This is a genomic window from Williamsia sp. SKLECPSW1 (genome assembly GCF_054332755.1).
The window spans coordinates 2,997,217-3,053,063 of sequence record NZ_JBTGLI010000001.1 but is presented as its reverse complement, the minus strand read 5'-3'; the positions used below and the strand labels follow the sequence as shown (position 1 = coordinate 3,053,063).

Annotated in this window: 58 protein-coding genes and 1 tRNA gene (2 of these 59 only partly in view); 24 read left to right on the top strand and 35 right to left on the bottom strand. The window is 70.2% G+C overall.

Annotated features, from left to right (window positions below; genetic code table 11):
• Both metG and ACXVUM_RS14335 read left to right on the top strand, forming a co-directional pair.
• A protein-coding gene (gene metG / locus ACXVUM_RS14340) for a methionine--tRNA ligase (RefSeq protein WP_458522447.1) crosses the window boundary here: on the top strand, positions 1–379 show its 3' end. 1,175 nt of this gene lie to the left of the window's left edge; 379 of the gene's 1,554 nt are visible here — the last part of the coding sequence; its start codon lies off the left edge, out of view; it ends in the stop codon at positions 377–379.
• 11 nt (positions 380–390) lie between these two features.
• On the top strand, positions 391–1,581 hold the full coding sequence (locus ACXVUM_RS14335) for an aminodeoxychorismate synthase component I (RefSeq protein WP_458522446.1): 1,191 nt from the start codon (positions 391–393) through the stop codon (positions 1,579–1,581).
• Positions 1,582–1,635: 54 nt separating this feature from the next.
• Here the strand turns inward: ACXVUM_RS14335 and rsmI are convergent, their stop codons facing one another.
• A complete protein-coding gene (gene rsmI, locus ACXVUM_RS14330; RefSeq protein ID WP_458522445.1) occupies positions 1,636–2,502 on the bottom strand; it encodes a 16S rRNA (cytidine(1402)-2'-O)-methyltransferase in 867 nt (288 codons plus the stop codon).
• A gap of 60 nt (positions 2,503–2,562) precedes the next feature.
• Between rsmI and ACXVUM_RS14325 the strand changes: the two genes are divergently transcribed.
• The gene (locus ACXVUM_RS14325; RefSeq protein ID WP_458522881.1) at positions 2,563–4,122 is read left to right on the top strand and encodes a dolichyl-phosphate-mannose--protein mannosyltransferase; all 1,560 of its coding nucleotides are present in this window, start codon (positions 2,563–2,565) and stop codon (positions 4,120–4,122) included.
• Between the two features lie 148 nt (positions 4,123–4,270).
• On the opposite strand, the gene ACXVUM_RS14320 is transcribed toward ACXVUM_RS14325, so the two are convergent.
• From ACXVUM_RS14320 to ACXVUM_RS14290, 7 genes are all read right to left on the bottom strand, one after another.
• Positions 4,271–4,855: a hypothetical protein gene (locus tag ACXVUM_RS14320; RefSeq protein ID WP_458522444.1), complete on the bottom strand. Its 585-nt coding sequence runs from the start codon at positions 4,853–4,855 to the stop codon at positions 4,271–4,273.
• Between the two features lie 110 nt (positions 4,856–4,965).
• On the bottom strand, positions 4,966–6,690 hold the full coding sequence (locus tag ACXVUM_RS14315) for a BCCT family transporter (protein ID WP_458522443.1): 1,725 nt from the start codon (positions 6,688–6,690) through the stop codon (positions 4,966–4,968).
• A 94-nt stretch (positions 6,691–6,784) separates the two neighbouring features.
• On the bottom strand, positions 6,785–7,159 hold the full coding sequence (locus ACXVUM_RS14310; protein WP_458522442.1) for a GntR family transcriptional regulator: 375 nt from the start codon (positions 7,157–7,159) through the stop codon (positions 6,785–6,787).
• On the bottom strand, positions 7,156–8,397 hold the full coding sequence (locus tag ACXVUM_RS14305) for an arginine deiminase (protein ID WP_458522441.1): 1,242 nt from the start codon (positions 8,395–8,397) through the stop codon (positions 7,156–7,158). Before ACXVUM_RS14305 ends, ACXVUM_RS14310 begins: the two co-directional genes overlap by 4 nt.
• 38 nt (positions 8,398–8,435) lie before the next feature.
• Positions 8,436–9,656: an MFS transporter gene (locus ACXVUM_RS14300; RefSeq protein WP_458522440.1), complete on the bottom strand. Its 1,221-nt coding sequence runs from the start codon at positions 9,654–9,656 to the stop codon at positions 8,436–8,438.
• The gene (locus tag ACXVUM_RS14295; protein WP_458522439.1) at positions 9,656–10,228 is read right to left on the bottom strand and encodes a GNAT family N-acetyltransferase; all 573 of its coding nucleotides are present in this window, start codon (positions 10,226–10,228) and stop codon (positions 9,656–9,658) included. Before ACXVUM_RS14295 ends, ACXVUM_RS14300 begins: the two co-directional genes overlap by 1 nt.
• Complete coding sequence (locus ACXVUM_RS14290) at positions 10,225–11,295, bottom strand: patatin-like phospholipase family protein (protein ID WP_458522438.1); 1,071 nt, start codon at positions 11,293–11,295, stop codon at positions 10,225–10,227. The genes ACXVUM_RS14295 and ACXVUM_RS14290 overlap by 4 nt, the downstream gene beginning before the upstream one ends.
• Before the next feature lie 47 nt (positions 11,296–11,342).
• On the opposite strand from ACXVUM_RS14290, the gene ACXVUM_RS14285 reads away from it, so the two are divergent.
• The gene (locus ACXVUM_RS14285) at positions 11,343–11,978 is read left to right on the top strand and encodes a LysE family translocator (RefSeq protein WP_458522437.1); all 636 of its coding nucleotides are present in this window, start codon (positions 11,343–11,345) and stop codon (positions 11,976–11,978) included.
• Positions 11,979–11,987: 9 nt separating this feature from the next.
• On the opposite strand, the gene soxR is transcribed toward ACXVUM_RS14285, so the two are convergent.
• A complete protein-coding gene (gene soxR / locus ACXVUM_RS14280; RefSeq protein WP_458522436.1) occupies positions 11,988–12,455 on the bottom strand; it encodes a redox-sensitive transcriptional activator SoxR in 468 nt (155 codons plus the stop codon).
• Between the two features lie 104 nt (positions 12,456–12,559).
• Between soxR and ACXVUM_RS14275 the strand changes: the two genes are divergently transcribed.
• From ACXVUM_RS14275 to ACXVUM_RS14265, 3 genes are all read left to right on the top strand, one after another.
• Positions 12,560–13,018: a VOC family protein gene (locus tag ACXVUM_RS14275; RefSeq protein WP_458522435.1), complete on the top strand. Its 459-nt coding sequence runs from the start codon at positions 12,560–12,562 to the stop codon at positions 13,016–13,018.
• Between the two features lie 47 nt (positions 13,019–13,065).
• Positions 13,066–14,433 carry an MFS transporter gene (locus ACXVUM_RS14270; protein WP_458522434.1) on the top strand — a complete coding sequence of 456 codons (1,368 nt, stop codon included), beginning with the start codon at positions 13,066–13,068 and terminating at the stop codon, positions 14,431–14,433.
• 135 nt (positions 14,434–14,568) lie between these two features.
• Complete coding sequence (locus ACXVUM_RS14265; RefSeq protein ID WP_458522433.1) at positions 14,569–14,817, top strand: hypothetical protein; 249 nt, start codon at positions 14,569–14,571, stop codon at positions 14,815–14,817.
• 7 nt (positions 14,818–14,824) lie between these two features.
• Here the strand turns inward: ACXVUM_RS14265 and ACXVUM_RS14260 are convergent, their stop codons facing one another.
• The gene (locus tag ACXVUM_RS14260; RefSeq protein ID WP_458522432.1) at positions 14,825–16,234 is read right to left on the bottom strand and encodes an aminotransferase-like domain-containing protein; all 1,410 of its coding nucleotides are present in this window, start codon (positions 16,232–16,234) and stop codon (positions 14,825–14,827) included.
• On the opposite strand from ACXVUM_RS14260, the gene ACXVUM_RS14255 reads away from it, so the two are divergent.
• Positions 16,233–17,222, top strand: coding sequence for a DMT family transporter (locus ACXVUM_RS14255; RefSeq protein WP_458522431.1), 990 nt, complete (start codon positions 16,233–16,235; stop codon positions 17,220–17,222). The genes ACXVUM_RS14260 and ACXVUM_RS14255 overlap by 2 nt on opposite strands.
• Here the strand turns inward: ACXVUM_RS14255 and ACXVUM_RS14250 are convergent.
• Positions 17,143–17,376, bottom strand: coding sequence for a hypothetical protein (locus ACXVUM_RS14250; protein ID WP_458522430.1), 234 nt, complete (start codon positions 17,374–17,376; stop codon positions 17,143–17,145). The two genes, ACXVUM_RS14255 and ACXVUM_RS14250, sit on opposite strands and share 80 nt — an antisense overlap.
• A gap of 41 nt (positions 17,377–17,417) precedes the next feature.
• Complete coding sequence (locus ACXVUM_RS14245) at positions 17,418–18,746, bottom strand: S8 family serine peptidase (RefSeq protein WP_458522429.1); 1,329 nt, start codon at positions 18,744–18,746, stop codon at positions 17,418–17,420.
• Positions 18,747–18,857: 111 nt separating this feature from the next.
• Between ACXVUM_RS14245 and ACXVUM_RS14240 the strand changes: the two genes are divergently transcribed.
• Positions 18,858–19,139: a DUF1490 family protein gene (locus ACXVUM_RS14240; protein ID WP_458522428.1), complete on the top strand. Its 282-nt coding sequence runs from the start codon at positions 18,858–18,860 to the stop codon at positions 19,137–19,139.
• Between the two features lie 7 nt (positions 19,140–19,146).
• Positions 19,147–21,354, top strand: a complete 2,208-nt coding sequence (locus ACXVUM_RS14235) for a heavy metal translocating P-type ATPase (RefSeq protein ID WP_458522427.1) — start codon at positions 19,147–19,149, stop codon at positions 21,352–21,354.
• Here the strand turns inward: ACXVUM_RS14235 and ACXVUM_RS14230 are convergent.
• The 3 genes from ACXVUM_RS14230 to ACXVUM_RS14220 are packed head-to-tail and all read right to left on the bottom strand — an operon-like array spanning position 21,345 to position 22,909.
• A complete protein-coding gene (locus ACXVUM_RS14230) occupies positions 21,345–21,812 on the bottom strand; it encodes an NUDIX domain-containing protein (RefSeq protein ID WP_458522426.1) in 468 nt (155 codons plus the stop codon). The genes ACXVUM_RS14235 and ACXVUM_RS14230 overlap by 10 nt on opposite strands.
• Positions 21,799–21,948 (bottom strand): hypothetical protein, encoded by a 150-nt coding sequence (locus ACXVUM_RS14225; RefSeq protein WP_458522425.1) that lies wholly within the window; start codon positions 21,946–21,948, stop codon positions 21,799–21,801. The genes ACXVUM_RS14230 and ACXVUM_RS14225 overlap by 14 nt, the downstream gene beginning before the upstream one ends.
• A gap of 58 nt (positions 21,949–22,006) precedes the next feature.
• Complete coding sequence (locus tag ACXVUM_RS14220; protein ID WP_458522424.1) at positions 22,007–22,909, bottom strand: ribokinase; 903 nt, start codon at positions 22,907–22,909, stop codon at positions 22,007–22,009.
• 79 nt (positions 22,910–22,988) lie between these two features.
• Between ACXVUM_RS14220 and ACXVUM_RS14215 the strand changes: the two genes are divergently transcribed.
• Both ACXVUM_RS14215 and ACXVUM_RS14210 read left to right on the top strand, forming a co-directional pair.
• Positions 22,989–24,692 (top strand): FAD-binding dehydrogenase, encoded by a 1,704-nt coding sequence (locus tag ACXVUM_RS14215; RefSeq protein WP_458522423.1) that lies wholly within the window; start codon positions 22,989–22,991, stop codon positions 24,690–24,692.
• Positions 24,693–24,697: 5 nt separating this feature from the next.
• On the top strand, positions 24,698–25,510 hold the full coding sequence (locus tag ACXVUM_RS14210) for a HugZ family pyridoxamine 5'-phosphate oxidase (RefSeq protein ID WP_458522422.1): 813 nt from the start codon (positions 24,698–24,700) through the stop codon (positions 25,508–25,510).
• Positions 25,511–25,812: 302 nt separating this feature from the next.
• On the opposite strand, the gene ACXVUM_RS14205 is transcribed toward ACXVUM_RS14210, so the two are convergent.
• Positions 25,813–26,376, bottom strand: coding sequence for a LemA family protein (locus ACXVUM_RS14205; protein ID WP_458522421.1), 564 nt, complete (start codon positions 26,374–26,376; stop codon positions 25,813–25,815).
• 25 nt (positions 26,377–26,401) lie between these two features.
• Complete coding sequence (locus tag ACXVUM_RS14200) at positions 26,402–28,159, bottom strand: DUF2207 domain-containing protein (protein WP_458522420.1); 1,758 nt, start codon at positions 28,157–28,159, stop codon at positions 26,402–26,404.
• A 116-nt stretch (positions 28,160–28,275) separates the two neighbouring features.
• On the opposite strand from ACXVUM_RS14200, the gene ACXVUM_RS14195 reads away from it, so the two are divergent.
• Positions 28,276–28,351: transfer RNA gene (locus ACXVUM_RS14195), tRNA-Ala, on the top strand.
• Positions 28,352–28,443: 92 nt separating this feature from the next.
• Here the strand turns inward: ACXVUM_RS14195 and ACXVUM_RS14190 are convergent.
• Both ACXVUM_RS14190 and ACXVUM_RS14185 read right to left on the bottom strand, forming a co-directional pair.
• A complete protein-coding gene (locus ACXVUM_RS14190) occupies positions 28,444–28,908 on the bottom strand; it encodes a hypothetical protein (RefSeq protein WP_458522419.1) in 465 nt (154 codons plus the stop codon).
• 252 nt (positions 28,909–29,160) lie between these two features.
• Positions 29,161–29,541 (bottom strand): DUF2510 domain-containing protein, encoded by a 381-nt coding sequence (locus tag ACXVUM_RS14185; protein WP_458522418.1) that lies wholly within the window; start codon positions 29,539–29,541, stop codon positions 29,161–29,163.
• Positions 29,542–29,842: 301 nt separating this feature from the next.
• Here ACXVUM_RS14185 and ACXVUM_RS14180 point away from each other — a divergent pair, with 301 nt between their 5' ends.
• A complete protein-coding gene (locus tag ACXVUM_RS14180) occupies positions 29,843–31,327 on the top strand; it encodes a phytoene desaturase family protein (RefSeq protein ID WP_458522417.1) in 1,485 nt (494 codons plus the stop codon).
• 14 nt (positions 31,328–31,341) lie between these two features.
• Here ACXVUM_RS14180 and ACXVUM_RS14175 read toward each other — a convergent pair whose 3' ends face one another.
• From ACXVUM_RS14175 to ACXVUM_RS14150, 6 genes are all read right to left on the bottom strand, one after another.
• Positions 31,342–31,671: a hypothetical protein gene (locus ACXVUM_RS14175; protein WP_458522416.1), complete on the bottom strand. Its 330-nt coding sequence runs from the start codon at positions 31,669–31,671 to the stop codon at positions 31,342–31,344.
• 10 nt (positions 31,672–31,681) lie between these two features.
• Positions 31,682–32,803, bottom strand: a complete 1,122-nt coding sequence (sepX, locus tag ACXVUM_RS14170) for a divisome protein SepX/GlpR (protein ID WP_458522415.1) — start codon at positions 32,801–32,803, stop codon at positions 31,682–31,684.
• A 121-nt stretch (positions 32,804–32,924) separates the two neighbouring features.
• A complete protein-coding gene (locus ACXVUM_RS14165) occupies positions 32,925–33,590 on the bottom strand; it encodes a GNAT family N-acetyltransferase (RefSeq protein WP_458522414.1) in 666 nt (221 codons plus the stop codon).
• Positions 33,591–33,650: 60 nt separating this feature from the next.
• Positions 33,651–34,919, bottom strand: coding sequence for a molybdotransferase-like divisome protein Glp (gene glp, locus ACXVUM_RS14160; protein WP_458522413.1), 1,269 nt, complete (start codon positions 34,917–34,919; stop codon positions 33,651–33,653).
• A 93-nt stretch (positions 34,920–35,012) separates the two neighbouring features.
• Positions 35,013–35,948, bottom strand: a complete 936-nt coding sequence (locus tag ACXVUM_RS14155; protein ID WP_458522412.1) for a UTP--glucose-1-phosphate uridylyltransferase — start codon at positions 35,946–35,948, stop codon at positions 35,013–35,015.
• A gap of 72 nt (positions 35,949–36,020) precedes the next feature.
• On the bottom strand, positions 36,021–36,872 hold the full coding sequence (locus ACXVUM_RS14150; RefSeq protein ID WP_458522411.1) for a class I SAM-dependent methyltransferase: 852 nt from the start codon (positions 36,870–36,872) through the stop codon (positions 36,021–36,023).
• Between the two features lie 284 nt (positions 36,873–37,156).
• On the opposite strand from ACXVUM_RS14150, the gene ACXVUM_RS14145 reads away from it, so the two are divergent.
• From ACXVUM_RS14145 to ACXVUM_RS14125, 5 genes are all read left to right on the top strand, one after another.
• Positions 37,157–39,010, top strand: a complete 1,854-nt coding sequence (locus ACXVUM_RS14145; protein WP_458522410.1) for an EAL domain-containing protein — start codon at positions 37,157–37,159, stop codon at positions 39,008–39,010.
• Positions 39,011–39,062: 52 nt separating this feature from the next.
• A complete protein-coding gene (locus tag ACXVUM_RS14140; protein WP_458522409.1) occupies positions 39,063–39,653 on the top strand; it encodes a 5-formyltetrahydrofolate cyclo-ligase in 591 nt (196 codons plus the stop codon).
• 109 nt (positions 39,654–39,762) lie between these two features.
• Positions 39,763–40,497 (top strand): YoaK family protein, encoded by a 735-nt coding sequence (locus ACXVUM_RS14135; protein WP_458522408.1) that lies wholly within the window; start codon positions 39,763–39,765, stop codon positions 40,495–40,497.
• 117 nt (positions 40,498–40,614) lie between these two features.
• Entirely contained in the window at positions 40,615–40,986 is a 372-nt protein-coding gene (locus ACXVUM_RS14130; protein WP_458522407.1) for an FmdB family zinc ribbon protein, read from the top strand.
• Positions 40,987–41,075: 89 nt separating this feature from the next.
• Entirely contained in the window at positions 41,076–41,783 is a 708-nt protein-coding gene (locus ACXVUM_RS14125; RefSeq protein WP_458522406.1) for an SAF domain-containing protein, read from the top strand.
• 6 nt (positions 41,784–41,789) lie between these two features.
• On the opposite strand, the gene ACXVUM_RS14120 is transcribed toward ACXVUM_RS14125, so the two are convergent.
• Positions 41,790–42,419 (bottom strand): TMEM175 family protein, encoded by a 630-nt coding sequence (locus tag ACXVUM_RS14120; protein WP_458522405.1) that lies wholly within the window; start codon positions 42,417–42,419, stop codon positions 41,790–41,792.
• A 78-nt stretch (positions 42,420–42,497) separates the two neighbouring features.
• Here ACXVUM_RS14120 and mscL point away from each other — a divergent pair, with 78 nt between their 5' ends.
• Together mscL and thpD are read left to right on the top strand one after the other, a co-directional pair.
• Positions 42,498–42,962, top strand: coding sequence for a large-conductance mechanosensitive channel protein MscL (mscL, locus tag ACXVUM_RS14115; protein ID WP_458522404.1), 465 nt, complete (start codon positions 42,498–42,500; stop codon positions 42,960–42,962).
• A 93-nt stretch (positions 42,963–43,055) separates the two neighbouring features.
• Positions 43,056–43,961, top strand: coding sequence for an ectoine hydroxylase (gene thpD, locus ACXVUM_RS14110; RefSeq protein WP_458522403.1), 906 nt, complete (start codon positions 43,056–43,058; stop codon positions 43,959–43,961).
• A gap of 30 nt (positions 43,962–43,991) precedes the next feature.
• Here the strand turns inward: thpD and ACXVUM_RS14105 are convergent, their stop codons facing one another.
• Positions 43,992–45,644, bottom strand: coding sequence for a SpoIIE family protein phosphatase (locus ACXVUM_RS14105; protein WP_458522402.1), 1,653 nt, complete (start codon positions 45,642–45,644; stop codon positions 43,992–43,994).
• 209 nt (positions 45,645–45,853) lie between these two features.
• On the opposite strand from ACXVUM_RS14105, the gene ACXVUM_RS14100 reads away from it, so the two are divergent.
• Positions 45,854–46,813: a bacteriorhodopsin gene (locus tag ACXVUM_RS14100; protein ID WP_458522401.1), complete on the top strand. Its 960-nt coding sequence runs from the start codon at positions 45,854–45,856 to the stop codon at positions 46,811–46,813.
• Between the two features lie 103 nt (positions 46,814–46,916).
• Positions 46,917–47,879: a beta-carotene 15,15'-dioxygenase, Brp/Blh family gene (locus tag ACXVUM_RS14095; RefSeq protein ID WP_458522400.1), complete on the top strand. Its 963-nt coding sequence runs from the start codon at positions 46,917–46,919 to the stop codon at positions 47,877–47,879.
• Here ACXVUM_RS14095 and ACXVUM_RS14090 read toward each other — a convergent pair.
• Both ACXVUM_RS14090 and ACXVUM_RS14085 read right to left on the bottom strand, forming a co-directional pair.
• On the bottom strand, positions 47,839–49,425 hold the full coding sequence (locus ACXVUM_RS14090; protein WP_458522399.1) for a GMC family oxidoreductase: 1,587 nt from the start codon (positions 49,423–49,425) through the stop codon (positions 47,839–47,841). The genes ACXVUM_RS14095 and ACXVUM_RS14090 overlap by 41 nt on opposite strands.
• A gap of 59 nt (positions 49,426–49,484) precedes the next feature.
• Complete coding sequence (locus ACXVUM_RS14085) at positions 49,485–51,194, bottom strand: aldehyde dehydrogenase family protein (RefSeq protein ID WP_458522880.1); 1,710 nt, start codon at positions 51,192–51,194, stop codon at positions 49,485–49,487.
• Positions 51,195–51,405: 211 nt separating this feature from the next.
• Between ACXVUM_RS14085 and ACXVUM_RS14080 the strand changes: the two genes are divergently transcribed.
• Positions 51,406–52,569, top strand: coding sequence for a PucR family transcriptional regulator (locus tag ACXVUM_RS14080; RefSeq protein WP_458522398.1), 1,164 nt, complete (start codon positions 51,406–51,408; stop codon positions 52,567–52,569).
• Here the strand turns inward: ACXVUM_RS14080 and ACXVUM_RS14075 are convergent.
• From ACXVUM_RS14075 to ACXVUM_RS14050, 6 genes are all read right to left on the bottom strand, one after another.
• A complete protein-coding gene (locus ACXVUM_RS14075; protein ID WP_458522397.1) occupies positions 52,559–53,176 on the bottom strand; it encodes a hypothetical protein in 618 nt (205 codons plus the stop codon). The two genes, ACXVUM_RS14080 and ACXVUM_RS14075, sit on opposite strands and share 11 nt — an antisense overlap.
• Before the next feature lie 177 nt (positions 53,177–53,353).
• Complete coding sequence (locus ACXVUM_RS14070) at positions 53,354–53,623, bottom strand: DUF3263 domain-containing protein (RefSeq protein WP_458522396.1); 270 nt, start codon at positions 53,621–53,623, stop codon at positions 53,354–53,356.
• A 204-nt stretch (positions 53,624–53,827) separates the two neighbouring features.
• Positions 53,828–54,541, bottom strand: a complete 714-nt coding sequence (locus ACXVUM_RS14065; protein ID WP_458522395.1) for an MspA family porin — start codon at positions 54,539–54,541, stop codon at positions 53,828–53,830.
• Positions 54,542–54,596: 55 nt separating this feature from the next.
• The gene (locus tag ACXVUM_RS14060; protein ID WP_458522394.1) at positions 54,597–55,235 is read right to left on the bottom strand and encodes an MspA family porin; all 639 of its coding nucleotides are present in this window, start codon (positions 55,233–55,235) and stop codon (positions 54,597–54,599) included.
• Positions 55,236–55,615: 380 nt separating this feature from the next.
• Positions 55,616–55,816 carry a hypothetical protein gene (locus tag ACXVUM_RS14055; protein WP_458522393.1) on the bottom strand — a complete coding sequence of 67 codons (201 nt, stop codon included), beginning with the start codon at positions 55,814–55,816 and terminating at the stop codon, positions 55,616–55,618.
• A gap of 9 nt (positions 55,817–55,825) precedes the next feature.
• Positions 55,826–55,847 carry the final stretch of a MogA/MoaB family molybdenum cofactor biosynthesis protein gene (locus ACXVUM_RS14050; RefSeq protein WP_458522392.1) on the bottom strand. The gene runs 644 nt beyond the window's last position, so the window shows 22 of its 666 coding nt (coding positions 645–666); its start codon lies off the right edge, out of view; the stop codon is at positions 55,826–55,828.

Here is a 55,847-nt window from a genome sequence, read left to right as displayed (position 1 = left end):
ACTGCTCGCGCGGGCCGACGGACTGCTCGAGCGCGTTCGACGCGAGGTCGACGCGCAGGCACTGCATCTGGCGCTGGAGGCGATGTGGGAGGTGCTCGGTGAGACGAACCGGTACATCTCGGCGCAGGAACCGTGGAAGCTCGCCAAGACCGATCTCGCTCGGGCCGGCACCGTGCTGTACGTGTGCGCCGAGGTCGTCCGGGTCGTCGCCGTCCTCGCCCAGCCGGTGATGCCGACGTCGACCGCGAGAATCCTCGACCTGCTGTCCGTCGACGAGGGGGCGCGGACGTTCGCCGATGTCGGCGAGCGCCTCACCCCGGGCACCGCGCTGCCGACGCCGACACCGGTGTTCCCCCGCTACGACGACACCCGCGACTGACCAGCCCCGCCATGACGACCGAGCCGCTCGGTCCCGGGGGCAGTGCCGTCGACGTCCTCGGCATCCTCGCCGATCGCGCACTCGCGCAGTCGATCCCGGGTCCTGCGGCGCTCGTCGGCGACTGGCTCGGCGGCGACGCGGTGATCGCCCCGTCGGTGGCGGTGACCGCCGGGCACGGTCCGTCGGAGGTCCCGGACCGGTTCTGGTTCGGCGCACTGTCGTTTCCCGACCGCATCGGCGACGCCCGGTTCCCGGCCGTGCTCGGCGGCAGCAGCGACAGCGTGCTGCTGCTCCGTGACGGGATCTGGTATCACCGATCGGCCGTCGGCGCGCCCTGCCCGGATGATCTGCGCGCCTGCGTGACCGGCGACGCGCCTGCCGTCGGACGGTGGCGAGCCACCTGGCGAACACCCGACCGCACCCGTCACGAGGACGCCATCCGGATGTGCCTCGACGCGATCGCCGCCGGTGAGATCTATCAGGCGTGCGTGTGCAGCCGCTTCACCGGGACGCTCGCCGGGTCCGCAGTCGACCTGTTCCGCACCGGCGTCTCGCGGATGTCGCCGCGCAAGGCCGCGTACCTGGCCGGCGTGTGGGGCTCCGTGGTGTCGTTCTCGCCCGAGACCTACCTGCGCCGCGTCGGTGACCTGGTGACGTCGAGCCCCATCAAGGGCACGCTTCCCCTGAACGACGACCCCGCCCTGCTGCGCGACTCGGTGAAGGACGTCGCGGAGAACGTGATGATCGTCGACCTCGTCCGCAACGATCTCGGTCGCGTCGCCGTGCCCGGCAGCGTCACCGTCCCCGAGCTGCTGTCGGTGCACGCGGCGCCGGGCGTGTGGCATCTCGTCTCGACGGTGGCCGCGCAGGTGCCCACGACCGTCGACACCGACGCGCTCCTCGAGGCAACCTTCCCGCCGGGGTCGGTCACCGGCACCCCGAAGCACCGCGCACGAGAGTTGTTGGCCGACTGGGAGACCGATGCCCGCGGCGTCTACTGCGGGGCGATCGGGGTCCGTGCGCCCGGTGGCGACCTCGACCTGTCGGTGGCGATCCGCACCGTCGAGGTCAGCCCGGACGGGACGCTGCGCCTCGGTGTCGGCGGTGGCATCACCATCGACTCCGACCCCTCCCGCGAGTGGCAGGAGTGCATGGACAAGGCGGCGTCGATCGTCGACCTCCGCGCCCCCGATGATGTGTAGTTCTCGCGGCGCCGACCTGCACCGATATGCGCGAGAACTACACATGATCGGGGGTCAGCGCGCGGCGAGCACCGCCTCGTAGAGGTCACGCCGACCGACACCGGCCCGGGAGGCGACCGCAGCGCACGCGTCCTTCAGCCGTGCGCCGTCGGCGACGAGTTCCTCGACCTCCCCGACGAGATCGGCGGGATCCGACCGGGTCGCGGTCGCCCCCTCGACGACGACGGTGATCTCGCCCCGCACGCCGTCGGCCGCCCACGCGGCCAGCTCGGAGAGCGGTCCGCGCCGGACCTCCTCATAGGTCTTGGTGAGCTCTCGGCACACCGCGGCGCGCCGATCGGCGCCGAGGACGTCGGCCGCGTCGGCGAGACAGTCGGCCAGGCGATGCGGGGACTCGAAGAACACGACGGTCCGCGGTTGGCTGACGAGCTCGCCCAACCACGAGCGGCGCGCGGACGGCTTGCGGGGCGCGAAGCCGTCGAAGCAGAACCGCTCGACGGGCAGCCCGGACAGCGCGAGCGCCGTCGTCACCGCCGACGGCCCCGGCAGGCACGTCACGGGGAGGCCGGCCTCCACACACGCCACGACGAGCCGGTAGCCCGGATCGCTCACCGAGGGCATACCGGCGTCGGTGACGAGCAGCACGCGCGAGCCGGAGGCCACCTCCTCGACGAGCCCGGGCGCGCGGCGTTCCTCGACCTGGTCGTAGTAGCTGACCACGCGGCCGGTGATGGTCACCTCGAGAGCGGTGGCCAGCGAACGGGTCCGTCGCGTGTCCTCCGCCGCGACGACGTCGGCGGTGCCGAGGGCCTCCCGCAGACGAGGTGAGGCGTCGTCGGGACGGCCCATCGGTGTCGCGGCCAGGATCAGACATCCCGGGCGTGTGGCCGGGTCGGCGTCGCCGGCATCCTCAGAACCCATCGCCGACAGCCTACGATCGTGCGGGTGAGCACCGCCGCGCCCGTCGACCCCCGTGGCCTGATGGACGCGTCGTCCGACGAGCACGGTCAGGCCGAGGACCTCGGCGCCCGTCCCGGGCCGTCCGTACCCCCGGCCGTCTTCGGTGCGACCGACACCCGCCGCGGATGGATCGTCGGCGCCGTCCTGACGATCGTCGCCGCGATCACCCGCTTCTGGGACCTGGGACACCCGACCGACAACGGGACACCGGTCTTCGACGAGAAGCACTACGTCCCGCAGGCCTGGCAGGTCCTCACCGGCGGCAACTGGATCGAGGACAACCCCGCCTACGGGCTCGTCGTGCACCCGCCCGTCGGCAAATGGGTGATCGCGATGGGCGAGTGGATGTTCGGCTACACCCCGGTCGGCTGGCGGTTCGCCTCGGCCGTCCTGGGCACCCTGATGGTGCTGATCGTGTTCCGGATGACACGACGGCTGTCCCGGTCCACACTCATCGGCGCGATCGCCGCGGTGTTCGTCATCTGCGACGGCGTGACCTTCGTGTCGTCCCGCGTCGGGATGCTCGACATCGTCCAGATCTTCTTCCTGCTCGCGGCGATGGCGACCCTCGTCGCCGACCGCGACCAGATGCGGGCGCGGATGCACCGGGTGTGGTCGGAGGGACGCATCGCCGACACACCGTTCGGTCCACGCCTGGGCTTCCGATGGTGGCGTTTCGCGACCGCGCTGCTGCTCGGCCTGGGGTGCGCGACGAAGTGGTCGGGCATCTACTTCGTGCTCTTCTATCTGCTCCTGTCACTCGGGTTCGACGTCGCCAACCGGCGCGCGTACCACGTGCAGCGTCCGTGGATGGGGACGCTGCGTCGGGACTTCGTCCCGGCCTGGTTCAGCCTCGCGATCACCCCGATCCTCGTCTACATGGCCACCTATGCGCCCTGGTTCGCCGGGGAGACGTCGGTGTACCGCTACGCCGTGGGCAACCAGGTCGGCTACGACGGCCCGTTCTCCTGGGTCCCCGGGGCGTGGCGCTCGCTCTGGTACTACGAGTCCGGGGTCCTGAGCTTCCACGAGGGACTGACCAACTCGGCGGGCAACCACCACCCGTGGGAGTCCAAGCCGTGGACGTGGCCGATGGGTCTGCGGCCGATGCTCTACGCGGTGCAGAACGGCCCCGACCAGTGCGGCGGCGGGCAGTGCATCCGCGTGGAGATGCTCATCGGGACACCCGCCATGTGGTGGCTGGCGTTCCCGATGTTGCTGTGGGGTCTGTGGCGGTGGCTGGCCCGTCGGGACTGGCGCTACGCGGTGGTGCTCGTCGGATACGGAGCCGCCTGGCTGCCGTGGTTCGCCAACCTCGACCGCCAGATGTACTTCTTCTACGCCACCGCGATGGCCCCGTTCCTCGTCATGGGGTTGGCGCTGTGCGTCGGGGACCTGCTCGGCGCCGACGGCCGATGGCGGTCGTTCGGGCGCGAGAGACGGATGCTCGGCGTGGCTCTGGCATCGGTGTACATCGGGCTCGTCGTCACGAACTTCGTCTGGATGTGGCCGATCCTCACCGGCTCACCGCTGTCACTGCACGAGTGGAACCTGCAGATGTGGTTGCCCAGCTGGCGCTGACCGCGCGCACCACCCGTCGACCCCGTCGGTTGGGCGGTAACAGACGTCGGTTGGGCGGTAACAGACGTTGCGTGCCGGGTTACCGCCCACTCGACGTCCGGAAGCGCCCACTCGACGGGTCCATCGGGTGAGGGTCAGACGCCGGCGATCAGTTCGGGATCGAACCGCGCAGCGCGTCGGTCGTGCCGACGTCGGACGCGATGTACACCCGGTCCAGGCTGGTGTGGACGTCGAAGAACGCCAGCGGCAAATTCTTGAGCCTGTCGTCGCGCGCCCGGAACTCGACGTTGTGCCCGGCGAAGCGGGTCTGGACGTCCACCAACTGGTTCACGTCAGTGCCGACGGGGTTGACCAGCAGCGGACTGCTGAACGGCGTGCCACCGGGGACCGGGAACCCGTCACGGATCGGCGGGCCGCTCACGGAGATCGCCGCGACCGACTGGCCGGTCCCGCCCGTGACGTTGCGCGGCCCGAACAGCAGGATCGAGTAGGTCGGGCCGAGACCACGCCCGAAGCCCGGGAATCCGCGCAGGGTCAGGGTCACGTCGAGACGTCCGGCACCGCGGTCGTAGTCGACCGTCACCGACCGCAGGTCGACGCTGCCCGGTGCGGCCTTGACCGGCGAGGGCACCGTGACCGAGGCGGCCGAGGCCGGCGCGACCCCGACGGCCGCGCCCATCGCGACGACGACACCGACGAGGGCGCTGGCAGACCACCGTGCTGAGCGATGCATCGAGACTCCTGTGACACGCGCCGCCGGGGTGCGGCTCTGTGACGAGTATCGCATCCCGGATCAGTGATCCTCAGCCGACTCGTCATGCCGCCCCCGACGGGCGCCGTGACTCAGGTCTCGTCGGTCTTCGGTGCCTGCTCCAGCAGCGACGCGTCGACATCGACGCTGCCCGAGGGCAGGACGTCGGTGCTCAGGTCCGTCGCGGCGAGCGTGTTGGCGTGCACCCGCACCTCGTCGTCGATCCCCTCGGCGCGGTGTCGGGTCGCGACGATCAGCGGGTCGCGTCGCAGGTCCATGAACAGCGACACACACATCACGATCATCACGATGACGAACGGCAACGCCGCGATGATCGCCATCGTCTTGATGCCCTCGAGAGCGTCGTCCCCGCTGACCCACAGCAGGAGCGCGGCGACAGCACCGGTGAGCACACCCCAGAAGATGACCACGCTCCGCGACGGTTCGGGGCGACCCCGCTGCGAGAGCGTGGCCATGACCAGTGACGCCGAGTCGGCACCGGAGACGAAGAAGATCGCGACGAGCAGCATGACCAGCACCGAGGCGATCCCCGCGAGCGGGAGGTTGTCCAGCATGCCGAACAGCTGCGACTCCTCGTCGGGACTGTTCGACAGGCCCTTGCCGTCCATCTCCTGGCTGATGGCCGTGCCGCCGAACACGGCGAACCACACCAGCGAGACGGTGGTCGGAACGATCATCACGCCGACGACGAACTGACGGATGGTGCGGCCGCGGCTGATCTTGGCGAGGAACATGCCGACGAACGGGGTCCACGAGACCCACCACGCCCAGTAGAAGATCGTCCAGCCCGACAGCCACTCCTGCCCCGCGGTGTCGGTCGTCGCGCTGCTGCGCGCGGCGTCGGAGGTGATCTCGTTGAGGTAGCTGCCGATCGACGTCGGCATGACGTTGAGGATGAACACCGTCGGGCCGACGACGAACACGAACAGCGCGAGCACGATGGCCAGGACCATGTTGATGTTCGACAGCCACTGGATGCCCTTGGCGACGCCGGAGACGGCCGACGCGACGAATGCCGCTGTCAGCACGGCGATCACGGCGACGAGCAGGAATTTGCCGCTCTCGTTCACCCAGTCCAGCTCCTGGAAGCCCGAACCGATCTGCGCCGCACCGAGGCCCAGCGACGCGACGGTGCCGAACAGGGTGGCGAAGATCGCGAGGATGTCGATGACCTTGCCGCCCCAGCCCTCCGCGCGATGTCCCAGCAGGGGCGCGAACACCGCGCTCATCAACTGCCCACGCCCGCAGCGATAGGTGCTGTAGGCGATGGCGAGCCCGACGACGGCGTACATCGCCCACGGGTGCAGACCCCAGTGGAACATGGTGGTCGCCATGGCGACGCCGACGTCGCGCGCGTCGGTCCCGGGTGGGGCGTTCACGTAGTGCGTGAGCGGTTCGTAGGCGCCGTAGAACATGAGGCCGATGCCCATGCCGGCGCTGAACATCATCGCGATCCAACTGATGGTGCGGTACTCCGGCTTCTCGCCGTCACGCCCGAGCGGGATCTTCCCGTACTTGCTGACCGCGAGGAAGATCGCGAACAGGACGAACGCCGTCGCCGCGAGGATGAACAGCCACCCGAGGTTGTCGGTGATCGCCGACAACAGCGACGCGGTGCTGTCCTTCAGGCCTGTCTTGTCGACGATGCCCCAGACGAGGAACGCGACGACGAGCGCCGCCGTGACGCCGAAGACGACGAGGTCGACGGCGGTTCGTCGCGGTCCGCCGGGGACCGGTCGAGAGGTCAGTCTGTCACTCTGTTCTTCGGTGACCGAGGTGGATGTCGTCACTGCCATGGCCACCACTCTCGCAGCGAATCGGTACAACCGCCAAAAGAACACACAACGGACATTCAGCCGTTACGCGACACCTGCGCAGGTCACAGGGTGTTCACACCGTGCGACGCAGCGCGGCGGTGAGCATCGCCGCGATCTCCTCGTCGGCGATGCCGAGCGCCCGCAACGCGGACACGTGGTCGGTGGTCGCGCGTTGCGCCTCGTCCCGCGCCGAGTCGGACCCGGCCGCGATGAAAGACCCGTTCCGCCCCCGCGTCTCGATCACACCGGCCGCCTCGAGCTCGCGGTACGCACGGGCCGCCGTGTTCGCGGCGATGCCGAGTTCCTCGGCGAGGGCACGGACCGTCGGCAGGCGGGTGCCGACGATGAGCTCCCCACGTGCGACCAGATCGATGACGCCGCGACGCACCTGCTCGAACGGGGGTTCCGACGAGGCGTGGTCGATGACGATCGGCAGGGACACCCTCACACCCCTGACGGCACGGATTCGCGGACGACCGGACACGACATGCAGCGGGGGCCGCCTCGACCCGAGCCGAGTTCGCTGCCGGCGATGGTGAGCACCTCGATCCCCGACTGCGTGAGCCGACGGTTCGTCTCGACGTTGCGGTCGTAGGCGACGACCACCCCTGGTGCGATCGCCAGCGTGTTGTTCCCGTCGTCCCACTGTTCGCGTTCGGCGGTGACCGGGTCGAGTCCGGTGTCGATGACACGCAACTTGCCGATGCCCATCGCATCGGCGGCGGCCTCGACGAACGGTCGTGGCCCGCTCACGGATCCGGCGTCGCGGGTGATGGTGAAGGCCGAGAGGGTGTCGTGCACAGCCGGATACATGACGACCGCGTCGGTGTCGACCATGGTGCACACCGTGTCGAGGTGCATCGACGCCCGTCGCTGCTCGATGGGGACGGCCAGCACGGTGTGGGCGAGACCGTCGTCGAAGAGGCTGTGCGCCAACGCCTCCGCACCGGCAGGGGTGGTCCGCTCCCCCACCCCGACCGCGACGACGCCGGGCGCCATCAGCAGCACGTCGCCGCCCTCGACCGGTGCCGAATGCGATTCGTAGGCGCGTCGCGCGCCGCGGAAGCGCGGGTGGTGTGCGTAGACGATGTCGGTCAGAGAAGTCTCCCGTGAGCGCGCCGGCAACGCCAGGCTGGTGATGGCGAACCGCGGGCCGATCCAGAACGAACTGTCGCGGGTGAACAGCAGGTTGGGCAGTGGGTCGATCGCGAACTCGACGCCGTGGTGCATCCGGCGCACCAGTGACGTCCGGGCCGCGGCGGGGCTCTCCGGGAGCTCGTCGAAGGTCATCCCGGCGGTGAGGACGTCCACGAGCTCGGTGGCGTCGAGGCCGCGCAGGTGGGCCGCGAGTTCGGCTGCGAGGTGCGGGCCGAGCCGCCGGGCGCTGACGGCGGCGGCGATCCCCTGCATCCGCGCGGCACCGCTGGCGCGCATCGTCTCCACCAGGAGATCGCCCAGCAGCAGCACCTCCACACCGTGGTCGGTGAGCAGTCCGGCGAACGCGTCGTGTTCCTCCTGCGCGCGGTCGACCCAGGGCAGACCGTCGAACAGGAGTTGGTCGCTGTTGCGCGGGGTCAGCCGTCGCAGTTCGTCACCGGGCCGGTGCAGCATCACCGTCCGCAGACGACCCACCTCCGAGTCCGCTCCCGGTGGTGCGGACGCCGGTGTGCCGGTGGCGGTCTCCATGACCCCACGGTAGTGGCCGCCCGGGACGTCTGTCCTGCTCACGCGCCGTCGCCCAGAGCCGCCGCGGACGCCGACGACCGTGCGGGCGCGGTCTCGCGCGCGAGCACCCAGAACCCCAGGGAGACGAGGGAGACGAGCCCGGTCAGCAGGAAGGCGGGGCCGAACCCCGCGGTCTGCGCGACGAATCCGGCGATCACCGGGCCGGTCACCGCGCCGATGTCGGAGGTCATCTGGAACGCCGCCAGGGCGGTGCCGCCCTGCCCGCGCACGGACAGCAGGTCGGCCAGGGAGGCCTGGTGGGTGGGCGCGAACAGCCCCGAACCGATACCGGCCGCGAAGCTCAGCACCGCCGCCACCCACACACTGCCGGAGAAACCGAGGACCACCGTGGAAGCACCCATGATCGCCAGGCCGGGAAGCATCAGCGGTCTGCGTCCGAAGCGGTCCGACAGGCGTCCCGCCGAGAGGATCGCGACGACGTTGCCCGCGGCGTACACGGCCAACAACACGCCGGCCAGTGCCGGGGACTCGCCGAGCCCGTCGGTGTCGACGACGAACAGCGGGACCAGTGCGACGCGGACGCCCATCGATGCGAACCCCTGGGTGAAGTTCGACGACAGGATGGCCCGATAGGCGCTGTCGCCCAGGGCCTCGACGAACGACAACGGCGCGACCACGGGGGCCGAGGTGTCGACGACGGGACGTCCGCCGACGTCGCGCAGCAGGGTGGCGACGACGAGCGAGGCGACGATGAGCGCGATGGCGTAGACCACGAACGGCATCCGCAGCCCGAACCCGACGAGCGCGCCGCCGATCAACGGCCCGGTGATGCTGCCCATGAGGAATCCGGCGCTGAAGAACCCCGATGCCCGACCGCGGATCTCGGCCGGCGCCAGACGGATCAGCAGCGCCAGCGCCGACACGGTGAACATCGTGGAGCCGATGCCGCCGAGCGCGCGGAACAGCAGCAGTTGCCAGTAGGTCTGGGCGAACGCGCACGCCAGCGTCGACACCGAGACGATGACCAGTCCGGTCAGATAGATGCGTCGTTCGCCGAGACGGCTGACCAGGCGACCGCCCACCGGGGCGAACACCAGTCGCATCGCGGCGAACGCGGACACTATCACCGCGGCGGCACCGACTCCGACGTCGAAGCTGCGGGCGAACTCCGGCAGTGCGGGGGCGATCAGCCCGTAGCCGAGCGCGATGACGACGTTCGCCGACAGCAGGACCCAGATCTCGCGGGGGATGGACCGCATCAGACGGTCCCCTCCCGCGCCCGGCGCAGCACGTGGTGGCGCGGGTCGTCGGCGGGGTTGTCCGGCGTGATGTCGCCCGTCGCGACGATGGTGAAGCCGGCCTTCTCCAGCGCCCGCCACGACGCCCGGTTGGCCGCGACGACGGCTACCAGGATCTCCGTGGCCTGCGGGAATCGCGCGAACGTGTCGTCGACGGCGGCGGCGAGGATCCGCGGGCCCAGTCCGCGACCGCGGTCGGAGGCGGCGCCGATGAGGTAGTCGAGGCACCATGCGGTCGGAGGGACGGTCCCGACGACGGCCTCGAGTTCGGTGACGTCGTCGGGGAAGTCGACGATCCGCGACCGCTGCACCAGCCCCACCGGCCGTCTCCCCGCCGCGCCGGTGACCTCGACGACGAGATCCTCGCCCGGCTCGGTGCCGTCGATCTGCGGGCCGAAGTCGCGGTCGAGCGCCGCGTCGTCGGAGTCCTGGAACCACCACCGGTACACCGCCGGGTCCGCGAGCCACCCGCCGAGCATCGGGAGATCGTCGCGGGTCAGCGGCCGGAAGGAGATGTCGTGACCGTCGGTCACCGCGGCGTCTCGACCCTGGCGCGGCGCCTCTCGAAGGCCGTGGCGATCGGCGAGGCGTGGGTGTCGAGCGCACGCTCGGTGAGCACACGACCGAGTGCGATGGCCTCGGTCGCGCGGTGGAAGTCGAGGCTGCGGATGGCGGTGCGCGGCACCTGGATCAGGATGTCGGGCGGCAGGGCCGCGAGCTGATGCCGCGCGAGTGCCTCCTGCATGATGTCCAGCGACCGGTTCATCACCGCGAACCGGCTGAGTTTGCGTGCCGCGTCACCCGACCCCGACTGCTGCTCGGAGGCGATGGCGTCGATCACCTCGTCGGACCCGGAGAGGGTGTCGCCGGCGATGCGGTCGACGATGGACTTCACGAAATCGCTGTCGAGCAGCGGCGACGCGGTCCGGCGCAACCGCGACAACGCGTCGAGTGGCATCCCGGGGCCGGTCTCCCCCGACCTCTGCACCGTCTCCTGCGCCTGCGAGTCGGAGGTGGCGCCGATGTCGTCGTCCTCGTCGACACCGACCCCCTCGGAGCCCAGGTCGACGCCGATGACGACGTCGGCCGGCGCGGCCGCGAGAGGGGCGATCGGCAACGGGTCGAGGATGCCGCCGTCGACGAGGACGCGGCCGTTCATCACATGCGGGGTGATGACACCGGGGATCGCGATGGACGCGCGGATCGCGACGTCGACCGGACCCCGCTGGAACCACTGCGGCCGCCCCGAGGTCAGGTCGGTCGCGACGGCGGTGAACGGGATGGCGAGATCCTCGATGGCGACGTCGCCGAGGATCTCGCGCACCTTGTCGAGGATCTTGTCGGCGTGGATCATCCCGGGAGCGGTCAGCGAGACGTCCAGCAGCCGCATCACGTCGAACTGCCCGAGTCCGGTCACCCAGTCGGTGTACTCGTCGAGCGTCCCGGCGGCGTGCAGACCGGCGACGAGGGCGCCCATCGACGACCCGCTGACGGCCACGATGTCGTAGCCGCGTTCACACAGCACCTGCAGCACGCCGATGTGCGCGTAACCACGTGCTCCGCCACTGCCGAGCGCCACGGCCGCCGTCGGTTTGCTCACGGTTGCCAGATTACGGATCGCCGACGACGCGGTCGTATCCTCACCGCATGGATTGGGCGGGCTACGCGATGTTCCTGGGGTTCGCCGTCGTGTTGACGCTCATCCCGGGGCCGGACACGGCCGTCTCGATCGCGAACACGCTGGCCGGCGGACGGTCCCGCGGCCTCTCGGCGGTGGTCGGCATCGGTGTGGCGAACCTGGTGCAGAGCATCGCCGCGGCGGCCGGGCTCAGCGTCCTCGTCGTGCGCATCGAGCCGCTGTTCCTCGCGATCAAGTGGATCGGCGCCGCCTACCTGATGTACCTGGCCGTCCAGACCTTCCGCACGATGCGACAGCACCGGGCCGTCGGCGACGCCGCCGCGGTGCCGGCTCACACCGCCCGGGGCGATCGCCGGATCCGCACCGGCCTGCGGCAGGGGTTCCTGTCGAACATCTGCAACCCGAAGGTGATCGCCTTCTACCTCGCCGTGCTCCCGCAGTTCCTCGGCACCGACCCCGCGGCCGGGACCGTCGTCCTCTACGCGGTCACCGTGCCCGCGATCGGCGTCGCCTATCTGCTGGCCGTCGTGGTCGGCGTCGACCGCGCACGGGCGGTGTTCTCGCGCAGTCGGGTCCGTGCCGCGATGGACGCCGTCACCGGCACCGCCCTGGTGGCGTTCAGCCTGCGCCTGGCCACCGAGTAGCGGGACGCCTCACTCGGCGTCGGTGATCTCCGGTGGCACCGCCAACCGCAGTGCGCCCGGGCCGCTCTCGGCGGCGACGTCGTCGGGGTTCAGCAGCTTGCAGGCCGTCATCGACAGACATCCGCAGCCGACGCACGAGCCCATGAGATCGCGCATGTGGGTGAGCAGTTCGATGCGGGCGTCGAGGTCGGCGATCCAGGTGCGCGACGCCTTCTCCCACATCTTCGGCGTCGGCGACTCGGAGTCACCGAGCACCGCCAACACCTCGGCGATCTTCGACAGCGGGATACCGGCCGCCGCCGACGCCCGGATGAACGCCACCCGGCGCAGCATCGCCCGGTGGTACCGCCGCTGGTTGCCCGAGGTGCGGCGCGAGAAGATGAGGCCCTTGTCCTCGTAGAACCGCAGCGCGGAGGTGCTGACACCCGCACGGCGCGCGAGGTCGCCGATCGTCAGTTCCACCGCCCGCGGGGCCATGCCCTGGGAGGGTACGCGGACACCCGCTCCGACCACCGATGAGTTCCGGCCTCACCGCGAGTCCACATCGGCGAGAGCATCCTCCAGACCCGAAGGAGTCCCCCATGGCCGCCCCCATCACCCCGTTCCTCTGGTTCGACGACGACCTCGGCGACGCACTCGAGCACTACGGTCGCGTCTTCCCCGACTTCGTCGTGCACGAGAAGGGCATGGCCGGTGACGCCGTGTTCACCGCGACCTTCGAGTGCAACGGGCAGCGGTTCCAGGCGATGAACGCCGGGCCGCAGTTCCCGTTCACCGAGGCGGTGTCCTTCATGATCCTGTGCGAGGACCAGGAGGAGACCGACCACTACTGGTACGGCCTGCTGGCCGACGGCGGGGTCGAGTCGCAGTGCGGCTGGCTCAAGGACCGGTTCGGTCTGAGCTGGCAGGTGACGCCACGCCGACTCCTCGAACTCAACGGTGATCCCGATCCCGAGCGGGCACGGGCGTCGATGGCCGCGATGATGACCATGCAGCGGATCGTCGTCGCCGACCTCGAGGCGGCCGTCGCCGCGGTGTGATCGGCGGTGTCGTCGGCGACCGAATCGGACACCGTTAGCCTCCGGAAATGACTTCCGTCGACACGTCCGTCCCCACGGTCGCCGCACGTCTCGACCGGTTGCCCATCGTGCGGGCGCACCGGATCGCCACGGCCGTGATCGGCCTCGGACTGTTCTTCGACCTCTACGAGAACTTCCTCGCCGCGACCATCTCCGGTGTGCTGCGGTCCGAGCTGTCCCTGGACCGCACCGAGCTGAACCTGCTCCTGGGGTCGGCGTTCCTGGGTCAGTTCCTCGGGGCCGCGGTGATGGGGCGCTACGCCGACCGCGTCGGTCGGCGTCGGGCGTTCATGGTGAACCTCGCCGTCTACTCGTTCTTCTCGCTGTTGGGCGCCTTCTCACCCAACGCGGCGTTCCTCGTCGTCACACGGTTCATCGCCGGCGTGGGCATCGGCGCGGAGTTCGCCCTCGCCGACTCCTACCTGTCGGACCTGCTGCCGAAGAACGCGCGCGGACGGATGATCTCGTGGGCCTACACGGTGGCGTTCTTCGGTGTCCCCGTCGTCGGGCTGCTGGCACGCTGGCTGGTCCCGCTGAACCCCCTCGGCGTCGACGGGTGGCGGTGGTTGTTCGTGATCGGTGCGTTCGGGTCGTTCGCGGTGTGGGTGGTCCGCCGCGGACTGCCCGAGTCCCCGCGATGGTTGGAGACGCAGGGCCGCCACGACGAGGCCGACGCGATCTGCCGCCGGTTCGAGGAGCAGGCGGTCGCCGCCGGACACCGACTGGCCGAACCCGACCCGACGATCGTCGTCACGTCGACTCGCGCGGTCGGGGTGCGGGCACTGTTCCGGCCACCGCTCACCCGACGCACGACGATGCTGTGGATCCTGTCCGTGCTCGAGGTGTTCGGGTACTACGGGTTCGGCACACTGGCCCCGCTCGTCCTGCTGGACAAGGGTTTCGACCTCGTCACGTCGCTCGGCTTCCTCGCGGCGACCTACGTCGGGTACCCGCTCGGGTCGGTGCTCGCGGTCCCCATCGTCGAACGCATCGAACGCAAGTGGCTGGTCATCGCCTCCGCCGGGGCGATGGCGGCGTTCGGGCTGTGGTTCGGTCTGGCGGGCGCCGCCTGGGCGATCGTCGTGTCCGGGCTGCTGTACACGATGGCCAGCAACCTGTTCTCGAACGCCTATCACGTGTACCTCGCGGATTCCTACCCGACCGCGATCCGTGGGACGGCGGCCGGTGCCGCCTACTCGCTGTCGAAACTGACCACCGGAGTCCTCCCGTTCATCCTGTTGCCGTTCCTCGACGCCAACGGATCCGGACCGGTGTTCGCACTCGTCGCCGCCGTGATGGTGGTCCTGATGGTCAACGTGGGCGTCCTCGGCCACCGCAGCACGGGCATCTCCGCGGACGCCACCATCGTCCGCTGACCGAGATGCCCCGGCGTCGTTGCGCGATGTCCGGCTCGTCGGGATGCTGGAGGTATCGAACCCTTCGGCGACGCCCCGACCGACGGTCCACGACCGGACCGGCGCTCGACGCTGCGCGCGGCCGCCGTCTACGTGGTGTCGGTGTTCGGGTTCGCGATCGCGTTCCTCGTGGTCGGGTCACTCCTGTACGACCCGACCCCGCTGTGGGTCCTCATCGTCTTCCCGCTGCTGGTGTTCGCGGGTGCGGTCGGCGCCCTGTGGTGGACGTTCCGCATGTGGCAGGCGCGTGGCCGCTGGCAGGTGTGGCAGGGGGCGAGTTGGTTCCTGCTCGCCGTGTTCCTGCTGTCGCTCGGGGGCACCGGCGGCGCGTTGATGGACCGCTGACCGACCCTCAGGCGACGGCCGCCGCCGTCACCCGTTCGATGATCCGGGCCGCCTCCTCGAACCGGGCCGGGTCCGCCCAGCCGTAGTTGAGGCGGAGATGCGGCGCCGAGACCGCGGCCGGGAACCACTCGTCCCCCGGCGACACCGCGACACCGTCGGCCAGACACCGCGCCGCGACGGCCTGCGCGTCCAGGTCACGCGGCAGCCGCGCCCACAGGTTCAACCCGCCGTCGGGGACTCCCGCCACCTCCAGGGACGGCGCGTGCGCGGACAGGGCGGCCGCGAGAGCATCGCGCCGACCGTGCAGCTCGCGGCGGAGCCGGCTGAGATGCGTCTGCCACGACGGCCTCGTCACCACGTCGAGGGCGGCCCGCTGCAGCACCGGCGAGACGTACAGATCGCTCGACGCCAGAGCGCCCGCGATCCTGTCGCGGACGGGCCCGCGCGCGATGACCGCGCCGACCCGCAGCGTCGACGACGCACTCTTCGTCAGCGATCGGATGTAGACCACGTGCCCGTCCGGATCGTCGGCGACGAGCGGCGGACGCGGCTCGGCGATGGCCAGATCCCGCGCCCAGTCGTCCTCGACGAGGAACGCCCCGCGGTCGGTCGCGACCCGCAGGATCGCTGCCCGCTCGGGCGGCAGCCAGTGCGAGCCGGTCGGATTGGCGAAGGTGGGCTGGACGTAGGCGACCCGGGCGCCGGATGCGCGCAGCGCGTCGTCGACGTCCGACGCGCGCGGGGCACCCAGCGTCCGGGCGACCGGCACGATCACGAGCCCGGCCTGCCGCGCCGCGGCGATCGCCCCCCAGTACGTCGGTGACTCCATGACGATCGGATCGCCGGGTGCTGCGAGGGCGCGGAACGCCGCGGACAACGCCGCCTGACCGCCGGCGGTGATCACGACGTCGCTGGCGCGCGGGCCCGCGTCGACCGACCGGACGGCGACCTCGCGGGCGAACCAGGAGCGCAGGTCGGGTACACCCACCAGCGGCGGCCGATCGAACGAGGACTCCTCGCGCAGGGCCCGCTGCAGGGCCGAGCGCACCTCCCGCAGCGGGAGCAGATCCGGCGACGGATAGCCGCTGTGCAGGGCGATCGTGCCGGGACCGACGTCCCGCAGCGTCGAGCCGACCGGGGTGGGACCGGTCCGATCGGGCCCGAGACTCGTGGTCTGCCAATCCATCTCGCCCACGGTGCGCACCGACGGTGGTCGCAGCACGAAGTTCCCCACCCCCGGACGGGTCTCGACGAGACCGGCCGCGACGAGCCGTGCGACCGCACGCTGCACCGTCACCGGGCCTGCGCCGAACCGCTGTGCCAGCGACCGGGTCGACGGGAGTCGTGATCCCGGCGCGGCCTCGGACAACTCTCTCCGGAGCCGGCCGGCGATCACGGCACTGCTATCGTCGGACATGAGACAACAGAGTAGCGCTATCCGGTTGGTGACGACACCGCTACCGGTCACGTCCGGCGCCGCGTTCGGTGCACTCGGGGTCCTCGCCTTCTCGTTCACCGTCCCGCTGACCCGTGTCGCCGTCACCGACCTCGACCCGATGCTGGTCGGGGTCGGGCGCGCGGTGGTCGCCGGGTTGCTCGCGCTGGCCCTGCTCGCCGCGGTCCGCCCACGGACGCCCCGCGGATCACAGTGGCTTCGGCTCGTCGTCGTCGCCTGCGGGGTGGTCGTCGGCTTCCCGGTGCTCACCTCCCTTGCCCTGACCACGACGACGGCCGCCCACGCCGCCGTCGTGATCGGGTTGCTCCCTGCGGCGACGGCGGTCGCCGCCGTCATCCGGACCGGCGAGCGACCACCCGTCCGGTTCTGGGCCTTCGCGACCGTCGGGGCGATCGCGGTCGCGGTGTTCTCGACGCTGGGCCACGGGGCGTTGGGCGCACCGACGGCCGGCGATCTGCTGCTCCTCGGGGCCGTCGTCGCCGGTGCGGTGGGCTACGCGGAGGGCGGTCTCCTCGCCCGCGAACTCGGGGCGTGGCAGACGATCAGCTGGGCGCTGGTGGTCGCGCTCCCGGCGACGTCCGTCGTGACCGCGGTGCTGGTGACCCGCTCGACACCGTCCGCCGGGGGTGTGCAGTGGGCCGCGTTCGCCTACCTGGCCGGCGTCAGCATGTTCCTGGGGTTCTTCGCCTGGTACCGAGGGCTGGCGATCGGGCCGATGACGACGATCAGTCAGATCCAGCTCGTGCAACCGGTGCTGTCGGTGCTGTGGTCGGTGGCACTGCTCGGCGAGAACCTGACGCTCGCACTCGTTCTCGGCGCACTCGCGATCATCCTGGCCGCCGCGTGCGCCGTCCGGAGCCGCCCGAAGACTACTGGACCGGCGAGTCCGGTGGCGCCACCCCGAAGCGCGGAGCCTGCTCTATCGACGCGACACCCCGTATCGCACTGAGGGGCCCGCGGGCGTCGTCGGCGACCGTCCCCGAGATCACACCGATGGCCGCGTGCACCGCGGTCACGTGCACCCCGGCGGCGCGGATCGAGGCGACCACGTCGTCGAGGGCGGCGAGGTGGTCGTCGTCGACGGTGATCGTGACGTCCGGCACGGTCGCCGATCCTACCCCCGCCGCGGCCGCTCGACCGCAGGTCAGCGGGGCGCCTGCACGAGGCCGGCCCCGACGTCCGAGGCGGGGATGTCGAGCCGACGAGCCTGCTGCGTGAGGGTGGTCCACAGGTCGCGGCCACGACGGCCGGTGGTCTGCGCCCACAGCGCCGCGATCCCGGCGACGTGCGGTGTCGCCATCGACGTACCGCTGATGATGTTGTACCGGCTCGCGCCCTCGCCCTGCGACGACCCGGGCGGGAACACCGGCCACGACGAGTACACGTCCACGCCGGGCGCGGCGATGTCGACGTTTCCACCCTCGACGTCGGTGCTGCGTGCCGAGAACGGCGCGATCGCCGAGCTCTGATCCGTCGCGGCGACCGCGGCGATCGACGGACTGTTCGCGGGCACCCCCACGAAACCGGGATCGGACGGGCGGTTCGCGTTGTTGCCCGCCGCCGCGACGATCAGCGTGCCCGCCGCCAGCGCGCGACGACCGACCGTCTCGTAGGCGGTCGAGACCGCACGGACGTCGGCACCGAGTGACATCGAGACGATGTCGACGCGATTGGTCAGTGCCCAGTTCAGTCCGGCGAGGATTCCCTCGTCGGCGCCGCTGCCGTCGTCGCCGAGCACCTTGCCGACGAACAACCCTGCGGCGTAGGCGATCCCGTAACGACGGCCGGTGCTCGGCGTCTGCGGGCCGCACGCAGTGCCCGCGCAGTGGGTGCCGTGGCCGTGACCGTCCTGCGCGCTCGTGACGCCGTCGACGAATGCGGCCGACGTGATGTCCCGACCGGCGAAGTCGGGGTGGGTGAGATCGAGCCCGGTGTCGAGGACGGCGACGCGCACGCCCGAACCGTCTGCCGAACTGGTGGACACGCCTGTGGCGAGCAGACCCCACGTGAACTCGTCGGTGTCGGCCAGGGTCGACGTGGCCTGCGCTGTCTCCGATCGGCCGCCGAGCCGCGCCACCAGGTCGGCGACGCCGTCGGCGTAGCCGCGGAGATACGCAGGACGATCGGACCCGTCACCGGGAACACCCGGGGCGGCCGTCCGGATGCGGTGGACGCGTTCGGGTTCCACCGCGAGGATGTCGCCGTCGGCCGAGCACTGCGCGGCCAGCGCGGACGCCTGGTCGTCGTCGGCGGCGACCACGGCGACACCGAGGTCGGCGAAGACCGTCGCCTGGGCGGTGCGGGTCTGCGTGCGATCGACGATGCGGTCACCGAAGTCCGCGGTGGAGGCGACGTCGGTCAGACCCGCGACCCGCCGCAGCACGTCGGCGTATCCGGATGCGCCTGCCGCGTCGCCGAAGACGACGAGACGTCGTCCCGTCTGGTCACCGGCCCCGGTCGATGTCCCGATCATCGATCCCCTCCCATTGTCGTATTCGCACACCGTAATACCGGCTTCCGACAGCGGCCGGGTCACGCGCACCGCGTTAGGGTGTGGGTTCGTCGTCAACGGAGGAGACACCCGATGCCTGTTCACGGACTCGTCGCGAGAGCGGCGTCCACGGTGGTGACCGGTGCCGTCGGCGCCGCCGCCTACGACGTCGCCCGCAGGGCCGTCCGTCGCGCACCGCTGCGCGAGGGTGCCGTGGTGGTGACGTCATGGGGCCTGCGTGGGACCCGTCGCGCCGAGACCGTCGCGGAGTCGGCGCGCCTGTCGGTGGCCGACGTCGTCGCCGAGGCCCGCGAGCGCGTCGGCGAGGAGGCGACGCCCCCGGGTGCCGCCACCGATCACGGTCACGAGCACTGACCTGCCGGTGACCGCAGCATCCCGCCCGGACGTCCTCCCCGACGACCCCGGCGTTCGCGTCCTCTCCGACGCCGCCGGACGGATCCGGCTCTCGGTGGACTGGGTGCGCGGTGACACCGTGCGCGCCGTCGCGGTCGAGGACGCCCTGGCCGAGGTCGCGGGTGTCCGCGCAGCGCACGCCTATCCCCGCACCGGATCGGTGGTCGCGTGGTACCGCCGCGACGACACCGACCGCGCTGCCCTGGCAGCCGCGATCACCTCTGCGCGGTCGGTGTCGACCGATCTGGTCGCCCGGCGCGCACCCCACTCGTCCGAGGTGGCGAACGCCGACGTGGTGCGTATGGCCCTCGGCGGTGCCGCGCTGGTGATCCTGGGGATCCGCCGCTACGGGTTCCGCCGGCCGTCGGTCCTCGGCCCGACGGGCCGCCTCGCCGCCACCGGCGTCACGATCGTCACCGGTTACCCCTTCCTGCGCGGGGCACTGCGCTCCCTGGGCGGCCGCAAGGCCGCGGGCACCGACGCGCTCGTCTCGGCGGCGACCATCGCCAGCCTGCTGCTGCGGGAGAACGTCGTCGCGCTCACCGTGCTGTGGCTGCTCAACATCGGCGAGTTCCTCCAGGACCTCACGCTGCGTCGGACCCGACGCGCGATCCGGGATCTCCTTCGCGGCAACCAGGACACCGCCTGGACACGTCTGCCCGACGGCACCGAGGTGCAGGTCGGCATCGAGACGATCACCGTCGGCACCGAGGTCGTCGTGCACGACCGGGTCGCGGTCCCGGTGGACGGTGTCGTGGTCGACGGTTCCGCCCTCGTCGACCAGTCCGCCATCACCGGTGAGAACCTCCCCGTGACGGCGACGACCGGCGACCGGGTGTTCGCCGGGTCGGTGGTGATGAACGGCCGTCTCGTGCTGCGGGCCGAGGCCGTCGGCGACGACACCGCGATCGGCCGGATCGTCGCGCGTGTGGAGGAGGCGCAGCACGACCGGGCGCCGATCCAGACCGTCGGTGACAACTTCTCCCGCCGCTTCGTCCCCGCGTCGTTCGCGCTGTCGTTGGCCACCCTCGTCGTCACCCGCGACGTGCGACGTGCGATGACGATGCTGCTGATCGCGTGCCCGTGTGCGGTGGGTCTGGCGACGCCGACCGCCATCAGTGCGGCGATCGGCAACGGCGCCCGGCGCGGCATCCTGATCAAGGGCGGATCGCACCTCGAGCGGTCGGGTCGCTTCGACGCGGTCGTCTTCGACAAGACCGGCACCCTCACCCAGGGGCGGCCGGTCGTGACCAACGTGGTGTCGTTTGACGACGCGTGGCAGCCCGAGCAGGTGCTCGCGTACGCCGCGAGTTCCGAGATCCACTCGCGACACCCGTTGGCCGAGGCGGTGATCCGTTCCACCGAGGAACGCCACATCGCCATCCCACCGCACGAGGAGTGCGAGGTGCTGGTGGGTCTGGGGATGCGCACCCGCGCCGACGGGCGGACACTGCTGCTCGGTAGTCCCGCCCTGCTGACCGGCGAGGGCGTCGCGGTCACCGAGGACGCGACGGCCTGGGTGGACAAGTTGCGACTGCGCGCCGAGACCCCGCTGCTGCTCGCCGTCGACGGTGACCTCATCGGTCTCATCAGCCTGCGCGACGAGATCCGCCCGGAGGCGCTGTCGGTGCTGGCCGAACTCCGAGACGCCGGCGTGCGACGCATCCTCATGCTCACCGGGGACCACCCCGTCACCGCGGCCGCGGTCGCCGCCGAACTCGGGATCGACGAGTGGCGCGCCGAGGTGCTGCCCGAGGACAAGCTCGCCGCCGTCCGGGCTCTCAAGGACGACGGACACGTCGTGGCGATGGTCGGCGACGGCATCAACGACGCGCCCGCGCTCGCCGCCGCCGACGTGGGGATCGCGATGGGCCTCGGCGGCACCGACGTCGCCGTCGAGACCGCCGACGTCGCGCTCGCCTCCGACGACCTGTCGGCGGTCGTCGACGTCCGCGAACTGGGTTCGCGGGCCGTCGATCTCATCGGGCAGAACTACGCGATGTCGATCGCGGTCAACGCGATCGGGCTGCTCGTGGGTGCCGGCGGCGCCCTGTCACCGGTCGTCGCGGCGGTCCTGCACAACGCGTCGTCGGTCGCGGTGGTGGCCAACAGTTCTCGCCTCATCGGTCACCGGCTCGACGAGGACCGGCCGACCGGGGTGACCGCTCAGGTCTGATCGAGCGCGTCCTCGACCCGGTCGAGGAGAGGTCGCTGCGCGGCGATGATCTTGCGGCCGGCGGTCTCCAGGTCGAACCATTCGACGCGGTCGACCTCGGGGAAGCTCTGCATCCGACCGGACTTCCGCGGCCACTCCATCTCGACGGTGTTGCTCACCGACGTCGCCGGGTCGACCTCGGCCTCCACCACGTAGGCGCTCACCACCTTGCCGCTCTTCTGGGTGATCTCGCCGATCGGCACCAGGGCACCGGGATCGACGACGACGCCGACCTCCTCGGCGAACTCGCGGGCGGCGGCGTCGCGCGGATCCTCGTCGACGTACTCCCCCTTCGGGATCGACCACGCACCCTCGTCGCGGCGGGCCCAGAGCGGACCGCCGGGATGGGCGAGGAGTACCCGCACGGGTTCACCGGGCACGCGACGGACGGCGATCACCCCCGCGCTACGGCGCGGCAACGCTCGTCGTCTCCTCACGGGCGGCGCGACGACGTTCGGCCTCGCTGCGGCGGATGGCGGCGCCGATGGTCAGCGCGGTCACGGCCGCGATCATCAGCCACACCACCACGGCTATGACGACGATCACAGCGATCATGGTCGTGATCGTGTCCGGTCCGGGCCGCGGACACAAGGGGCTCCGGGTCCTGCCACGGTCACGACTTGCTCACGATCTCGTCCAGCATCTCCCCGATCGCGTCCACGCCGGGGTACGCGGCGTGCGTCCCCGCGGCACCGACGGCGAGCGACCCGGCTGCGACCGCCCACCGGACGGCGTCCGGCAACGAGTCGCCGACGGCCAGTCGACCGGCGAGCACGCCGACGAAAGCATCTCCGGCACCGGTGGAGTCGACGACGTCGACCGCCGGTGGACGCATGTGCCCGGACCCCTCCGGGGTCACCCAGACGGCCCCGTCGGCACCGAGTGTCACGACGACCGACCGCGCCCCGAGCGTCTGCGCGGTCTCGGCCACCCGCCTGACGTCGGTGACGTCGGTGGTGGTGAGCACGGCCAGTTCGTGCTCGTTGACTACCAACGGATCACACGACGCCACCAGATCGTCGACCGCCCGCGCGGGGGCGGCGTTCACGACGAGCCGCCCGGTGCACGCCGACGCGGCGGCGCGGTTCACCGACGGCGGGACCTCCATCTGACACACGACCACCGCGGCGTCGGCGACGACCTGCCGCTCGCCGGCGTCGAGACCGTCCCAGGCGTCGTTCGCGCCGGCGTCGAGGACGATGGTGTTCTCCCCTCCCGCCACCTGGATGAAGGCCGTTCCCGTCGCCGCCGCGTCGGCCGGACGCACGTGTGTCACGTCGACGCCGTGGGCCGCGAGTTCGTCGCGCACCGAACGTCCGTCGGGACCGTCGCCCACTCGGCCGACGAACGTCACCTCCTCGTGCACCCGCCGGGCGGCGACCGCCTGGTTCGCGCCCTTGCCGCCCAGATTCCGTCGCACCGCCGTGGCGCGCAGCGTCTCGCCGGGACGGGGGAACCGCTGCAGTTCGGCGACGACATCGGTGTTGACCGACCCCACCACCACGACCGTCGTCATCGCACCGATGATGCCGGATCACGGACCGATCGCCGCTGAGTATGGTCGGGGTGATTCCCCCAGGCAGCGGAGGTAGCGCGTGGACGTCGACGTCATCGTGGTCGGAGCCGGTCTCGCCGGTCTGGTCACCGCACACGAGCTCACGAGCGCCGGCCACCGCGTCGCACTGCTCGACCAGGAGAACGCCGCCAACCTCGGCGGTCAGGCCTGGTGGTCGTTCGGCGGGCTGTTCTTCGTCGACAGCCCCGAGCAGCGGCGACTGCGCGTCCACGACTCCCTGGAACTCGCCTGGCGCGACTGGCAGAACAGCGCCGGGTTCGACCGCCTCGACGACGAGGACTCGTGGGCTGTGCAGTGGGCGCGCGCCTACGTCGAGTTCGCCGCCGGCGAGAAGAGGTCGTGGCTCGACGGCCACGGCATCACCTTCCTGCCGACGGTCGGGTGGGCCGAACGCGGCGGCATGCGTGCCGACGCCCACGGCAACTCCGTCCCGCGCTTCCACGTCGCCTGGGGCACCGGGACCGGCATCGTGCGGCCGTTCGCCGAGTCGGCCCGGAGCGCCGCCGCATCGGGCGCCCTGGTCTTCCACCATCGCCATCGCGTCGACGAACTGATCACCGAGGGCGGTGCGGTGGTCGGCGTCCGCGGAGCGGTCCTCGAACCCGACGTCGCCGTCCGCGGCGCCCCGTCGTCGCGGGTGGTCGTCGGGGATTTCGAGATGCGGGCACAGGCGGTCGTCGTGACCTCCGGCGGCATCGGCGGCAACCACGAGATGGTCCGCAGGTTCTGGCCCGAGCGGCTCGGCACCCCGCCGAGGTCGATGATCACCGGTGTCCCCGAGCACGTCGACGGACGCATGCTCGACATCGCCGCCTCCGCCGGTGCGCGTCTGGTGAACCGGGATCGCATGTGGCACTACACCGAAGGTGTCGCCAACTGGGACCCCATCTGGCCCTCCCACGGCATCCGGATCCTGCCCGGCCCGTCGTCGATGTGGCTCGACGCGCTCGGGCGTCGCCTGCCCGATCCGTGCCTGCCCGGCTTCGACACGCTCTCGACCCTGCGCCACCTGCGGACGACACCGGACATCGCCGAGCACGACCACTCCTGGTTCGTCCTCAACCAGCGGATCATCGCCAAGGAGTTCGCCCTGTCCGGGTCGGAGCAGAACCCCGACATCACCTCGGGCGGGCGGATGGCGATGGTCCGCGAACGCGTCCTGGGATCCGGCGCGCCCGCGCCGGTGCAGGCGTTCATCGACAACGGCGTCGACTTCGTCACCGCGTCGACCGTCGAGGAACTGGTCGCGAAGATGAACGGCCTCACCGACTCCCCCCTGCTCGACGCCGCTGCGGTGCGACGGCAGATCGAGGCACGCGACTCGCAGCTCGACAACGCGTACTGCAAGGACAGCCAGATCATGGCGATCCGCAACTCACGCGGGTTCATCGGCGAGCGGCTCGGCAGGACCGCCGCGCTGGGCAGGATCCTCGATCCCGACGACGGACCGCTGATCGGCGTGAAGCTGCACATCCTCACCCGGAAGTCCCTGGGCGGCATCCAGACCGATCTGTCGTCGCGCGTGCTCGGTGCGGACGGCGACCCCGTCGACGCGCTGTATGCCGCGGGCGAGGCAGCCGGGTTCGGTGGCGGTGGTGTGCACGGGTACAACTCGCTCGAGGGCACGTTCCTCGGGGGGTGTCTCTTCTCCGGCCGCACGGCCGGTCGTGCGATCGCGGCGGCTCTCGGTCACCGCCCCTCATCGGTGAGAGAGAGTGTCTGACCACCATGGCCACCACCCCCCGCGACCACGGCGATCCCGGCGACGCCCCGTCCGTCCCGGCACCCCTCGTCGAGCCGACGAACCCCGTGCGCCCCAGCGCTGCCGAGGAGGCGCGGACCATCGCGGCCTCCACGAACACCGCGACCCTGGCGAGCCTGACGAGCCACGGCGATCCGTGGGCGTCGTACGTGACGTTCGGTCTGCTGGGCGGCGATCCGGTGCTGTGCGTCTCGCACATGGCCGAGCACGGCCGCAATCTGGCCGGCGATCCCCGGGCGAGCCTCGCCGTGGTGGCACCGACTCGCGATTCGGATCCGCTGGCGGGTAGTCGGATCACGCTGGCCGGTCGGGTCGAGAAGCCCACCGGGGACGTCCACGATGCGGCGCGTGCGGCCCACCTGAACGCCGTGCCCGCGGCGAAGTACTACGTCGACTACAGCGACTTCACCCTGTGGATCCTGCGGGTGGAGCGCGTGCGGTGGGTCGGCGGCTACGGCCGGATGGACTCCGCCACCGGTGCGGACTACGCGGCGGCACTGCCGGATCCGGTCGCGCCGCGCTCGGCGCCGGCCGTCGAGCACCTCAACGACGACCACGCGGAATCACTCGTCGCGATGGCCCGCGCGTTCGGTGGGTTCCCCGACGCGACCAGCGCGACATGCACCGCCGCCGACCGCTACGGCCTCGACCTCAAGGTGACCACCCCGCGCGGGATCGCCTACACCCGCGTCGGATACGCCGCGCCGATCGACGGCATCGACGACCTCCGAGCCGCCACCGTCGACCTCGCCCGTCGCGCCCGCGACACCTCGGCCTGACCGACACCCACCCGTCGACTGGGCGGTTCCGGACGTTCGTTGGGCGATAGGAGCCGTTCGTTGGGCGGTAGAAGCCGTTCGTTGGGCGGTAGGAGCCGTTCGTTGGGCGGTAGGGACCGTTCGTTGGGCGGTTGCGTGCTCCGCGATGTCGGGTAGTGCCCAGTCGACGTCTGGAGCCGCCCACTCGACGTCTGGAGCCGCCCACTCGACGGCTTCTGCCGCCCAACAAACGGGGGTGCGACCCGCGCGACCGGGCGACGGAGCGGCATGAGCGGCATGAGCGGCATGAGCGGTGGACCCTGTCAGAAACTGACCGTCGGCGGCGCCTGCTGTCCCTCGGGGGCCTTGTAGAACTCCCGACGACCCACCTTGGCGATCCCGGAGAAGAACATCCACGGGATGGTGGAGACGAGTGTGTTCAGGGTGCTGACCGCATCGTTGTAGTACTGCCGGGCGAACGAGATCTGGTTCTCGGTGTCGGCGAGTTGGCGCTGCAGGTCGAGGAATCCGCTGTCGGCCTTGAGGTCCGGGTACGCCTCGGCGACGGCCATCACGTCGACGAGCGCCTTCTGCAACTGCGCGTCGGCCGCCGCCTTCTCGGGGACCGCACCGCCCTGCGCCGCGGACGCCACGCGCGAACGCGCCTCGGTCACCGCCTCCAACACGCCCTTCTCATGTGACGCATAGCCTTTGACGGTGTTGACGAGGTTCGGGATCAGGTCGGCTCGACGGGTCAGCTGCACGTCGATGCCGCCGAGCGCCTCCTGGGCGCCGATGTCGGCCTTGCGCAACTTGTTGAAGCCGATGACACCGCCGATCACCAGGATCAGCACGACGACGACGATCACGATCACTGCGATCAGCATGGGAGATCTCCTCTCTCACCGGTTGTCACCACGAACCACCACCGCCACCACCGCCGCCTCCGCCACCGGAGAAGCCGCCGGAGAACCCGCCGCCCGAACTCGACGACGATCGCTGCGTCGCCTCGTACGAGGAGATCGCCGACGACACCGACGACGAGAAGTCCGACGTGAAGCCCGCGAACGTCCCCGCACCGTATCCGGCGTAGAAGGCCGGTCCGCCCGAGAACCAGCCCGGGGTCGGCGGGTCCTCGCCGACGGAGACGCGGTACTTCTCCGCCCACACGTCGGCGACGCCGAACGCGACCGCCAAGGGGATGTACTGCGTGTACAGCTCTCTGCGGCCACTGAAGTCGAACCGGGCCTCCGACGACGGCGTTCCGAGCACCCGTCGGAACCCGCCCACCTGCGACCACACGTCGCGGCCGGACTTGGTGCGGAAGGTGACCGCTCCGGGCTGCAGCACCGGCAGACTCAGGACCGCGAACACGGCGAACGGCAGGCCCACCATCGACATGTGCAGCGGGTTCCAGATGTAGACGACGCCCGCGACGACGGCCGCGAGAACCAGTGCCAGTCGCGCGCCCTGGGCGAGCCGCGCAGCCTGCAGCAGCCCCGACGACGTAGCCCACGAACCGAGAGCGCTGTCGAACCCGGACCGGACGTCCTTGAGCTCCCTTCCCGCGTCGACGTCGGAGGGGTCGGCGGTGAAGGTGCCCCCGGGACGCACACCCAGCGAGGTCACGACCTGCTGGGTGACGGTGTCCAGGGGTGTGGACGGACGTTCACTCCCCCGGATCGTCCAGCTGTCGCCCTCTTTCGCGATCGTCGCGGCGCCGCGCTCGCCCATCTCGAGGATCGTCGCGGCGAAGAGATCGTCGGAGGTGGTCTCGGTCATGACGAACGCACCCTGCGCGGGGCCGAGTCCGGCGGGCGGCGCGTACATGAGCGGGAACGCCGGTGCGGGTTCGTGGGTGGATCGCACGATGTAGACGGCACCGCCGGCCGCGATCAGCGCGAGCACCCCGACAACGACCGCCCACGGCACCGAGCGGCCGAAGACGTCGTCGAAGGCGACGGTCCACGGCAGCGTCACCCGATCGGGGGTCGGGACGTCGATACGCGTCTGGACCGTCACGGGCGTGTGGGGTTCCAGCTCACCGGTGGCGACGGTCAACGCGGTCCCGTCGGCCTGCGCGGTGCAGCCGGAGGTCGACGCGGTCCCGACGGCGCATCGGATGTCCTGCGGGGCGGCGGGGAGCTGCACGCGGATCTGACTGCGCGCGATGGGCATCTGCCACCCGCCGGGGATGACGTTCCAGTAGAACTGTGACCCGGCGGCGCCGTTCTCGGCGCGACCGAGCACCCCCGGGATGGTGTAGTCGATGACGTAGCGGTGTCGACCGCTGATCGTGGTGTCGGCGTCGCCGATCTTCGCCACGCGGTACTCGCCGTTCGACTGGGTGGTGACGTCGAGCCCGTCCGGCTGACCGTCCCGCGTGACCGAGATGTCCTCGGGGATCAGGCGGACGTGCGGGTCGGTCGGGTCGACGACGTCGAAGAAGCGGAAGATCCCGTGCCTGCTCACCGGGAAGTCCACGTCGAGAGTCTCGGTGGCCCGCAGACGACCGTCCGCGCTCACACGGAAGTCGGCGGTGTAGTCGGCGATCCGCGCGGTCTCCGTCGTCGGTGACCCCGAGTCGTCGCCGGCGCCGGTGAGCAGCGGGATGAACATCGCGCCCACGGCGACGAGCAGCCCCACCACCACGGTGATCGCTCGCCTCATGGGTCGGCAGCGTAGCCCAGTCCGGTCGGTTTGCCCGGGTTACGAGGGTCGGACGACACCTGACGCCCGATTTCGGTCCCGCCCGGCCCCTTTGCTACCGTGGTGGGGCTTCACCAGGGGCTATAGCGCAGTTGGTAGCGCGTCTCGTTCGCATCGAGAAGGTCGGGAGTTCGATTCTCCCTAGCTCCACCAGTATTCACCCAGTTCAGAGGCCCGTCCCCGTCGCGGGCAGGGCGTTTCCCCTCCGTGGACCACCCCACCAGAGCACCGACGACTGCCGTCGGTCACCCGTTGCGGTCGCGGTCCTCCGCGAGGATCGCGGTCAGCAGGCGCCACCGACGGTGGCGGTGCCGGAACACCAACCGGGCGAACAGGGCAGCTCCCAGACCGCGCGGGCCGTCGGCGACCTCGACCTCATCGGTGTACCGGCATCGCGTCGGCGAGATCGGTTCGAAGGTCAGACGGTGTCGCCAGACCTCGACAGGACCCCCGTGCTCCTCGGTGCGGATCTCGTGGTCGTCGAGGTGGACCACCCGGATCACGTGCGTCCAGCTGGGCAGCACACCCAGCCACAGCACCCGACCGCGCGCAGAGAATCCGGGAGTCACCGGGACATCCGCCGCGGGGGCCTCGCCCATCGAGAACGTGAGCACCGGCGCCAACACGAACTGCATCACACTCGGCACCGCCGCGAGTTCCCGCGCCCGGTGCGCCGACACCGGCAACTCGGTGGAACGGACGACCTTCACGGCGTGGGGACTTCCCCGAAGTCGCCGCGTGCCGCAGCGACGGTCTCGTGCGCAGCGAGGCGCGAAGTGGTGACCATGTCGAACTCCTGCATGTGTCGGCGATCCCCATCCCCGCACATACGTGCAAAGCAGGAGCCTAGCCGAGACCGATGGAGACAACGCAGACCGTTGCACTTCTGTGTAGAGCCTCGTGCACCGCGCAAGTGGCACAGTCGGCGAAAAGGTCGGCGAGCGCGGCCCTGCCGTCCGTCGTCAGCCGCCCGTCGGGCCGTACTTCGCCGTGGTGAACGGCGGGACCGTCGGCGCCTGGGTGAAATTCGGGGGTTCCGTCGCCTCGGACGGCACCGTGTACTCCGGGATGCTCGGCACGGTCACACCGGGAAGACCGGGCGCATCCCGATCCGACCCTCCTGCGATCACCGCGGCGATCCCTCCCGCGATCAGCACAGCGATCACCACCAGCGCGATGATCAGCGCCAATCGCCCGGAACTCGACGGTGGCAGCGGTCGCTGCGGGTGGTGACCGTACGGCGGCGGCTGTGTGGCGGCGGTCCACCGCAACCCATCCCACCAGCGCAGATTGCCCGACCCGGAGGGATCCGGGTGCCACCCGGGCGGGGGAAGCATCGTCATGGGCGGAACCGTAGCGGAATGTTCACAAAACAGAGTTGCGACAATCGCGGTTCGCGATCGTGAACTTGCGTACAGTCGATCATGGGTGCGGATGGGGTGTCCCCCCCAATCCCCATCCGTCCCACTCCGCGCATGACTGCGTGGAGATCTCTCCGGAGATACCGGCGGTTCCCTGTCTCCCCCGACCCGGGAGCCGCCGGCCCGGAGAGTCCTTCGCCGACATGGTTTCTGTCGGGTCGACGGCCGAGTCGGCCGGGTTGTCCGGTCGTGGTGGCACCATCGCAGGTGTGGTGGACAACCGGTGACGCAGGTCGTGGTGGTGGGCGCGGGGGTCGGTGGACTCTCGGCGGCTGTGCGCCTCGCCGCCCTGGGACATGACGTCACGGTGCTCGAGCACGCGGACGAACCCGGCGGCAAACTCGGCGTCATCCGTCGCGACGGCTTCGTCTTCGACACCGGCCCGTCGCTGGTGACGATCCCCGACATCCTCGAGGACCTGTTCGCCGCCACCGGCGTTCCCCTCCACGAGGTGCTCGATCTAGAGCGCCTTCCCGTGGCCGCGCGGTACCGCTTCCCCGACGGCACCCAGTTGGACATGCCGGGCCACCTCGCCGACATCCCCGCCGCACTCGACGCCGCCCTCGGACCCGGCCGGGGGGAGCAGTGGTCGTCGTTCCTGAGGCGCGCCGAACGCATGTGGGAGGCGTCCCGTGCGACGTTCCTGGAGAACCCGTTGACCGCAGAGGCGTTGCGCCGCAACCATCCACCGCTGCGCGATCTCCCGGCCATCGCGCCCCTGCGCAGCCTGCGCGGCATCGGTCGCGCACATCTCACCGACCCGCGGCTGCGGATGCTGCTGGACCGGTACGCCACCTACACCGGGTCCGACCCCCGCCGCGCGCCCGCCGCCCTGGCCACCGTCCCGTGGGCCGAGCAGGCCTACGGATCCTGGTATGTCCGTGGCGGTCTCGGGCAGATCGCGACTGCCCTGCAGGACAGGCTCCGCAGCCTGGGCGGCCGCATCGAGTTCGGTACCTCCGTCGGGGCGATCACCACTGAGCGCGGTCGGGCGAGCGGTGTGGCCCTCGTCGACGGCACGCACATCCCCGCCGACGTGGTCGTGGCCAACGCCGACGCCCGGTCGGTGTACGGCCATCTGTTGCGCACGCGATCGACGCGGCGGATGGCCCGCAGGGTGCTGCGGCCGACACCCTCGTTCTCCGGGTTCGTGCTGCTGCTCGCCCTCGACGATCCCCCGGCCGGCCACCCACACCACGAGGTGCTGTTCGCCGAGGACTACGACGCCGAGTTCGACGCACTGTTCGGCCGCAACGGCGGGCCGCGTCCGGTCGAGCGGCCGACGATCTACATCTCGGCACCCGACGACCCCTCCGTCGTCCCCGGACCGGGCACCGCCGCCTGGTTCGTCCTGGTGAACGCCCCGCGCCACGAGCCTGGCACCGGATTCGACTGGGACGCACCCGCACTGGCCGAGGACTACGCCGACCGTGTCCTCGAGCTGATGGCCGAACGGGGCGTCGACGTGCGCGACCGCATCCGGTGGCGCGAGATCCTGTCCCCCGCCGATCTCGAGCGCCGCACCCTCACCCCGGGTGGGTCGATCTACGGGTCCTCGTCGAACGGAGCGCGCGCCGCGTTCCTGCGCCCGCAGAACGCGTCCCCGGTTCCGGGTGTCTATCTGGTCGGCGGGTCGTCGCACCCCGGGGGTGGGCTCCCGTTGGTGATGTTGTCGGCGAAGATCGTCGCCGAGATCATCGGGCCCTGACGGGCCCCGGGCGGTCAGCTGTCCACGGCCCGGTGCAATCGCTGCGGCGCCCGACGACGCCAGGCGTCGACAAGCATGTCCCGCACCGGTTCGCCGATCGCGTCGTCGAGGGTCACCGCGACGGCCGACACCTTCTGTCCCCACAGGACGACGGTGCACCAGTCGAACTCGGCGACCGCCTCCTCGATCTGCTCCTGGGTGAGCATGATCCGTACGACACCGGACTCGGGCCGGGTGGCCACGATCGAGGTCCGGAAGCGCAGGGCCTCCATCCCGTGATGGTCTCCGACGGTGACCTCGGGCAGGTCGCCCGCGAGCGCGACGATGTCGTCCCAGGTGAGCACCGTGGCGGACCTACTGACCGACGACGCTTCGGTATTCGGGCTCCTCGCGCATCGTGCGGCGGTGCTGGAACGGCGGGAGATGGTCGAAGACCGGGTGCTCGTCGTCGATCTCCAGGACGACCGCGCCGGGCCGGCGCAGATGGAACGGGATCTCGTCGGCGAACGGGTCGCCGACGTCGTCGAAGTCACGCCGGCGCGGGGGACGACCGGCGCGGGTGACACGACGGCGACGGATCTGCTCCTCGATCCGTACGGTCCGACGGAGATAGGCGAGGTAGCCGACGAGCAGTGCGATCGTGACACCGGTTGCCACCCAGCCGATCCCACCCATCGCGATGCCCACACCGAGTCCGGCGAGCGACAGCACGGCGAGCATGAGGACAGTGCGCTGTCGTGCGCGGTATCGCTTCTCGCTGCGGCGCGTGTCGGCGGCGGGGTCGTATCCGCCTCGTCCGCGGCGGACGGGTTCGTCGTCGAACTCGTCGGCGTCCTCGAACTCCGCGCCCTCGAACTCCGCGTCCTCGTCGACTTCAGCGTCGTCGTCGTACTCCGCGTCCTCGTCGAGATCGTCGTCGTGCTCGAGGCCTTCGGTGTCCTCGGCATGGTCGAGGTCGGACTCGGCCTCGACGTCGTCCGCGTCGTCCTCCTCGTCCGGCACGGGCGTACCGGATCCGGTCGTAGCGGCGGTCGCGGTCGGGACGTCCTGACGGGGCTTGCCGAGGTGGATCGCGTCGAGGTCGACGACGGGCCCGTCAGACGAGTCGGACTCATCCCGGAGTGTCTCGTCGACGGATTCGGGGGCGTCCGACTCGGGAGTCTCGGCGACGGCGGTCGCGGCACGGGCGGACGCGCGCTCGCGCCGGGCGTCGACGTGGTCGTCGTCGGCGTTGAGGAGGTCCCCGGACCGGCGGTACTCACGCTCCGGCGCGACCCAGTCGGCGTCGTGGGGGTGACGGCCGACGGAGATGCGCCGGGTCGCCCGGGACATCGCCTTGCCGCCACGGTCGATGACGCGGGTCGCCAGCGTCGCCTGGGTCGGCTTGCGGACCTCGGGACGGCCTTTGATCAGCATCGGGACCAGGACGAACAGCCAGATGGCCACCAGACAGATCCACAGCACGGAGTTGGGCATGCGGGTGGCTCCTCCTCTCGGCGTCATCCCTGTGACCACACCAGTCACATCCGACTGTCAGAAGGTTAGTGCCGCGACAGGCCCCACCAGCGGAGACGCGCCGGGGCGAGGTGCGGGAGTTTCAGGCCGGGAACGCGGCCCGACCGCTGCGGACGATCGTCTCGGCGGCGGTGCCGGCGACCTCCTCCACGGTGAGGGCGAACAGCAGATGGTCCCGCCATCTGCGGTCGACGTCCATGTACCGCTCGAGCAGACCCTCGCGGCGGAACCCGACCTTCCGCAGCACGGCCTTCGATGCCTCGTTCGACGGTTGGACCGTCGCCTCCACGCGATGCAGACCGACCGGACCGAAGCAATGGTCGACGGCGAGGGCGACCGCAGCGGTGACGACCCCGTTGTTGGTGCGGCCGGCGTCGATCCAATAGCCCACCCAGGCGTTGCGCAGTGCACCCCGCTGGATGTTGCCGATGGTCAGCTGTCCCACGAACTCGCCGTCGACCTCGATGGCGAGGGGGATCATGGACCCGGACTTGGCCTCCCGACGCAGCACCGACAGCAGCGCCGGCCAGGCGGTCACGTGGTGGCGGTCGTTCCAGTCGCCCTCACCGGTCGGCTCCCACGGCATGAGGGTCGCCTGGTTCTTGATGCGCAGCGCACTCCACGCACGTCCGTCCCGCATCCGGACCCCGCGCAGCGTCACCGACCCACCGGGGGTGACCAGCGGCCCGAGTTTCGCGGGCCAGCCGGGATGCGGACCACCGCGCCTGTTCGCCGAACGCCGGAACACAGCCGAACTGTAGTACGCCGGATGACCGATTCGACGCTGCCGGTCGAGAACCCGCCGCGATCAGCCGCGTTGGGCGAGGAACAGGACGTCCACCTCGTCGCCGGTGCGCACCTCGTCGTCGTCGGGGTCGACCACGACGAGACAGTTCGCCTCCGCGAGTCCCGCCAGCAGGTGCGACGACCCGCTCTCCGACGACCCGATGACCTGCACCAGGTATTCGCCGGTCTGCTCGTCGCGCATCAACTGGCCGCGCAGGTATCCGCGGCGACCGCGCACCGAGGCGATCGGGCCGACGGTGCGGGCACGGATGACGCGTCGCATCGGTTTGCGTTTGCCCAATGCGATGCGGATGAGCGGGCGCACCATCACCTCGAAGGCGACCAGTGCACTGACCGGGTTCGACGGGAGCAGGAAGGTGGGGACCTCGTCGCGCCCGAGCTGTCCGAACCCCTGCACGGAGCCGGGATGCATGGCGATGCGGTCGATCTCGATGTCGCCCAACGGCGCGAGGGCGTCACGGATGTTGTCGGATCCGGTGCCGCCGAGCGGCGCGCAGATGACGACGATCTCGGAGCGGATGAGTTGCCCCTCCACGACGTCGCGCAGTTGCGACGCCTCACGGTTCGCGATGCCCACCCGGTTGACGTCGGCGCCGGCGTCGCGCGCGGCGGCGGCCAACGAGTAGCTGTTGACGTCGAAGACCTGGCCGGGGCCGGGTGTGCGGTCGATGTCGACCAGCTCACCGCCGACGGAGATCACCGACAGCCGCGGACGCGGGTGGACCAGGACACGGGTCCGTCCGACCGCGGCGAGCAGACCCACCTGGGCGGCGCCGATGATGGTGCCCGCCCGGACGGCGATGTCGCCGGGTTGGACGTCGTCGCCGACATGTCGGACGTAGTCACCGGTCTCGACGGCGTGACCGATCTTCACCTTCGACAGGCCGCCGTCGGTCCACCGCAGCGGCAGCACTGCGTCGGCGAGGGTCGGTAGCGGCGCACCGGTCTCGACCCGCACCGCCTGGCGCGGCTGCAGTCTCGTCGGGGTCCGCGACCCCGCGGAGACCTCGCCGACCACGGGCAGCACGACGACCACGTGGTCGCCGGGGGCGTTCTCGTCGTCGGAGGCGACGATCCCGGCCTCGGCGACATCGACACTGCGCACTGCGTATCCGTCGATGGCCGCCTGGTCGAAGCCGGGCAGAGGGTTCTCGGTGACGACCTCCTCGGCGCAGAGCAGTCCCTGCGCCTCGCTGATCGCCACCCGGACCGGACGCGGCGCGACCGCCGCCGCTGTCACCCGCGTCAACTGGTCCTCGACCGAGCGCATGTCGCCTCCCGCCTGCTCCCCTCGTCACCCGACACGTCGGGGACACACCGTATGGGGCTCGACGTTAGCCGTTGGCGGGGCCGGAACGGCTCATCAGGACTCCTGGGCGAGCCGCTCTACCAGGAACTCCCGCAGCTCCGGACCGATGTCGTCGCGGTCGAGTGCGAAGTCGACGGATGCCTTGAGGTATCCGCCGGGGTTGCCGAGGTCGTGGCGGGTCCCGTGGTGCACGACGACGTGCACCGGGTGTCCCTCGGAGATGAGCAGCGCGATGGCGTCGGTCAGCTGCAGCTCGCCGCCCGCTCCGGGCTCGATGCGCCGCAACGCGTCGAAGATGGCGCGGTCGAGGATGTAGCGGCCGGCGGCCGCGAGATTCGACGGCGCGTCCTGTCTCGCCGGCTTCTCGACCATCCCCGTCAGCCTCATGACGTTCGGGTTGTTCGCGTCCGGCAGCTCCTCGACCTCGAAGACGCCGTAGGCGCTGATCTTGTCCTCGGGAACCTCGATCGCGCACAGCACGGTCCCGCCGCGACGGGCACGTGTGCGCGCCATCACCTCCAGCACCCCACCGGGCAGCACCAGATCGTCGGGGAGCAGCACCGCGATGGCGTCCTCATCGTCCCGCAGCTCCGACTCGACGCACCCGACCGCGTGGCCGAGGCCCAGCGGCTTGTCCTGGACGACAGCCGCGACCTCCATCAGCGACGGCGCCTTGCGGACCTTGGCGAGCATCGACGCCTTGCCGCGCTTCTCCAGCGTCGACTCGAGCACCAGGTCCTCGACGAAGTGGGCGACGACACCGTCCTTGCCGGGCGAGGTGACGATCAGGAGTCGTTCTGCACCAGCCGATTTCGCCTCCTCGGCCACCAGCTCGATGCCCGGGGTGTCCACCACCGGGAGCAGCTCCTTGGGGACCGTCTTGGTGGCGGGGAGAAAGCGTGTGCCCAATCCGGCCGCCGGCACGATCGCCGTACGCGGGATCGGTGGCGTGTTGGGAACGCTCTCGTACTCGACGCCCTTGGGTCCCATGACCTACCTCTCACCTCACCTGTGCTCTTCGTCGGCGACCCTAGGCTCGATCCCCGACCGTCTCCTGTGAACCTATCGGGTGTCCGCTGTGCGCGCGGGCCGTGCGAGCACCGCGATCCGCGACCCGTCGACGTCCCAGGAGACCGTCGCCGGGTCCCGCCGGGCCCTCGCCAGCGCATCGTCGAGGAGCGCGACATCCGCGGCGGAGGCACGGTCGGCGACCGCCCCGACGAGACGTTCCAGGTGGCGGATCGCGTACCGCCCGGCGGACTCGTCGGAGGACGGACGGGCGGTCGTCACGAACTCGCGCTCGTCGGTGACCTGCCACCCGTTCTCCGCGACCACCCGGGCCCACCGCGAGCCGTGCAGCGGCATGGCCTCGCGCAGGCGCCGCCCGAGCACCTCGCCCGCGTGTGACTCCGCCCCGGCGGCGGGGTCGTCGTCGGCGAGGACGCGCACCGGTCGGGCGACCTCGACGACGCACAGGACACCGTCCTCGGTGGCGACGTCTCGCAGACCCCGCAGCACACTCGCGGCGTCGCGGACGTGGTGCAGGCTGTTCGACGCGAACAGCAGCCCCGCCGACAGTTCGTCGAGAGGCAGGCCGTCGTCGAGGTCGGCCGCGACGGTCCGCACGCGGTCGGCCACGCCGGCGGCGGCCGCCCGCTCGTCGATCGTGGGGAACCACGTGTCCTGCGCGTCGACCGCCGTGAGCCGAGCCCGCGACAGCCTCTGGGCGAGCCCGATGGTCGCCACCCCGTTCCCGGCCCCGAGGTCGACGACGGACGCCGCATCCGTGCCGGCGTGGGCGACCCAGTCGAGCAACTCGTCCCAGTGGCGTGTGAACGCCGCCGTCTCGACGTCGAGGTCGCCGAAGGACGCGGCGTGCCCGTGGGCGCTCGCATGACCGTGGTGATGTGCCATGGTCCGACCGTAGACGGCCTTTCGCACTATCAGCACATCGACGTGCCGAAACGGCACATCGCGAGACGCGCAGTCCGGGCCGCCGCAGACGACGACGCGGCGCGGAGAGGATCGCGATCCCACCTCGGGGTGGCGCCGGAACATCGGGCACGACCCCAACATCTGTTGTGTCAAGCGCGCCTTCGATGACGTTGAACGCCCAGTTCACGAGCCTGCAAACGGTACGATCGATGCGGGTCGCGGCGCCATCTGGGCCGCACGGTTCGAGAGGACTGACGTCGTCGATGCTCGATGCACACCTCGGCACCTCACTCACTCTCGACCAGGGTCTGTACCGGTTCCTCGACGGGCGACGGGCGTCCTCCATCCGCCGCTACGGAGCGTTGCTGACGATCCTCACCGGCCTGGCCGGACTGGCGGCGTGGCCGTATGCGCGGGGCGGAGCGTTCTCCTCGGCCGGCTGGACGGTCGCGGTCGTCGCGCTGTCCACGGTTCCGGCGGCGTGGCTGTGGTTCCGCGAACGACGGCGACGCCGGGCCGACCTGCTGTTCGTGGTGTACGCGAACATCGCGACGGCGATCGTGATGCTCCAGCTGTCCCCCGTGTTCGCGGCGATGCCGGGTGTGGTCCTGTTCGGCCCCATCGCGTTCGGATCGCTGTTCCTCGTCGGCCCGGGATGCTTCCTGCTGACCTCCGCCGTCGGGCTCGGCGTCCTGTGCGTCTTCGTCATCGGGTCCGTCGGTGAGGGCGAGTCGCCACTTCTGATCGCCTGCCGCGCACTGGTCGTCCTGACCGCGCTGGCCATGCCTGTCGGATACTGGCTGTACCAGCGCCTGCTCCTCCGCACGGTGACCGCCGTGCAGCGCGACCCGGTGACCGGCCTGTTCAACCGCGTCGGATTCGAGGTGGCGGCCGCCGCGGTCGACACCACAGGCTTCGCCGCACCGATCTTCGTCACGGCCTCGGTCCAGATGGACGGGGATGCGCTCCTCGCCGGGGAGACGACCGGCGGGGTCCCCGCCCGCGTCTTCGAGACCACGCAGCGGCTGACGCGCATCACCGCGCACGGCGGGTTCGTGGCACGCACATCGGCCACGGAGTTCCTCGTGGGCATCTGGGTCGACGGATGGGATGAGGCCTCGTCGACGGTGCAGACGATGCTCGCGGCACTCGACAGGCTGTCCGCGACACGGGAAGGGAATGCGCGCTGGGGATGTGTGGTGACCGCGCACACCCAGGACGGGTCACCCACCGCGAGCACAGCGTGGACGGTGCAGCGGTCGATCGCCGCCGCAGTCGCCCGCCGGCGTGATCCCGGGACCCATCCGCAGCAGGACGTCGGGCCCGAGATCACGTTCGACGATGTCCGCGCCGTGGTCGACGGCGCGGGACCGATGATCGTCTTCCAGCCCATCTGTCGCGCGCGTGACCCCGCCGTGCTCGGCTACGAGGCCCTGTCGCGTTTCCCCGGCCATCACGCCTCCCCGCAGGCGTGGTTCCGTGCCGCGGAGGAGCTCGGGCTGTCGGTCGCACTGGAGTCCGCGGCCATCGATCGCGCCCTCTGCGCGGCCCGGGACCTGCCGGCATCGGTCTTCGTCAGCGTGAACGCCTCACCTGCGACGTTGTTGTCCCACCGATGTCGCGAGATGCTCGTCGCCGCCGCGGCGACCCGCACCGTGGTGGTGGAGATCTCCGAGACCGCTCTCGTCGCCGACGACGACGAGCTGCAGACCACACTGCGCGCGCTGAGGGCCACGGGGATCCTCGTCGCGATGGACGACGTCGGCGCCGGCTACGCCGGCTTCCGGCAGCTCCTGGCGATCTCGCCCGACATGATCAAGGTCGACGCCGTCATCACCCGCGGCGTCGACACCGACCCCGCGCGGAAGGCGATCGCGCGCTCGATGGTGGAGTTCGCGCGGGTGACAGGTGCGAGCTGCGTCTTCGAGGGTGTCGAGACCCGGGCCGAGCTCGATGCGATCACCGTCTGCGGCGTCGAGATGGTCCAGGGATTCCTCCTGGGTCGTCCGGCGCAGATCACCGCCGAGGACGACCGCATCGGCGCACAGGCACCGGACACCGCGCCGGCCAGGTGGCCCCACCCCGGCATCGGCGGTCGGCTCGACGACGGCCGGTGACGCGATCACTGCCGCCCGCGGACTCCGTCCCGTCGGACGAGATGATGATCCCGTGAGCGATCCCGGTTCGGCGAAGAAGGCAGTGCGCTCAGACCTGATCCGTCGACGCGACGCGATGTCCGCCGACGACCGCATGCGGGTCGGTGCCGCGCTCGCGGGCCACCTCGCCGAGGCGCCGGTCGCTATCGGATCCGGAACCACCGTGTGCGCCTACGTGTCGATCGGCACCGAACCGTCGACCGGCCCCCTGCTCGACGCCCTGCGCGATGCGGGCGCGCGAGTCCTGCTCCCGATCAGCCTCCCCGGGAACCCGTCTCCGCTGGAGTGGGCCGCCGCCGACGGCCCCGACGGCCTCGCCCCGGGGCGTTTCGGACTGCTCGAACCCACCGGCGACCGGCTCGGACCCGCCGCCGTGCGCGAGGCCGACATCGTCTTCGTCCCCGCACTCGCCGTCGACACCCGCGGCGTCCGACTCGGTCGGGGCGCGGGCTTCTACGACCGCTCCCTCGTCGGCGCCGGCGGGGTCCTCGTCGCGGTGGTCCACGACGACGAGCTGCTCCCGACGGTCCCGGGCGACGCGCACGACGTCCCGATGCACTGGGCGCTGACCCCGCGCGCGGGGTTCCGCCGCCTGACGGGGTGACGGTCCGCCGTCTCCGGGTCGGCGCATGTCACCACGCGCACATCGTTCGCCTGTGACATTACCCACGCGTGCGGTAAGGATGTCTGATTTGCCGCTAGCGTTCGCTGCCATGACCACGATCCGCGTCACGCGGGAAGATGCCATCGGACGCGAAGCACAGTTGTCGTGGCTCCTCGCCGCGGTCGCGGGGATGATCGGCGCGGCAGCGTTCCTGGACTCCGACGGGTACTTCGTCACCTTCATGACCGGCAACACCGAGCGGGCGGTCCTACAGGGTTTCGACACGACGCGCGAGCGCGGCGTCATCGGGCCGGCCGCGCTGAACGCCGCGATCCTCATCCTGGCGTTCGTCCTCGGCGTCGCGGTGGCCATGTATCTGCGCCGCAAGCTGTGGAAGAACAACCCGCACGGGATCACCGTGCTCACCACCCTCGGCCTGTTCGTGGCCGGGATGACGGACCTCGCGCTCAACGGCTTCGACGAGAACGACGTCACGTACGTGCCGATCGTGATCGTCGCGTTCACGGTCGGGACGCTGAACACGGCGTTCGTGAAGAAGGGCGAGGTGTCCATCCCACTGAGCTACGTCACCGGGACGCTGGTGAAACTCGGGCAGGGGGTCGAACGCCACGTGACCGGCGGCGGGTCGATGTACGACTGGCTCGTGTACGCGCTGCTCTACGTCGGCTTCATCGCCGGCGCGGTCGTGGGCGGCGTGGTCGCCTCGATCATCGAGGGCGGGTACGTGCTCTTCGGGGCGTGCGGCCTGTGCGCCGTCGCGACGGTCCTCGGGTATCTCCACACCGATCGGCTCACGAGCCATGCGTGGCCTCCCGAGGCGTGATGTGCCCGTGCAGTCGGCCCGGCGTTGGCACTCGCGTCGGTCGAGTGCCAATTCGCGCGCTAGACTGTTCTGCGGTCCCGCTCGGGGCCCAGGTTCTTCCCTCCCGGAGGTGAGTCGGTGCCGACCTACTCGTATGCGTGCACGGAGTGCGACAACAAGTTCGACATCGTGCAGTCCTTCAGCGACGACTCCCTGACGGAGTGCCCGCGCTGCGGTGGCCGCCTGCGCAAACTGTTCAACTCGGTCGGCATCGTGTTCAAGGGCAGCGGCTTCTACCGCACCGACAGCCGCTCGGGCTCGACCGTCGGCAGCGACTCCGGATCGGACTCCTCGTCGAGTTCCGAGTCCTCGTCGTCGACCAGCGACAAGTCGTCGTCCAAGGACAAGTCCTCGAGCGACACGTCGTCGAGTTCCAGCAGTTCCTCGTCGAGCAGTTCGTCGTCGACGAGCAGCAGTTCCTCGTCGAGCACGTCGGCGAAGGCCTCCTGACCGTCCCCAGGTCGCGACACTCCACAGCCTGACCGGTTCGACGAGTCACGGCGCACTGCGCGGCGTCGGTCTCGCCGTACGGTCCGACCGTGACCGGCCGTCAACGCCCCCGCGACCTCCGTCTCGACCCGACAGTCATCGACCGGGTCCGTGTGGCCCTGCGTCCCGGATGGGCGCGATCGCTGGCCGTCCGCCGGATCCTCGCAGTGGTGCTGGTCGGCGCCGCCCTGACCTCGGCTCTCATCGCCCACCGCGGAACCCGTCTGGCGACGGTCATGGTCGCCGGACGGGATCTGGCTCCCGGTACCGAGCTCGCCGCCGCGGATCTGCGCGTCGCCGAGGTCGATCCGTCATCGGTACCGCCGGGCGCCCTGCGCATGACACGCGACGGGATCGGACGAACCGTCACCGGTCCGGTCCACGTCGGCGAGATCCTCACCGACTGGCGGCTGCTGAGCACCCGACTCCCCGCGCTGCTGGCGAAGGACCCCGCTGCGCGACTGGTCCCGGTGCGCCTCGCCGACGACGCCGTGATCGACCTGCTGCGCACCGGTGACGTGGTGGATGTGCTCACCGAATCCGATGACGAGTCCGCCGCAGGCGACGTCCCCGCCCGCCGCGCCAGTCGTCACGACGGGACCGTCCTGGTGCGGGGCGCCGTGGTGGCCGTCGTCCCGGCGCATCGCACGACACGCGACTCCCGGGCCCCGGTCGTGATGCTCGCCATGCGGGAGGCCGACGCCCACGCGGTCGCGGGGACGGCGCTGGCCGCGCCGGTCACCGTCGTCTTCCACTGAGCACCGTCACCGGGGTCCACGACGTCGACGGCTGAGGCGGGCTGCGGTGCCGGCTAGTCCGAGAGCGACGAACAGGATGAGGACCGAATGGGCGGGAAAGACGAACGCGGCGGGGACCGCGATCACGTAGACGCCCACGTCGAGTGACTGTTCGAGCGGTGGCGTCGCAGGCTGTGCGGTGTGCCGCCTGGCCTCGACGCGGATCAGCGCCAGTGCGATCATGGCGACGACGTTGACCGCGGCGTACACCGCGACCGCGACACCACCCGCGTCGCCGTGTCGCCCCAGAAGGGCAGCGGCGAAGGGCATCGTGCACACGGCGAGCAGCAGCAGGGTCGTGGAGCGGACCATGCGAGGAGTGCAGGTCGAGACATCACGCATGACTGCGTGATGCCGTCTCCAGTAACTGGCGATGACGTAGAAGCTGATGAGGAAGGAGCCGTAGCGGGGCCATTCGTCCCCGAGTGCACTGAGCACGGCGTGCGTGGACGCGTCGTCAGCGAGATCGGGCAGCTTCACATCGATGATGAGCAGCGTCATCGCGATGGCGAACACTCCGTCGGTGAGCGCGAACAATCGCCCGAGAAATCGTTCGTCATCCAGCGACTCGCCTGTCCACGGTCCTTCGTCCGTCACCCCGCAGGTCTATCAGACCACCGTCGGTGGAGGCGTCGCTAAGATCACCGGACACAGTCACACCGGCGAGGAGGACACATGCTCAGGGGCTTCAAGGATTTCCTCATGCGGGGGAACGTCATCGACCTCGCGGTCGCGGTGGTCATCGGTGCCGCGTTCAGTGCGATCGTGAAAGCGTTCACCGACAACATCATCCAACCGCTGATCAACTCGATCGGCAGCCCCGATCAGGCGCAGGGCCTGGGCTTCCTCATCCGCAGCGGCAAAGACAACACGTTCATGGATTTCGGGTCGTTGATCACCGCAGCGATCAACTTCGTCATCATCGCCGCCGTCGTCTACTTCGTGATCGTCATGCCGTTCGAGAAGATCAAGGCGCTCAGCGCGAAGAAGGGCGACGACGCCGCGGCCCTGACCGAGGCCGAACTGCTCACCGAGATCCGCGATCTCATCGCCTCGCAGCAGTCCGGCGGCACCGGGACCGCGGGCGCCACGACGCCGACGACCACCACCCCCGACGGTCCTGGTCGACACGAGGCCTGAGGGCGGGAGCGGCCTCCGACCGGATCGGTGAACCCGGCATCTCCGGCACCCGTTCCTGGACAGGGTGGGCCTTCACCGGGGAGGGTCGGCGGCATGGAGTTGTACGAAACCTTCACGCAACACAGTGCAGATCCGACCGACATCGACGTGTACCCGACCCGATCCGGCCACCGCTGGGGCATCGAGCCCCGCCCCCACCCCGTCGTCTGGGCCGGTACCGAGGCGTCGGGCCCGCTCAGTTCCGACGAGCTCCGCGACTACGAGGCACAGGGCTTCCACACGTCGGAGGCGGTCCTCGACGACGACGACATCCGTGCCTGTCTCGACGACGTCGACGCGGCGACGACGCGCCTCGGCGACGACGACCGTGTGGTGCGCGAGCCGGGGGGCGACGTGCGGTCACTGTTCGACGTGGCCTCCCTCAGCGATCGCGTCGCCGACATCTGCTCTCGCGACAGCGTGGTCGGCGTGGCGCGGCAGATCCTGGACGACGACGTCTACATCCACCAGAGTCGTATCAACCTCAAGCCCGGCTTCGCCGGAGGACCCTTCTACTGGCACTCCGATTTCGAGACATGGCATGCCGAAGACGGCATGCCGGTGCCACGCGCGTTGAGTGTGTCGCTGGCGCTGACGCCGAATCTCGACACGAACGGCCCGCTGATGATCGTCCCGGGGTCGCATCGTGACTTCATCTCGTGTGTCGCGCAGACGCCCGACCAGTACCACCGGGAATCCCTGGTGTCCTACCGCCCGCCCGTCGGCACGCCGGAAGAGGACGACGTCACCGAGCTCGTCGACCGCCACGGCATCGAGACGATCACCGGGCCGGCCGGTTCTGCCGTCCATTTCGACAGCAACTGTCTGCACGCATCGGCGGGCAACATCACGCCGCGACCGCGCAGCAACCTGTTCATCGTGTTCAACGCGGTGTCGAACGCACTCCGCGAGCCGTATGCGGCGGAGCGGCCTCGACCCCGCCATCTCGCGATGCGCTGACCGCGGCGCGGGAGCGGCGGGCCGGCCGTCTCACAGGTCGATACAGACGACGGTGGCGTCGTCGGCGGGGCCGTCGGGGCCGGTGCGGTCGAGCAGGTCGATCCCCATCTCGCGCACCACCTCGTCGACCGAGGACGACCGGGCGCGGCCCATCATGACCTCGGCACGCCGCCCCGTGGCGGTGTTCGCCCCGAACCCGTCACCGAGCACGGCGATCCGCTCCCCTGCCCCGAAATGCAGTGTGCTCGCGACATAGTCGGCCTCGCCGGTCAATCCGGCGGGGTCGCATCGCGTGACGCTCACGCGGAGAACCGATTCGGCGTGGTGCACGAGGTCGATACCGCCGGTGGTGGCGACCACCGCGCACGTCCGGGTCACACAGTCGATCCGCAGGAGCAGGAACTCGACGGTGGCCTCCCCGCGGAAGTGACCGAAGACGGCCTCGTCGAGCAGGTGCGCCTGCTCGGCGAGGTCCCGCCCCTGCGCCCGGGCGTGCCGCACGGCGCCCAGCGCGAGCCCGGTGACCAGCGGCGCCGAGTAACGGTTGACGTTCGAGTCAAACACCGCGACGTCGAAGAACGGGGCGTCGTGGTCGTCGGCGATCAACTCGATGTCATAGGAGTCGGTGCAGCTGTTGTACGCCGGCTCGATTCGTGCGGCCATGGTGATGTCGTACGCAGCGGCACGTGGGGGTCCGAGTTGCCGGGACTGGATCTCCGCCCCCACCGTCCACGACCGTGACCGTGAGACCAGCTCGGTCAGCCGTGAGGCCGCCTTCGGGCCGGCAAGGTGAGGTGCCGCGATGGTGGCGGCGGCGATCGCCTGTGCTCGCATCGTCGGTGCGTCGACGCCGGCGCCGCTCGGTGTGACGCTGAGGACTCCCACTCGATGGGTGACCGTCGTGATCGGGACGTGCAGTGTCCCCGACCCGTCGGGGTCGACCTCGACTTCCCCGGATCGGAACGCCTCACCCGGCAGACTGCGATCGACCGTCTCGTCGCTCGTCATGTCCCCGTCAGAGGCGGACACGGGCGCGTCGGACGGACGGGCGTGGGCGACGGTGTTGAGGTTCCTCCCGTCATGGGTGGCCACCCGCAGCGCCACCTCGGCGTCGAATGTGGTGGCCGCCATGGTCACCAGCGTGTGCGGAACGCGGTCGGGAGACGACTCCGACAGCGCTCGACCCAGCTGCCACGCGAACTGCGACAGTTCCCCGGACGCCGAGGTCTCGTCGGCGGCAGCTCGACGTGCACCGCCGGCGGTCGCCTTCTCGACGCCCGCCGCCGCGTGCATCGAACCGATCACCGCGCGGACGTCCGCGTCGTCGAGTTCCGCCAGCAGTTCCGACCAGATGCCCACGCGTGCCGCGTCCCATCGCGCGGCCACCGCATCCCCGAGAGAGGACAGCGTCACCGAGAGCTCGCGGCGGTTGTCCGCGGCCGGATCACGCGAGGCGAGGCCCAGCGCCTGGAGTCGGTCCACCCACCTGCTCGCCGTCGACACGGCCACGCCTGCGTGCTCGGCGATCGCCGACACCGTCACACGCCCCGACCGGTGGATCAGGTCGACGACACCGAGCTGGGTGAAGGTGAGCTGCCGCGCCACCTCGCCGGCGGCCTCGACATGCCTGTCGATCACCGCCGACGACACGTCGACCAACGCCGCACGGGTGCTGTCGTCCATCGCTACGACGTGGGACGAGCGGGTGTCGACGGAAAAGCCCTGCGGCCGAACATCTGCCCAGCCTGCCACAGCGCGCCGGCAACGAAACGGCGGACGGCGCAGCCCGCGGCCACCGCCGTTGACAGCCCCCTCGGCACCGCCTTACGCTGGCCGAACTATTGCAATCTGCAACAGTTACGGATTGCAATCAATCGGACGATGGGAGTGCCATGTCCAACCATGTCGTTCTGGCCGCTGAGTTCTCGGCGACCTCCACCTATACGAATGCGCAGTACCTGCTGGTCCTGTACGGGTTCGTCGTCGCGGCGTTCGCGTTGTTCGCCGCAGCGATCTACGGGGCCAAGACCACGTCGGAGGTCTCCAAGGCCTACCGCCCGGCAGCGCTCGCCAGCACGCTGGTGTGCAGTGTCGCCTCGCTCGCCTACCTGGCGTTGATCCTGGAGTGGGTCCTGAAGTTCCACGCCGCACCCGACGGCCAGTCCTTCTCGCCCTCCGCCGGCACCGTCATCACCGAACTGAGGTACATGGACTGGTCGGTGACCGTGCCGTTGCTGACCGTCGAGATCATCGCGGTGGCCGCGATCGGTCGCGCTGCCGCGCTGAAGATGCGGACGATCGCCGTGACGTCGGCGGTGTTGATGATCGTGACCGGCTACCTGGGCGTGGTGTTCGGTGAGAACGCCGCCCGCGGGACCACGGCCGCGTTCTGGATCTGGGGCGTCATCAGCACCGTGTTCTTCGTCGTCCTGTACGGCGTCGCCCTGCAGGCGTACCGCACGACGGCCGCGCAGGTGGGCAAGGGAGAGATCCTCATCACCTACCGCAACGCACTGATCCTGCTGTTCAGCGTGTTCGGCGCATATCCGCTGGCGTACATGATCCCGCTGTGGGCCGGCGCGAACGACAGCGGGTGGGCGACCACCGAACAGCTGGTGTTCACGGCGGCAGACATCGCCGCCAAGGTCGGGTTCGGTCTGCTCATCCACAAGATGGCCAAGCTGCGCACCGCAGCCGATGCGCTCGCCGTCGGCGGCGACATCGATCACACCCGTGCGTCCGCCGTGCCGGACACCGTCGCCGCCGAGGTGTGGGTCTCCGGTGAGCTCGTCAGCGTGCCACCCACCGGGGCGCCGAGCGTCGGTACACACGCGGCACACGCGGCGCACTGAGATCACGCACCCGATGACCACATCACCTGTCGCGCAGACGATCCCCCGGGTCGCCCGAGCGGCGGCCCGGCAGGATCAGCGATCACGCCGATGTGGTCGTCGGGTGGGCGTCGCACGGCGGTGGCTCGTCCACCCGCCGCGCATCGCTGCATTCGGCATCACCGCAGCGGTCGCGGTGGGTGCGATGAGCACCGGCGCCGCCCGCACGTCCCTCGCGGGCGACGGCCTCAGTCCGGGAACGCTCGTCGCGACGATCATCGTCGTCGCGGCGCTGGCAGTCGGCACCCCGCACGGGGCCGTCGACGTCACCCGGCTGGGCAACTCCCCACGGCGGTTCGTCGCCGGGGGAATCCTCTACGCGGCGTCCGCACTCGCGGCCGGCGCGGTGTGGTTCGTCGCACCGCTACCCGCGCTGCTCGGCCTGCTCGCACTCGCCGCAGGTCATTTCGGCGCCGGCGAGGTCGAGCTGAGCCGCCACCTGACGCGAGGTGCCGTGTCCACACGCCTGGGCCGCGCACTGCAGATCGCGTCCCTCGGCGGGATCCCCGTCGTGCTCCCGCTGGGCCTGCACGGCGGGTCCGTCCTCGACATCCTCGACGCACTCACCGCCGGCAACGGCTCGGTGATCGTCACCGTGTGCCGATGGGCGATCCCGTTCGTCGCAGTGGCGGCGATCGGCGCTGTCGCGCTGTGCACCGGGACGCTGCGCCGCGACATCACCGTCGACGTGGTCGCACTGGGCGTCCTGTTCGTCGTGCTCACACCGCTTCTCGCGTTCGCGGTCTACTTCGCCCTCTGGCACGCCTGGCGACAATCGGGACTGCTGATCCAGGAGACGGCCGACGAGCGCGACGTCGCACCCGCGCGAGCCGGACGCGATCTCCTGCTGCTCGCCCTGGCCCCGTCGATCGTCGCTGCGCTCGCGGTCGTCGTGCTCGCGGTCACCCTCGAGACCGCGGTGATCGCCCCCGCACTGGTGACGGTCCTGTGTCTCACCGTCCCCCACTCGATCCTGGCGCCGCGGATCACCCGCCCAGGATCAGGTCTGCGGCTTTCTCCCCGATGAGCACGCTCGGTGCGTGCGTGTGCCCGCGGATGATGGTCGGCATGATCGACGCGTCGGCGACACGCAACCTGTCCACTCCCCGTACCCGCAGCCGGGGGTCGACGACACTGGCTGTGTCGCTGCCCATCCGGCAGGTGCTCACCGGGTGATACAGGGTGTGCGCGTTCCGTTCCAGGGCTTCGGTCAGCAGGTCCTCGGTGGCGATGTCGGGTGCCACCTGGGGACGCACGATGTCTCCGAGGAACTCCTTGAGGGAGGGCTGGCCGGCGATGTCCACGCACGCGCGCAGACCCTCGATCATCGCGCGACGATCGACCCCGCCCGCGTCGGACAGGTAGCGCGGGTCGATGACGGGCTTGGCCGTCGGGTCGGCTGATCGCAGGGTGACCTCTCCCCTGCTCTCCGGCCGCAGCAGCACCGCCCCGATCACCGCGGCGTGGGCGTCGTGGGCGATGAGCCCCTCGTCGAAGAAGGGCGCGGGAGCGTAGATCAGTTCGACGTCGGGGTACGGCACCTCGTCACGGGTGGTGATGAAGCCGTAGGCCTCGGCGACGTTCGACGTCAGCATGCCGCGACGACGGACGAGATAGTTCACCAGCTCAGGGATCTTCTCGGCGGCGAACAGTGAGTCCGACTCGGTCTGCCACCCGATCAGCGAGCACAGGTGATCGGTCAGGTTCTTGCCGACCTCGGGGGCGTGGTGGTGGACGTCGATCCCGTGTGCAGCGAGTTCCGCGCGGTCGCCGACACCGGAGAGCATCAGCAGTTGCGGGGAGTTCACCGCGCCGCCGGCGAGGACGACCTCGGTGCCGGCGCGCACGGTGTGGCGTGTGCCGTCCTTGAGGTACTCGACTCCGACGGCGGCCGATCCCTCGAAGACCACTCGTGTGGCGTGGGCCTCGGTCACGATCGTCAGATTGGAGCGCTTGCGGACCGGCTTGAGGTACGCGTCGGCCGTGCTCCACCGGGCGCCCCGCTTCTGGGTGACCATCGTCTGCGAGAAGCCCCGGGGTTCGGCGAGATTCGCCTGCTCCACCGGGTACCCCGCCTCCCGCACGGCCTCGAGGAACGAGGAGGTCAGGCGACGCGGGCTGCGCTGGTTCGACACCACGAGAGGGCCACCGGTCCCGGCGTCGAGCGCGGTGGTCTCCTCGATGCTCTCGATCTTCTGGAAGTACGGCACCACGTTCTCGAACGACCACGTCGCATCGGAGAGCGTCGCCCACTCGTCGTAGTCGGCGGCGAATCCGCGGACCCACATCATCGCGTTCATCGACGACGAACCACCGAGCATCTTGCCGCGCGGCCAGAAGATGCTGCGGTCTCGCAGTCCCGGCTGCGCCTCGGTGTCGTAGTTCCAGTCGACCTCGCTGCGGAAGAGCTTGGAGAACGCGGCCGGGATGTGGGCGAACCTGTTCTTGTCCTCCGGTCCGGCCTCGAGCACGACGACGGAGTTGCGCGGATCCGCACTGAGCCTGTTGGCGAGGACGGCGCCCGACGAGCCGGCGCCGACGACGACGTAGTCGGCAGAGAGATCGGTCGACATCGAATTTCCTTGTCTGTGACGAAGCGGTCTGTGACGAAGCGGTCTGTGGAGAGGCGGGGCTATCCGCGCAGCGCGGAGGCGAAGATGGCGGGCAACTTCGTCCACGAGGGTTTCGCCGCGAACGCCGTCAACAGCCGCCCGGTGGTGGCCGCGGTGCGGTTGGTGACGAACCACGGCGGCTTGGGGGAGATCGCCCACTCGCGGTGCAGGATCGACCGCGGTGACGGCCGGAACGGTCCGCGGACCACGGTTCGTTCGGCGTCGTCGATGAGCAGCGCATTGTGGACGATGCCCATCCCGCTCTGGATGTCGTCGACGGTGTGTCCGGGGAACGCGCCCCACGTCGCACCCGCGGTGAGGAACCCGACGCCGGTCCACGCGTTGACGGCGACCGTGCCGTAGTTCAACTCGGCCAGCATCTCGTCGAATCTCGACCCCAGCTCGCGGATGGACGCGGGGTGGGCGACGATGTTCACGCCGAGCGTTCCGACGAAGTCGGAGTTCACCGTCCGAACGGCCGCTGCGGCGAACTGATCACCGCTGTAGGGCAACTCGATCACCCCCAGCACGGGCGCGAAGTACTCCGTCTGCAGGAGGTCGACCTCGTCACCCGGGTCGATGTCCTGGATCAGCACCCGTCCGCCGTCGAGTCGGTCGGCGGCGGGATAGCTGGCGACGGCCGCCCCGACGCGGGTGTCGCTGCCGGGGTAGTACGGGGCGCGACCGGGAGCCTTGTCGAGGGCGGTGCGCAGGGCGGCGAGGAACTGATCACGCTGCTCCCACTCCGACGACAGCACGACCACCTGCGACGCGACACAGTTGTAGCCGCCGTTGTGCAGCCGTTGCGTGGCAACGTGTTCCGCCTGGTACTCGATGTCGGCGTCGCTCCACCTGCCGGGCAGCACGATGGTCGGTGACACGCCGCCGAGCTCGCTCGTCATGGGCTTGTCCAGCACCGGCTCGTTCGCCGCCCGTCGGGCCGCCCCGTCCTCTCCGGGCCCGAAGACGATGGTGTCGTGGGTGATCGAACTCCCGGTCATGTGGACGTGGTCGACCGAGTCGTGATGGACGAGGTAGCTGCCGAGTTCCGCTCCACCGGTCAGCAGTCGCACCGCCCCGACCTCGATCAGCGGCGCGAGGACCTTCGTGAGCACCGGGAGCATCGCGTCGGTGATCGGGTTCAGTTTGAGGGCGACCACACGGTTGTGGGCGAACAGCTCGTAGAGGGTGTCGAGCGGGGCGATCGACATGATGTTGCCCGCGCCCAGGACCGCACCGATACCGCGGGTGTGGGTGGGATCGAGCTGGGCGAGTCCGGCGGATCCCTTCGCACGCTCGGCGTCGACGCCGGGGGTCAACCACACGTCGGCGCTGAACCCGTTGAGCAGCAGGGCGTCGAAGATGCCGAGGGGCAGCACGCGCACCGTGGTGCGACCGCCCGGGGCGGAACCGAAGGTGGCGTCGGCGATGGGGCTGTCGCCGGCCTCGAGTGCGGCCAGGCTGTGCGCCAGGGTGGCGGCGCCACCCGCGAACGCGTACGGCCCCGAGATCCACTCCTCGCCGACAAGGGGGGACGCGGGATCGAGCTTCTTGATCCCGACCGCGGCGGCGACCCACTCCTCGGCGTGGTCCGCGGTGAGGTCGCGGACCCGTTCGAGCAGAGCCCGCCGATCGGCGAGGCTCAGCGCACCCCACGTCTTCTCCCCCGCACTCAGGTCCGCCAGTGCGCGGTCGACGGCGGCGTGTCCGGTGGCGTCGGGATCCTCCACCACACGCGGTTCGGAACCGATGGTCTCTGACACTGCGATCACTCATCTCTGACTCGACGACAGGCACGGGAGATCTCCCACCACTACTGTGATTGTCGTCTCATCAGGGCGCACGTCTCCATAGGCCGTCGCTCTCGAAGTCCCGCGCCGGATTGTGCGGCGGCACAACCACCCTGTGGTCCGGGTCACGATCGGCGCGTAGCCTGAGGCGATGTCGACGACGACCACCGCCCCCGCGCACCTGCAGAACGCGCTGGTTCTCCCCCTGCTGAACTCCGTCGACGACATGACGACGGAGTTGGTCACGCGCATATTGAGCGCCGAACACGGATACCTGGAGTCGTCGCTGCTCACCCGGGAGCAACTGCACGACGCGTGTCACGCCAACCTGCTGTCGATGGTGAGCTGCCTGGCCGTCGGCAGCTCCCCGGACCTGGAGGCGGCCGCGGCGGCGGGCCGGTTGAAGGCCGAGCAGGGCGTCCCGCTGGCCGCGCTCCTGCACGCCTTCCGGCTGGGCGGGCGGCTGATCTGGGAGGAGTTGATGAACCGATCCGACGGTGGCGCGACGCGCACACTGCTCGACATGGCCGCCCAGGTGTGGGCGCTGGTCGACGTGTGCTCCGACGCCGCGGCGGACGCCTATCGGCATTCGGTCGAGGCGCGGACCGAACAGGACGCCGAATCGCGGCGTCGGCTGGTCCGTGCGCTCTTCGCGGACCACGCCTCCAATCCCGCGGCCGTCGCCGACGCGGTGCATTTCCTTCGGATCCCCGAACGCGGCGCCTTCGTGGTGGTGTCCGCCGCCTCCAGTCGGGTCGAGTTCGCGCAGCATGACGTGACCGCCGTGTGGGACGCCGAGGCCGACGGGGTGCTGGGACTGCTGTTCGCGGCCGTCGACGGGAGGGTCGAGGAGGCGGTCGCCGGGCTACGGGCAGACGGCGCGATCGGCGTGAGCGATGTGTTCCCCACACCTGCAGGGACACCCCACGCGGTGGCGCAGGCACGGCTCGCGCGCACCTGTGCCCGTGTCGACGACAGCGCGGTGACCCGCTTCGGCACCGTCCCGGTCCCCCTGCTGCTCGCCGCCCACCCCGACAGCAGTCGCGTCGCGGTCCGACAGATCCTCGGCCCGCTCCTCGAGCTGCCCGCCGACGAACGGGCCAGTCTGCTCGCGACGCTCGACGCGTGGTTCGCGGCACGAGGGTCGACCGCGGATGCGGCGGCACGGCTGCACTACCACCGCAACACGGTGCTCTACCGATTGCGCCGCATCGGCGAACTGACCGGACGTGACTTCATGGATCCGGCGCAGGCCGCCGAACTCTTCGTCGGGTTGCGCGGATCCCAGCTGGACGGTCTCGACATCACTGCGTGAGATGGTGCCGCCGGTCGACCGGGTCACCGGCATCGGTGCGGTCCTCCGGTGCGATCGACGCCGATTCGTGAGTCCTCCTGATTGCGCGGGCCCGCCCCGCGAACACGAGGCTGCGGCACACGCTCATCGCTATCGCGAGGAATGCGAACGCGTTTCCCAGCGCAGCCCCCGACAGATCGTGGTCGCGCATGACATGCCCGAGCGCGTCGGTGAAGACGTGGTCGGCGCCGTAGGCGAACGCCAGCCGCAGGACACACGCCGCGATCCACGCGGATGCGTACCCGACTCCGGCATCACTGACCACCGCCGGCCGTGGCCGACGCATCCACGGGATGTGGCGACTCGTGAAGGCCGGGTCCCAGCCCATCGAGACCAGCCACCGTGACGCCACCAGGCATCCGAGAACAGCTCCGACGATGACACCGCTCGCTTGCAGCGTGAGGTTCGCGGCGCCGCCGGGAATCGAGGACAGGAACAGCGGGACCACCACCGCGACGGTCACCACGGGCCGCCACACCCGGAACCAGCCGACTCGGCGCCGACCGAGATCCGATTCGAGCACGACCGCCAACACCGCGAGCTGGAGGAGAACAACGCTTGTCGTCACACGGTCAAGGCTGCGCGGCCGGCGACCTCATCGCCTCGACCGCCGGGTGGAGACCCGGGTGGAGAAATGCTGCGACCCGACCCCTCGGCGGCATGGTGGCGGCACGCAACGAACATGTTTCGTGAGCACAGCTAGTAAGACGGGCGTAACACCGGCGTCATCGCGCCGATGGCGACGTCAGACGGCGCGCGCGAGCCAGAGACGCTTGCGGCAGACCGCTTTCATCTTGTCCACGACGTGCGCCGGGAGTTGCCCGTCACCGCTCGGCGCGGTCTCCTCGAGGTACTCGCTGAGCCGGTGGAAGAACTCGACGTCGCCGATCCCGAACTGCTCACGGATCGCCTCCGCCGGCCCCCCGCCGCGCTGGAACCAGCCCAGCTCGAACGCCAGCAACTTCCCGTCGTCGAGGCCGCGGTTCCCCATCCCGCCGCCGACTCCCACGTCCATGCTCGTCCCACCTGAAATAGTCGATGTCTGTTCTGCCCGTTACGCTCCCGGGCGCACCGGGTGGGCCCCACCGGGGCCGCGCGACCCGTTCATTGTGCCGTCGCGAAGTGACTGAGGCCATACGTTTTGCTCATTGCGAATGAATGCACAGAAAACGGGGAGCGACCCTGTGGGCCGCTCCCCGTTCTCGGAGGTGGTGCTGGATCAGCCGAGGCTGAACGGCTTGCCCACGAGGGTGACGTAACCGTCGACGGCCTCCGTCGAGACCTGGACCTTGATGTAAGCCTTCGCCTCCGCGAACCCTGCGCACTGCTCGACGTGGAAGTCTTCCTGGCTGTACGCGATCCCCGCCGATGAACCCTTGAAGGCGACACTGTTCACCGTTTTGTCGTCATCATCGGTGTAGTTGACGACAGGCACGAAGCCTGTCTTGCCGGGCCCGAGGGTGAGTGAAATACCCTGATTCGCAGTAGCGCCCAGGCTGGGTGCATAGGTGGAGGGGCCGGTGGTGATGGCACCAGTGCCGAGATCGACCGTCTGATCCCCATCCTCACCCGCGACACCGGCGTCCAGGCTACCGCCGCCAGTCGCGCCGGCCCCAAAGTTGACCTGGCAGCCGACGTAGTAACCGGCGGTGATCGAACCGCCCTCAGCCTTGCCGTTGACGGTCACCTTAACCTTGCCCGACACCCAGGCGTGACGGCTCGTCGGCACCGCAACCGTGGATCGAGCGATGGTGTAATTCTGGCCCGTCAGGCTGACGGTGACCGAGGTCCCGTCGACCAGACGCTGAGTGACCGTCTTGTCGGGCAGCGAGGCGGCGGCAGCGTTCCCGGCGCCCATGCTGGCGAGAGCGACCGCCGAGACGCCGACGATGCCGGCGGCAGCAGCCGCGCGACGCATCGAGGTGGAGTTCATGATTCCCCTTAAGAGTGTTCTAGTGAAGCGAGATTGTGTGGAGGACGGCGGATTGTCAGTTGAGGCTGAACGGCTGGCCGTACAGCGTTGACTTCACGTAGTTCTCGCCGCGCAACTCGATGGTCGACATGGCGCGCGCCTGTGCGTAACCACCGCAGCCCGTCACGTCGATACGGAACTGCTGGTACTGAACACCGAGCGACCCACCGCTGCCGGACTTCGAGCCGATCGGAACCACCGCTGCGGAACCCGGCGTCAGAGGAATAGTGATGCCGGGCGAGACCGAAGCCCCAAGGCTGAGTGGCGTGTCGCCACCGAGGAGATTCAAGCCTTGCGTAAAGCTGATGCTGGGCGAAAAGCTGAGGCTGGAGATGTCGACCTGGCAGCCGACGATGTATCCGGTCTGAAGAACAGCGTCGCCACCCTTCGGGAATGTCGCGAACACGGCTCCGTTCACCTCGGCACCGCGGTCGGCACCGTTGTGCGACTCGGTCGGGATCGGAAAAACCTTCTCGGCGGAACGGGAAAGCTTGACCACCGAGCCGTCGACACCGGTGGTTACCTTCGACCCTGCCGGGAGATCGCGGGCGGCCGCGGCTCCCGCGCCCATGCTGGCCAGGCCGACGGCCGACACCGCTGCGATGGCGGCGCCCGCCGCGAGGCGGCGCAGGCCGAGCTTGCTCTTCGTGGTCATTCGTTCCCTCTCAAGGACGTGCTGTGAACCGGGCCACATTTCACTGTGCAGAAGCGAACTCTAGCTCGGTCTAACCTGGCGGTCCGCGAAATCGTGGCGTGAACACTTGACGGTGTTGTTGCGACATGTTTCCCAGACGTTAAATCCGGGCGGGCGCAACCCCCGTGTCCTGCCACAGCCCGACCCGCGGCGACTCGACACCGACGGTCGCCGCGGTGTGTTGTCGGAGGAAACTTAACCCGAGGGGCGTGACCCGACAACAGATGGGATCGGGCGCGTCACGAATTGGTCGCGACATGGCCCCGCCCACAGCCGCTCATCGAAAAGATCTGAGCAATCCGGACACTCATCGCGGATCGCGCATAGCCCGAGGCACGCCGCTATTGGTGATGCGGCGGACGGTTCTCGCGGAGCCATTTCTCCGACGCCGACCCGTCGCCGCGGTGATCTCGATCACTTCCGTCGGCGGACGCCTCGTCGGACGTGACCGACGGCAGGTCGTCGCCGAAGACGGCGGCGATCCGACGCCGACGTTCCCAGGCGGTCTCGCCCGGGACGTCGTCGGATCGCTGCTCGGCCACGAGCCGAGGTCAGAGCTCGGTGAGGGAGGAG

Excerpts from the sequence above, each read along its gene's own strand:
- ACXVUM_RS14145 (WP_458522410.1), top strand. The coding sequence starts at position 37,157 with ATGCTCGATGCACACCTCGGCACCTCACTCACTCTCGACCAGGGTCTG.
- thpD (WP_458522403.1), top strand. The coding sequence starts at position 43,056 with ATGGAGTTGTACGAAACCTTCACGCAACACAGTGCAGATCCGACCGAC.
- ACXVUM_RS14060 (WP_458522394.1), bottom strand. The coding sequence starts at position 55,235 with ATGACCACGAAGAGCAAGCTCGGCCTGCGCCGCCTCGCGGCGGGCGCC.
- ACXVUM_RS14100 (WP_458522401.1), top strand. The coding sequence starts at position 45,854 with ATGTCCAACCATGTCGTTCTGGCCGCTGAGTTCTCGGCGACCTCCACC.
- ACXVUM_RS14205 (WP_458522421.1), bottom strand. The coding sequence starts at position 26,376 with ATGCTGATCGCAGTGATCGTGATCGTCGTCGTCGTGCTGATCCTGGTG.
- ACXVUM_RS14210 (WP_458522422.1), top strand. The coding sequence starts at position 24,698 with ATGGCCACCACCCCCCGCGACCACGGCGATCCCGGCGACGCCCCGTCC.
- ACXVUM_RS14220 (WP_458522424.1), bottom strand. The coding sequence starts at position 22,909 with ATGACGACGGTCGTGGTGGTGGGGTCGGTCAACACCGATGTCGTCGCC.
- sepX (WP_458522415.1), bottom strand. The coding sequence starts at position 32,803 with ATGCCCAACTCCGTGCTGTGGATCTGTCTGGTGGCCATCTGGCTGTTC.
- ACXVUM_RS14255 (WP_458522431.1), top strand. The coding sequence starts at position 16,233 with ATGAGACAACAGAGTAGCGCTATCCGGTTGGTGACGACACCGCTACCG.
- ACXVUM_RS14090 (WP_458522399.1), bottom strand. The coding sequence starts at position 49,425 with ATGTCGACCGATCTCTCTGCCGACTACGTCGTCGTCGGCGCCGGCTCG.
- ACXVUM_RS14240 (WP_458522428.1), top strand. The coding sequence starts at position 18,858 with ATGCCTGTTCACGGACTCGTCGCGAGAGCGGCGTCCACGGTGGTGACC.
- ACXVUM_RS14305 (WP_458522441.1), bottom strand. The coding sequence starts at position 8,397 with ATGGAGACCGCCACCGGCACACCGGCGTCCGCACCACCGGGAGCGGAC.
- ACXVUM_RS14285 (WP_458522437.1), top strand. The coding sequence starts at position 11,343 with ATGGATTGGGCGGGCTACGCGATGTTCCTGGGGTTCGCCGTCGTGTTG.
- ACXVUM_RS14245 (WP_458522429.1), bottom strand. The coding sequence starts at position 18,746 with ATGATCGGGACATCGACCGGGGCCGGTGACCAGACGGGACGACGTCTC.
- ACXVUM_RS14325 (WP_458522881.1), top strand. The coding sequence starts at position 2,563 with ATGGACGCGTCGTCCGACGAGCACGGTCAGGCCGAGGACCTCGGCGCC.
- glp (WP_458522413.1), bottom strand. The coding sequence starts at position 34,919 with ATGCGCTCGGTCGAGGACCAGTTGACGCGGGTGACAGCGGCGGCGGTC.
- ACXVUM_RS14200 (WP_458522420.1), bottom strand. The coding sequence starts at position 28,159 with ATGAGGCGAGCGATCACCGTGGTGGTGGGGCTGCTCGTCGCCGTGGGC.
- ACXVUM_RS14150 (WP_458522411.1), bottom strand. The coding sequence starts at position 36,872 with ATGGCACATCACCACGGTCATGCGAGCGCCCACGGGCACGCCGCGTCC.
- ACXVUM_RS14315 (WP_458522443.1), bottom strand. The coding sequence starts at position 6,690 with ATGGCAGTGACGACATCCACCTCGGTCACCGAAGAACAGAGTGACAGA.
- ACXVUM_RS14065 (WP_458522395.1), bottom strand. The coding sequence starts at position 54,541 with ATGAACTCCACCTCGATGCGTCGCGCGGCTGCTGCCGCCGGCATCGTC.
- ACXVUM_RS14155 (WP_458522412.1), bottom strand. The coding sequence starts at position 35,948 with ATGGGACCCAAGGGCGTCGAGTACGAGAGCGTTCCCAACACGCCACCG.
- ACXVUM_RS14320 (WP_458522444.1), bottom strand. The coding sequence starts at position 4,855 with ATGCATCGCTCAGCACGGTGGTCTGCCAGCGCCCTCGTCGGTGTCGTC.
- ACXVUM_RS14335 (WP_458522446.1), top strand. The coding sequence starts at position 391 with ATGACGACCGAGCCGCTCGGTCCCGGGGGCAGTGCCGTCGACGTCCTC.
- ACXVUM_RS14135 (WP_458522408.1), top strand. The coding sequence starts at position 39,763 with ATGACCACGATCCGCGTCACGCGGGAAGATGCCATCGGACGCGAAGCA.
- ACXVUM_RS14260 (WP_458522432.1), bottom strand. The coding sequence starts at position 16,234 with ATGTCCGACGATAGCAGTGCCGTGATCGCCGGCCGGCTCCGGAGAGAG.
- ACXVUM_RS14275 (WP_458522435.1), top strand. The coding sequence starts at position 12,560 with ATGGCCGCCCCCATCACCCCGTTCCTCTGGTTCGACGACGACCTCGGC.
- soxR (WP_458522436.1), bottom strand. The coding sequence starts at position 12,455 with ATGGCCCCGCGGGCGGTGGAACTGACGATCGGCGACCTCGCGCGCCGT.
- ACXVUM_RS14185 (WP_458522418.1), bottom strand. The coding sequence starts at position 29,541 with ATGACGATGCTTCCCCCGCCCGGGTGGCACCCGGATCCCTCCGGGTCG.
- ACXVUM_RS14105 (WP_458522402.1), bottom strand. The coding sequence starts at position 45,644 with ATGGACGACAGCACCCGTGCGGCGTTGGTCGACGTGTCGTCGGCGGTG.
- mscL (WP_458522404.1), top strand. The coding sequence starts at position 42,498 with ATGCTCAGGGGCTTCAAGGATTTCCTCATGCGGGGGAACGTCATCGAC.
- rsmI (WP_458522445.1), bottom strand. The coding sequence starts at position 2,502 with ATGGGTTCTGAGGATGCCGGCGACGCCGACCCGGCCACACGCCCGGGA.
- ACXVUM_RS14300 (WP_458522440.1), bottom strand. The coding sequence starts at position 9,656 with ATGCGGTCCATCCCCCGCGAGATCTGGGTCCTGCTGTCGGCGAACGTC.
- ACXVUM_RS14225 (WP_458522425.1), bottom strand. The coding sequence starts at position 21,948 with ATGATCGCTGTGATCGTCGTCATAGCCGTGGTGGTGTGGCTGATGATC.
- ACXVUM_RS14270 (WP_458522434.1), top strand. The coding sequence starts at position 13,066 with ATGACTTCCGTCGACACGTCCGTCCCCACGGTCGCCGCACGTCTCGAC.
- ACXVUM_RS14070 (WP_458522396.1), bottom strand. The coding sequence starts at position 53,623 with ATGGACGTGGGAGTCGGCGGCGGGATGGGGAACCGCGGCCTCGACGAC.
- ACXVUM_RS14080 (WP_458522398.1), top strand. The coding sequence starts at position 51,406 with ATGTCGACGACGACCACCGCCCCCGCGCACCTGCAGAACGCGCTGGTT.